This is a genomic window from Hydrogenophaga sp. OTU3427 (assembly GCF_038440225.1).
Lineage (GTDB): Bacteria > Pseudomonadota > Gammaproteobacteria > Burkholderiales > Burkholderiaceae_C > Hydrogenophaga.
This window is the reverse complement of the sequence record NZ_JASATI010000026.1, coordinates 1-54,480: the sequence shown is the minus strand read 5'-3', so window position 1 is coordinate 54,480 and position 54,480 is coordinate 1. Positions and strand designations below refer to the sequence as shown.

The 54,480-nt window shown below is 68.6% G+C and carries 57 protein-coding genes (1 of these 57 only partly in view); 25 read left to right on the top strand and 32 right to left on the bottom strand.

Annotation, left to right across the window (positions count from 1 at the left end):
* Together AAHB17_RS15530 and AAHB17_RS15525 are read left to right on the top strand one after the other, a co-directional pair.
* Positions 1 to 267, top strand: partial view of a heavy metal-binding domain-containing protein gene (locus AAHB17_RS15530; protein ID WP_342131538.1) — the 3' portion only. It extends 81 nt beyond the left edge of the window; 267 of the gene's 348 nt are visible here — the last part of the coding sequence; the start codon falls outside the window, past its left edge; the stop codon is at positions 265 to 267.
* A gap of 69 nt (positions 268 to 336) precedes the next feature.
* Entirely contained in the window at positions 337 to 876 is a 540-nt protein-coding gene (locus tag AAHB17_RS15525; RefSeq protein ID WP_342131537.1) for a cysteine hydrolase family protein, read from the top strand.
* A gap of 6 nt (positions 877 to 882) precedes the next feature.
* Here AAHB17_RS15525 and AAHB17_RS15520 read toward each other — a convergent pair whose 3' ends face one another.
* The 8 genes from AAHB17_RS15520 to mutL form a co-directional block, all read right to left on the bottom strand.
* The gene (locus tag AAHB17_RS15520; protein WP_342131553.1) at positions 883 to 1,506 is read right to left on the bottom strand and encodes a LysE family translocator; all 624 of its coding nucleotides are present in this window, start codon (positions 1,504 to 1,506) and stop codon (positions 883 to 885) included.
* 6 nt (positions 1,507 to 1,512) lie between these two features.
* Complete coding sequence (locus AAHB17_RS15515) at positions 1,513 to 2,697, bottom strand: lytic murein transglycosylase (RefSeq protein ID WP_342131536.1); 1,185 nt, start codon at positions 2,695 to 2,697, stop codon at positions 1,513 to 1,515.
* A 6-nt stretch (positions 2,698 to 2,703) separates the two neighbouring features.
* A complete protein-coding gene (locus tag AAHB17_RS15510; protein ID WP_342131535.1) occupies positions 2,704 to 3,357 on the bottom strand; it encodes an ABC transporter ATP-binding protein in 654 nt (217 codons plus the stop codon).
* Positions 3,350 to 4,306, bottom strand: a complete 957-nt coding sequence (gene miaA / locus AAHB17_RS15505; RefSeq protein ID WP_342131534.1) for a tRNA (adenosine(37)-N6)-dimethylallyltransferase MiaA — start codon at positions 4,304 to 4,306, stop codon at positions 3,350 to 3,352. Before miaA ends, AAHB17_RS15510 begins: the two co-directional genes overlap by 8 nt.
* Complete coding sequence (locus AAHB17_RS15500) at positions 4,303 to 5,535, bottom strand: multidrug effflux MFS transporter (protein WP_342131533.1); 1,233 nt, start codon at positions 5,533 to 5,535, stop codon at positions 4,303 to 4,305. Before AAHB17_RS15500 ends, miaA begins: the two co-directional genes overlap by 4 nt.
* A gap of 182 nt (positions 5,536 to 5,717) precedes the next feature.
* Positions 5,718 to 6,560, bottom strand: a complete 843-nt coding sequence (locus tag AAHB17_RS15495) for an alpha/beta hydrolase (RefSeq protein WP_342131532.1) — start codon at positions 6,558 to 6,560, stop codon at positions 5,718 to 5,720.
* Positions 6,561 to 6,709: 149 nt separating this feature from the next.
* Positions 6,710 to 8,053: an NADP-specific glutamate dehydrogenase gene (gene gdhA, locus AAHB17_RS15490; RefSeq protein WP_342131531.1), complete on the bottom strand. Its 1,344-nt coding sequence runs from the start codon at positions 8,051 to 8,053 to the stop codon at positions 6,710 to 6,712.
* Between the two features lie 140 nt (positions 8,054 to 8,193).
* Positions 8,194 to 10,176 carry a DNA mismatch repair endonuclease MutL gene (mutL, locus tag AAHB17_RS15485; RefSeq protein WP_342131530.1) on the bottom strand — a complete coding sequence of 661 codons (1,983 nt, stop codon included), beginning with the start codon at positions 10,174 to 10,176 and terminating at the stop codon, positions 8,194 to 8,196.
* A gap of 35 nt (positions 10,177 to 10,211) precedes the next feature.
* Between mutL and AAHB17_RS15480 the strand changes: the two genes are divergently transcribed.
* The gene (locus AAHB17_RS15480) at positions 10,212 to 10,865 is read left to right on the top strand and encodes a DedA family protein (protein WP_342131529.1); all 654 of its coding nucleotides are present in this window, start codon (positions 10,212 to 10,214) and stop codon (positions 10,863 to 10,865) included.
* Positions 10,866 to 10,875: 10 nt separating this feature from the next.
* Here AAHB17_RS15480 and AAHB17_RS15475 read toward each other — a convergent pair whose 3' ends face one another.
* Together AAHB17_RS15475 and tsaE are read right to left on the bottom strand one after the other, a co-directional pair.
* The gene (locus tag AAHB17_RS15475; RefSeq protein WP_342131528.1) at positions 10,876 to 12,273 is read right to left on the bottom strand and encodes an N-acetylmuramoyl-L-alanine amidase; all 1,398 of its coding nucleotides are present in this window, start codon (positions 12,271 to 12,273) and stop codon (positions 10,876 to 10,878) included.
* Positions 12,270 to 12,770 carry a tRNA (adenosine(37)-N6)-threonylcarbamoyltransferase complex ATPase subunit type 1 TsaE gene (gene tsaE, locus AAHB17_RS15470; RefSeq protein ID WP_342131527.1) on the bottom strand — a complete coding sequence of 167 codons (501 nt, stop codon included), beginning with the start codon at positions 12,768 to 12,770 and terminating at the stop codon, positions 12,270 to 12,272. The genes AAHB17_RS15475 and tsaE overlap by 4 nt, the downstream gene beginning before the upstream one ends.
* Before the next feature lie 66 nt (positions 12,771 to 12,836).
* Between tsaE and queG the strand changes: the two genes are divergently transcribed.
* Genes queG through AAHB17_RS15445 form a run of 5 tightly spaced genes read left to right on the top strand, consistent with a single transcriptional unit; the run spans position 12,837 to position 17,222 of the window.
* The gene (gene queG / locus AAHB17_RS15465; RefSeq protein ID WP_446719609.1) at positions 12,837 to 13,895 is read left to right on the top strand and encodes a tRNA epoxyqueuosine(34) reductase QueG; all 1,059 of its coding nucleotides are present in this window, start codon (positions 12,837 to 12,839) and stop codon (positions 13,893 to 13,895) included.
* A complete protein-coding gene (locus tag AAHB17_RS15460) occupies positions 13,892 to 14,707 on the top strand; it encodes an MlaE family ABC transporter permease (protein WP_342131525.1) in 816 nt (271 codons plus the stop codon). The genes queG and AAHB17_RS15460 overlap by 4 nt, the downstream gene beginning before the upstream one ends.
* 24 nt (positions 14,708 to 14,731) lie before the next feature.
* On the top strand, positions 14,732 to 15,730 hold the full coding sequence (locus tag AAHB17_RS15455; RefSeq protein ID WP_342131524.1) for an MlaD family protein: 999 nt from the start codon (positions 14,732 to 14,734) through the stop codon (positions 15,728 to 15,730).
* Positions 15,727 to 16,515 (top strand): hypothetical protein, encoded by a 789-nt coding sequence (locus AAHB17_RS15450; RefSeq protein ID WP_342131523.1) that lies wholly within the window; start codon positions 15,727 to 15,729, stop codon positions 16,513 to 16,515. Before AAHB17_RS15455 ends, AAHB17_RS15450 begins: the two co-directional genes overlap by 4 nt.
* 56 nt (positions 16,516 to 16,571) lie before the next feature.
* A complete protein-coding gene (locus AAHB17_RS15445; protein WP_342131522.1) occupies positions 16,572 to 17,222 on the top strand; it encodes a class I SAM-dependent methyltransferase in 651 nt (216 codons plus the stop codon).
* Between the two features lie 18 nt (positions 17,223 to 17,240).
* Here AAHB17_RS15445 and AAHB17_RS15440 read toward each other — a convergent pair whose 3' ends face one another.
* A complete protein-coding gene (locus tag AAHB17_RS15440) occupies positions 17,241 to 18,152 on the bottom strand; it encodes an AEC family transporter (protein WP_342131521.1) in 912 nt (303 codons plus the stop codon).
* Positions 18,153 to 18,290: 138 nt separating this feature from the next.
* Here AAHB17_RS15440 and AAHB17_RS15435 point away from each other — a divergent pair, with 138 nt between their 5' ends.
* Positions 18,291 to 19,256: a tripartite tricarboxylate transporter substrate binding protein BugE gene (locus tag AAHB17_RS15435; RefSeq protein WP_342131552.1), complete on the top strand. Its 966-nt coding sequence runs from the start codon at positions 18,291 to 18,293 to the stop codon at positions 19,254 to 19,256.
* A complete protein-coding gene (gene xerD / locus AAHB17_RS15430; protein WP_342131520.1) occupies positions 19,249 to 20,163 on the top strand; it encodes a site-specific tyrosine recombinase XerD in 915 nt (304 codons plus the stop codon). Before AAHB17_RS15435 ends, xerD begins: the two co-directional genes overlap by 8 nt.
* 31 nt (positions 20,164 to 20,194) lie before the next feature.
* Here the strand turns inward: xerD and AAHB17_RS15425 are convergent, their stop codons facing one another.
* Genes AAHB17_RS15425 through AAHB17_RS15405 form a run of 5 tightly spaced genes read right to left on the bottom strand, consistent with a single transcriptional unit; the run spans position 20,195 to position 24,682 of the window.
* Positions 20,195 to 21,172: a Bug family tripartite tricarboxylate transporter substrate binding protein gene (locus AAHB17_RS15425; RefSeq protein ID WP_342131519.1), complete on the bottom strand. Its 978-nt coding sequence runs from the start codon at positions 21,170 to 21,172 to the stop codon at positions 20,195 to 20,197.
* A gap of 29 nt (positions 21,173 to 21,201) precedes the next feature.
* Entirely contained in the window at positions 21,202 to 21,966 is a 765-nt protein-coding gene (locus AAHB17_RS15420; RefSeq protein WP_342131518.1) for an SDR family oxidoreductase, read from the bottom strand.
* Between the two features lie 13 nt (positions 21,967 to 21,979).
* The gene (locus tag AAHB17_RS15415) at positions 21,980 to 22,669 is read right to left on the bottom strand and encodes a fumarylacetoacetate hydrolase family protein (protein WP_342131517.1); all 690 of its coding nucleotides are present in this window, start codon (positions 22,667 to 22,669) and stop codon (positions 21,980 to 21,982) included.
* An 11-nt stretch (positions 22,670 to 22,680) separates the two neighbouring features.
* Positions 22,681 to 23,667 (bottom strand): Bug family tripartite tricarboxylate transporter substrate binding protein, encoded by a 987-nt coding sequence (locus AAHB17_RS15410; RefSeq protein ID WP_342131516.1) that lies wholly within the window; start codon positions 23,665 to 23,667, stop codon positions 22,681 to 22,683.
* Positions 23,668 to 23,725: 58 nt separating this feature from the next.
* Positions 23,726 to 24,682 (bottom strand): 2-hydroxyacid dehydrogenase, encoded by a 957-nt coding sequence (locus AAHB17_RS15405; RefSeq protein WP_342131515.1) that lies wholly within the window; start codon positions 24,680 to 24,682, stop codon positions 23,726 to 23,728.
* Positions 24,683 to 24,796: 114 nt separating this feature from the next.
* Between AAHB17_RS15405 and AAHB17_RS15400 the strand changes: the two genes are divergently transcribed.
* Both AAHB17_RS15400 and AAHB17_RS15395 read left to right on the top strand, forming a co-directional pair.
* A complete protein-coding gene (locus AAHB17_RS15400; protein ID WP_342131514.1) occupies positions 24,797 to 25,975 on the top strand; it encodes a citrate synthase family protein in 1,179 nt (392 codons plus the stop codon).
* Between the two features lie 72 nt (positions 25,976 to 26,047).
* Positions 26,048 to 26,284 (top strand): hypothetical protein, encoded by a 237-nt coding sequence (locus AAHB17_RS15395; RefSeq protein ID WP_342131513.1) that lies wholly within the window; start codon positions 26,048 to 26,050, stop codon positions 26,282 to 26,284.
* Between the two features lie 25 nt (positions 26,285 to 26,309).
* Here AAHB17_RS15395 and AAHB17_RS15390 read toward each other — a convergent pair whose 3' ends face one another.
* The 7 genes from AAHB17_RS15390 to AAHB17_RS15360 form a co-directional block, all read right to left on the bottom strand.
* Positions 26,310 to 27,023, bottom strand: a complete 714-nt coding sequence (locus AAHB17_RS15390) for a YebC/PmpR family DNA-binding transcriptional regulator (RefSeq protein WP_342131512.1) — start codon at positions 27,021 to 27,023, stop codon at positions 26,310 to 26,312.
* 59 nt (positions 27,024 to 27,082) lie between these two features.
* Positions 27,083 to 28,477 (bottom strand): ATP-dependent RNA helicase DbpA, encoded by a 1,395-nt coding sequence (gene dbpA, locus AAHB17_RS15385; RefSeq protein WP_342131511.1) that lies wholly within the window; start codon positions 28,475 to 28,477, stop codon positions 27,083 to 27,085.
* 27 nt (positions 28,478 to 28,504) lie between these two features.
* A complete protein-coding gene (locus tag AAHB17_RS15380; RefSeq protein WP_342131510.1) occupies positions 28,505 to 29,131 on the bottom strand; it encodes a 3'-5' exonuclease in 627 nt (208 codons plus the stop codon).
* Positions 29,132 to 29,138: 7 nt separating this feature from the next.
* On the bottom strand, positions 29,139 to 30,965 hold the full coding sequence (locus AAHB17_RS15375; RefSeq protein ID WP_342131509.1) for a putative nucleotidyltransferase substrate binding domain-containing protein: 1,827 nt from the start codon (positions 30,963 to 30,965) through the stop codon (positions 29,139 to 29,141).
* An 83-nt stretch (positions 30,966 to 31,048) separates the two neighbouring features.
* Positions 31,049 to 32,758 (bottom strand): cation acetate symporter, encoded by a 1,710-nt coding sequence (locus AAHB17_RS15370; protein ID WP_342131508.1) that lies wholly within the window; start codon positions 32,756 to 32,758, stop codon positions 31,049 to 31,051.
* Positions 32,759 to 32,766: 8 nt separating this feature from the next.
* Positions 32,767 to 33,072, bottom strand: coding sequence for a DUF485 domain-containing protein (locus tag AAHB17_RS15365; protein ID WP_342131507.1), 306 nt, complete (start codon positions 33,070 to 33,072; stop codon positions 32,767 to 32,769).
* Between the two features lie 168 nt (positions 33,073 to 33,240).
* A complete protein-coding gene (locus AAHB17_RS15360; protein ID WP_342131506.1) occupies positions 33,241 to 34,050 on the bottom strand; it encodes a ferritin-like domain-containing protein in 810 nt (269 codons plus the stop codon).
* Positions 34,051 to 34,093: 43 nt separating this feature from the next.
* Between AAHB17_RS15360 and AAHB17_RS15355 the strand changes: the two genes are divergently transcribed.
* From AAHB17_RS15355 to AAHB17_RS15345, 3 genes are all read left to right on the top strand, one after another.
* Positions 34,094 to 34,618, top strand: coding sequence for a gamma carbonic anhydrase family protein (locus AAHB17_RS15355; protein ID WP_342131505.1), 525 nt, complete (start codon positions 34,094 to 34,096; stop codon positions 34,616 to 34,618).
* Positions 34,619 to 34,660: 42 nt separating this feature from the next.
* On the top strand, positions 34,661 to 35,641 hold the full coding sequence (hslO, locus tag AAHB17_RS15350; protein WP_342131504.1) for an Hsp33 family molecular chaperone HslO: 981 nt from the start codon (positions 34,661 to 34,663) through the stop codon (positions 35,639 to 35,641).
* 115 nt (positions 35,642 to 35,756) lie between these two features.
* Positions 35,757 to 36,245, top strand: coding sequence for a hypothetical protein (locus AAHB17_RS15345; RefSeq protein WP_342131503.1), 489 nt, complete (start codon positions 35,757 to 35,759; stop codon positions 36,243 to 36,245).
* Here AAHB17_RS15345 and AAHB17_RS15340 read toward each other — a convergent pair.
* The 6 genes from AAHB17_RS15340 to AAHB17_RS15315 are packed head-to-tail and all read right to left on the bottom strand — an operon-like array spanning position 36,238 to position 41,333.
* Positions 36,238 to 36,918, bottom strand: coding sequence for an ATP-binding protein (locus AAHB17_RS15340; RefSeq protein ID WP_342131502.1), 681 nt, complete (start codon positions 36,916 to 36,918; stop codon positions 36,238 to 36,240). The genes AAHB17_RS15345 and AAHB17_RS15340 overlap by 8 nt on opposite strands.
* Positions 36,915 to 37,199: a cell division protein FtsB gene (gene ftsB / locus AAHB17_RS15335; RefSeq protein WP_342131501.1), complete on the bottom strand. Its 285-nt coding sequence runs from the start codon at positions 37,197 to 37,199 to the stop codon at positions 36,915 to 36,917. The genes AAHB17_RS15340 and ftsB overlap by 4 nt, the downstream gene beginning before the upstream one ends.
* A gap of 11 nt (positions 37,200 to 37,210) precedes the next feature.
* Entirely contained in the window at positions 37,211 to 38,494 is a 1,284-nt protein-coding gene (gene eno, locus AAHB17_RS15330) for a phosphopyruvate hydratase (RefSeq protein ID WP_342131500.1), read from the bottom strand.
* Between the two features lie 38 nt (positions 38,495 to 38,532).
* Positions 38,533 to 38,823: a DUF1330 domain-containing protein gene (locus AAHB17_RS15325; RefSeq protein ID WP_342131499.1), complete on the bottom strand. Its 291-nt coding sequence runs from the start codon at positions 38,821 to 38,823 to the stop codon at positions 38,533 to 38,535.
* Between the two features lie 4 nt (positions 38,824 to 38,827).
* On the bottom strand, positions 38,828 to 39,685 hold the full coding sequence (gene kdsA, locus AAHB17_RS15320; protein WP_342131498.1) for a 3-deoxy-8-phosphooctulonate synthase: 858 nt from the start codon (positions 39,683 to 39,685) through the stop codon (positions 38,828 to 38,830).
* A 1-nt stretch (position 39,686) separates the two neighbouring features.
* Entirely contained in the window at positions 39,687 to 41,333 is a 1,647-nt protein-coding gene (locus AAHB17_RS15315) for a CTP synthase (protein ID WP_342131497.1), read from the bottom strand.
* 110 nt (positions 41,334 to 41,443) lie between these two features.
* Between AAHB17_RS15315 and coaBC the strand changes: the two genes are divergently transcribed.
* Positions 41,444 to 42,658 carry a bifunctional phosphopantothenoylcysteine decarboxylase/phosphopantothenate--cysteine ligase CoaBC gene (coaBC, locus tag AAHB17_RS15310; protein WP_342131496.1) on the top strand — a complete coding sequence of 405 codons (1,215 nt, stop codon included), beginning with the start codon at positions 41,444 to 41,446 and terminating at the stop codon, positions 42,656 to 42,658.
* Position 42,659: 1 nt separating this feature from the next.
* Here the strand turns inward: coaBC and AAHB17_RS15305 are convergent, their stop codons facing one another.
* Positions 42,660 to 43,808, bottom strand: coding sequence for a substrate-binding domain-containing protein (locus AAHB17_RS15305; protein WP_342131495.1), 1,149 nt, complete (start codon positions 43,806 to 43,808; stop codon positions 42,660 to 42,662).
* Positions 43,809 to 43,923: 115 nt separating this feature from the next.
* On the opposite strand from AAHB17_RS15305, the gene AAHB17_RS15300 reads away from it, so the two are divergent.
* Both AAHB17_RS15300 and AAHB17_RS15295 read left to right on the top strand, forming a co-directional pair.
* Positions 43,924 to 44,667: an ABC transporter permease gene (locus tag AAHB17_RS15300; RefSeq protein ID WP_342131494.1), complete on the top strand. Its 744-nt coding sequence runs from the start codon at positions 43,924 to 43,926 to the stop codon at positions 44,665 to 44,667.
* Positions 44,664 to 45,470: an ATP-binding cassette domain-containing protein gene (locus AAHB17_RS15295; RefSeq protein ID WP_342131493.1), complete on the top strand. Its 807-nt coding sequence runs from the start codon at positions 44,664 to 44,666 to the stop codon at positions 45,468 to 45,470. Before AAHB17_RS15300 ends, AAHB17_RS15295 begins: the two co-directional genes overlap by 4 nt.
* 15 nt (positions 45,471 to 45,485) lie before the next feature.
* Here AAHB17_RS15295 and infA read toward each other — a convergent pair whose 3' ends face one another.
* Both infA and AAHB17_RS15285 read right to left on the bottom strand, forming a co-directional pair.
* Positions 45,486 to 45,740, bottom strand: a complete 255-nt coding sequence (infA, locus tag AAHB17_RS15290) for a translation initiation factor IF-1 (protein WP_342131492.1) — start codon at positions 45,738 to 45,740, stop codon at positions 45,486 to 45,488.
* A gap of 258 nt (positions 45,741 to 45,998) precedes the next feature.
* On the bottom strand, positions 45,999 to 47,108 hold the full coding sequence (locus tag AAHB17_RS15285; RefSeq protein ID WP_342131491.1) for a helix-turn-helix domain-containing protein: 1,110 nt from the start codon (positions 47,106 to 47,108) through the stop codon (positions 45,999 to 46,001).
* Positions 47,109 to 47,355: 247 nt separating this feature from the next.
* Here AAHB17_RS15285 and AAHB17_RS15280 point away from each other — a divergent pair, with 247 nt between their 5' ends.
* The 7 genes from AAHB17_RS15280 (at position 47,356) to AAHB17_RS15250 (ending at position 54,357) form a co-directional block, all read left to right on the top strand.
* Positions 47,356 to 47,832, top strand: coding sequence for a 4Fe-4S dicluster domain-containing protein (locus AAHB17_RS15280; RefSeq protein WP_342131490.1), 477 nt, complete (start codon positions 47,356 to 47,358; stop codon positions 47,830 to 47,832).
* A 27-nt stretch (positions 47,833 to 47,859) separates the two neighbouring features.
* Positions 47,860 to 49,707, top strand: a complete 1,848-nt coding sequence (locus tag AAHB17_RS15275; RefSeq protein ID WP_342131489.1) for an aldehyde ferredoxin oxidoreductase family protein — start codon at positions 47,860 to 47,862, stop codon at positions 49,705 to 49,707.
* A gap of 79 nt (positions 49,708 to 49,786) precedes the next feature.
* Complete coding sequence (locus tag AAHB17_RS15270; protein ID WP_342131488.1) at positions 49,787 to 51,136, top strand: NAD(P)/FAD-dependent oxidoreductase; 1,350 nt, start codon at positions 49,787 to 49,789, stop codon at positions 51,134 to 51,136.
* Between the two features lie 7 nt (positions 51,137 to 51,143).
* Positions 51,144 to 51,398, top strand: coding sequence for a sulfur carrier protein ThiS (gene thiS / locus AAHB17_RS15265; RefSeq protein ID WP_342131487.1), 255 nt, complete (start codon positions 51,144 to 51,146; stop codon positions 51,396 to 51,398).
* Positions 51,399 to 51,406: 8 nt separating this feature from the next.
* Positions 51,407 to 51,706, top strand: coding sequence for a hypothetical protein (locus AAHB17_RS15260; protein WP_342131486.1), 300 nt, complete (start codon positions 51,407 to 51,409; stop codon positions 51,704 to 51,706).
* Positions 51,707 to 51,838: 132 nt separating this feature from the next.
* Positions 51,839 to 53,530 (top strand): hybrid sensor histidine kinase/response regulator, encoded by a 1,692-nt coding sequence (locus tag AAHB17_RS15255; protein WP_342131551.1) that lies wholly within the window; start codon positions 51,839 to 51,841, stop codon positions 53,528 to 53,530.
* Complete coding sequence (locus AAHB17_RS15250; RefSeq protein ID WP_342131485.1) at positions 53,527 to 54,357, top strand: response regulator; 831 nt, start codon at positions 53,527 to 53,529, stop codon at positions 54,355 to 54,357. The genes AAHB17_RS15255 and AAHB17_RS15250 overlap by 4 nt, the downstream gene beginning before the upstream one ends.
* Positions 54,358 to 54,480 lie beyond the last annotated feature (123 nt).

Genomic DNA, 54,480 nt, shown 5'->3' with positions numbered 1-54,480 from the left:
GGCGTGGTCAATGGCGAAGCCATCATCGGGGCCAACATCTTCCGCGACATGTTCTCGTCGGTGCGCGACGTGGTGGGCGGGCGTGCGGGGGGGTACGAGCGTGCGTTGTCGGGCGCGCGCGACGCGGCGCTGGAAGGCCTGATCGATGCGGCCAAGGAGCTGGGCGCCAACGGCGTCATCGGCATCGACTTCGATTACGAGGTGCTGGGCGAGACCAACGGCATGATGATGGTGGCGGTCAGCGGCACGGCTGTTAAATTGAGTTAAACGCCCTGTGGCCCGCACCACGCGGTGGCATCATCCCCGTTGGAAACCACAACAGGACAGGGAGTGTTCATGACCAAGGTGTTGCTCGTCATCGATGTCCAGCAGGGGCTGTGCGAGGGCGAAGACGCGGTGTTCGACGGCCCCGGGCTGATCGGGCGCATCAACCAGCTGACCGTGGGATGCCACGCGGCGAACGTGCCGGTGATCTTCATCCAGCACGAATCCACGGCGGGCTACCTGGAGCGGGGTTCGCGCGCGTGGCAGCTGGCCCAGGGCCTGAAGGTGGAGGACAGCGACATCTGCCTGCGCAAGACGGCGGCCGACGCCTTCCACAAGACGGTGCTGCTGTCGACGCTGCAGGAGCTGGGCGCGACCGAGCTGCTGGTCTGTGGCATGCACACCGAGTTTTGCGTCGACACCACCGTGCGGCGCGCCCTGGCGCTGGGCTACCCGGTCACGCTGTTCGAGGACGGGCACTCGTCGGCCGGGAATCGGGTGCTGAGCCCGCAGCAGGTGATCGCGCACCACAACGCCACCCTGTCCAACATCAGCAGCTTCGGCCCGCGCGTGGCCCTGGCCAACAGCGCGCATTGGTTCGAGGCCGCTTGAACACGTTCAGCGTTCGGCCCAGAGCAGGCGCGCGGCCAGGCCGACAAAAACGGCGGCCGCCGCGCGGTTGAGGCCGCGCTGGGCGGCGGGTGAGCGCTGGAACCAGCCGCCCACCAGGGCTGCGAACCAGGCAAAGCCGCCGAACACCAGCAGGGTGGCCAGCACGAAGAGCGCGCCCAGCTGCACCACTTGTTGCGCCACCGGGCCCGCCTCCGGCGTCACGAACTGCGGCATGAAGGCCAGGAAGAAAATGCCGACCTTGGGATTGCTGAGGTTCATCACCACGCCCCGGGCGTAGGTGCGCCAGGCGCTGGCTGGCACCGCGCGCGCGGCCAGCGGGCCCACCGGCGCGCGCCACGCGCCCCAGGCGAGGTAGATCAGGTAGGCCGCGCCCGCCAGCTTGAGTGCGGTGAAGGCCAGCGGCGAGGCGGCCAGCACGGCGGCCAGGCCCAGGGCCACGGCGGCGGTGTGCGCCAGCAGCCCGGTGCACAGGCCCAGCGTGACCAGCCAGCCGGCGCGGCGGCCGTGGGCGGCCGACTGCATCAGCACGAAGACGTTGTCGGGGCCGGGGCTCAGGCCTAGCAGCACAGACAGGGCGAAGAAGCTCAGGGCGGTGTCCAGGGGCAGCAGCATGGGTCAGTTCCTCAAGGCCTTGAGCAGCTTCTGGCCGGCGCGACCGCTGGCCTCGTGGCCCAGGCGGGTCTGCTCGGCGCGGATGGCGGCGCGACTCTTGTCGCCCAGCATGCCGTCCACCGTGCCGATGTCGTGGCCGCGCAGCAGCAGCAGGCTTTGTATTTCGCGGCGCTCGGCGCGCGACAGGCCGAGGTCGTCGGTGGGCCAGGGCGTGGCGAAGGGCGCGCCGCCGCGCAGGCGGTCGGACAGGTGGGCGATGGCCAGGCCGTAGCTTTCGGCCGCGTTGTAGCTGTAGAGGGCGTCGAAGTTGCGGGTGACCAGGAAGGCCGGGCCGCTGGGGCCGGCCGGGGTCATGAGGCCGGCACTGCCCTGGGCCGGCAGGGCGCTGCCGTCCACGCGCTTGAGGCCACGCGCGGCCCAGTCGGCCATGGCGCGCTTGGTGCGGCGGCCTTCGCCGCCGGTGTTGAAGCCGGCCGGCAGCTTCACCTCGAAGCCCCAGACCTGGCCGGTCTGCCAGCCCGCTTTTTGCAGGAAATTCGCGGTCGATGCCAGCGCGTCGGCGGTGCTGTCCATCAGGTCGCGCTTGCCGTCGCCGTCGAAGTCCACCGCCAGGCGCTCGAAGGTGCTGGGCATGAACTGGGTGTGGCCAAAGGCGCCCGCCCAGGAGCCGACCAGGCGCTCGGGCGCGATGTGGCCGGCCTGCAGGATGCGCAGCGAGGCGAAGAACTCGCCCCGGAAATAGCCCTGGCGGCGGCCGAAGCAGGACAGCGTGCCCAGGGACTGCACCAGCGGGTAGCTGCCGAAGCTCTGGCCGAAGTTGCTCTCCACGCCCCACACGGCCACCACGGTGGCGGCGTCAACGCCGAATCGCGCAGCCACCTGGTTGAGTGTCTCGCGGTGCTGGTCCAGCAGGGCACGGCCCTGTTCGACCCGTTCCTCGTCCACCAGCCCGGCCATGTAGTCCCAGATGGCGGTGCGGAACTCGGGCTGGTTGTCCAGCTTCTCGATCACGCCCATGTCGGGCGCCAGGCCCTGCGTGTGGCGGGCGTAGGCGGCGTCACTCACGCCGGCGGCCCGGGCGGGCGCGCGCAGTTCGGACAGGCAGGCGCCGAAGTCGCCGGCGGATTGGGCCCAGACGTTGGTGGACAGGGCCAGGGCCAGGGTGGGGGCAAGCAGCAGGGTTCGCATGGTGGGTCAGGTGATGCCTCGGGCGGTGAGGTGGAGCCGGCGGTCGCAGCGCTGGGCGGCGCTGTCGGAGTGGGTGACCAGCACCAGGGCGGCGCCGTGCTCGCGGGTTTGTTGTTGCAGCAGGTCCAGCACCTGGGTGGCGGTGCCGGGGTCGAGGTTGCCGGTGGGCTCGTCGGCCAGCAGCAGGGCCGGGCGGTGCACCAGGGCGCGGGCGATGGCCACGCGTTGCAACTGCCCGCCCGAGAGCTGCTGCGGCAGGCGCGTGCCCAGGGCTTGCAGGCCGACGGCGCGCAGCACCTCGGCCACGCGGGCGGGGTCGGGGCGTTGCTGCAGCAGCAGGGGCAGGGCTACGTTCTGTGCCACGTCCAGGTGGGGCAGCACGTGGAAGGCCTGGAACACGAAGCCCACGTGGTCGCGCCGCAGCAGGGCGCGGGCCGTGTTGTCCAGCGCACCCAGGGGCTGGCCACACAGGCGCACCTCGCCCGCGTCCCAGGTGTCGAGCCCGGCCAGGCAGTTGAGCAGGGTGGACTTGCCCACGCCCGATTCACCAACGATGGCCACGCTTTCGCCGGGCAGGACGCGCAGGTCCACGGCTTCGAACACCGTGCTGTCGCCGTAGCGTTTGGCCAGGCGGCTGACTTCGACGACGGACTCAACCATGGGCGCCAAGGTGGTGGGCGGCGTGCCGCAGCACCTGGGCCAGCGCGTCGGGCGCGTCGCAGGCGATGGAGGTGCGCTGGGGCATGCCGCGCAGCCAGGTGATCTGGCGCTTGGCCAGCTGTCGCGTGGCGGCAACGCCTTGTTCGCGCAAGGCCTGCATCGCCGCGGGCGTGCCGGCGTCCAGCGCCTCCCAGGCCTGGCGGTAGCCCACGCAGCGCATGCTGGGCAGGTCGGGGTGCAGGTCGCCGCGTGCGCGCAGCGCTTTCACCTCGTCCAGGAAGCCCTGGGCCAGCATGGCGTCGAAGCGCTGGGCGACGCGATCGTGCAGCCAGGCGCGGTCGGTCGGCTCCAGCGAGAGCAGGGCGCCGGGCGGCAGCGGCCAGGCACCTTTGCGCGCGCCCTGCTGCAGCGCCGAGATGGGTTGGCCGCTGACCCGGAAGACCTCCAGCGCGCGCGAGATGCGCTGCGAGTCGTTGGGCGCCAGCCGCGCGGCGGTGCTGGGGTCCACCCGGGCCAGCGCGGCGTGCATGGCCGGCCAGCCCTGCGCCAGGGCTTCGGCCTCGATGGCGGCGCGCACGGCCGGGCTGGCCGGGGGCATGTCGTCCAGGCCGTCGAACAAGGCCTTGAGGTAGAGCATGGTGCCGCCCACCAGCAGCGGGATGTGGCCGCGTGCGGCGATCTCGTCGCGCAGGCGCGTGGCGTCGCGCACGAACTCGGCGGCGCTGTAGGCGTTGAGCGGGTCGCGGATGTCGATCAGGTGGTGGGGCACGGCCGCCAGCTCGGCGACGCTGGGCTTGGCGGTGCCGATGTCCATGCCCCGGTAGACCAGGGCCGAGTCGACGCTGATGATCTCCACCGGCCAGCGCTGCGCCAGGCCCAAGGCGGCGGCGGTCTTGCCGCTGGCGGTGGGGCCGGTCAGCACCAGCCAGCGCGGGACGGTGGTGGTCACGGCGCGGACTCCTGCACCATGCGTTGCGGTGCCGAGCGGGGTTCGCCGTGGCGCCACACCAGCGTCCAGGCCACCAGCGCGATGACGGCGGCCCAGAACCAGATGCCGTTGGTCAGTGGCAGCACGGTGGCCTGTTCACCGACCTTGAGGTGCCCGCCCAGCCAGGCGCCCATGCCAAAAGCCACCAGCGTGGTCATGAAGCCGCTGAGCGCCGAAGCCGCGCCGGCCGCCTGCGGGAAGGGCCCCACGGCGCCGCTCTGGCCACAGGGCTGGTGCACGCCGTGCGCGATCATGAAGATATAGAAAGGCAGCACGATGGCCCACACGCTGTGCACGCCGGCCAGCGCCAGGCCGCCCAGCAGCGTGCCGCCGGTGAGCGTGAGCACGGCCGCCACGCCCACGGTGCGGCGCACGCCCAGCCGGGGCAGCAGGCGGCGGCAGACGAAGGTGCCGACGATGTAGCAGAACGAGACCGAGGCCATGAACAGGCCGTAGGCCGTCTTGCCCAGGCCCAGCACCTGGATGAAGACAAAGGACGAGGCCGCCAGGAAGGTGAACAGGCCGCCATAGGACGCCGCCGCCAGCAGCGAGTAGGCCCAGAAGGTGGGGTGGCGCAGGATCTGCCCCCAGGTGCGCAGCAGCGTGGCCACCTGCAGCGCGCGCGGGTTGGTGGCCGGCACGGTTTCCTCGAAGCGCCAGAAGATCACCGCCAGCCCGACGGCACCGAAGACCGCCAGCGACATCAGCGCCATGCGCCAGCCAAAGGCGTCGGACAGCAGGCCGCCCAGCGGCGCGCTCAGGCAGGCGATGAGACCCAGGCCCGACAGGCCCTTGGACATGACACGCGCGCCGTCGGCGGGTTTGTAGAGGTCGCGCACGATGGCGCGGGCACACATCACTCCTGCGCCCATGGCCACGCCCTGGACGGTGCGCCAGACGATGAGCTGTTCCATCGACGAGGCCAGGGTGCTGCCCAGCGAGGCCAGCACGAAGGCGGCCAGGCCCGTCAGCAGCACGGGGCGGCGGCCGAAGCGGTCGGACAGCGGACCCCAGACCAGCTGTGACAGGCCAAAGGCCAGCAGCAGGGCGGTCAGGGTGAGCTGGGCCTGGCCCATGGGGGCGCCAAAGCCCTGGGTCAGCGCGGGCAGGGCGGGCAGGTAGAGGTCGGTGGTGATGGGCTGCAGGCCCAGCATCAGGGTCAGCACCAGCACCACCAGACCGGGGGACATGCGGTTGGGAGTCTGCGAGGAGGGCATCCGGTCGAGGGTAGCAGATGCGGGCGCAACCAACGCCCCCACGCTCCGCCGCTGCGCGGGTCGCTGCCCCCCGAGGGGGCTGTTTCGCCTTGGGGCGGCCCGGCGGCGAAACGTGGCCCCACGTCGCTGCCCGCCGAGCGGCGGACTCCAACGGATCAGCGAAGGCCGAACAGCTCGTTCAGCGCCACGCGGTACTGCTCCTGTCCCACCGCATTGGTGTTGTGGTGCGAGCCGCCTTCCACCAGCACAAAGGCCTTCTTGCCGGTGGCGGCGTCGAACAGGCGCCGGCCCAGTTCGGGCGGGATCAGGCGGTCTTCGTTGCCGTGCACCACCAACAGCGGCGAGCCGATGGCGGCGACCCGGTTGACCGCCTCGAAGCGCTGGGTGATCAGCGGCGACACCGGCAGCCAGCCCCATTTGAAGGAACTCACCACGTCGGGAATGGAGGTGAAGCTGCCCTCGACCAGGGTGCCGGCCTCGTCGTTCACCTGGGCGGCCAGCTCGATGGCGATGGCCCCGCCCAGCGAGTGGCCGAAGATGTAGCGCGGGCGGCCCGGGTAGCGCCGGCCCAGCCAGTCCCAGGCGGCGCGGGCGTCCTCGTAGGCCATGGCCTCGGACGGCAGCTCGGCCGTGCTTTTGCCAAAACCCCGGTAGTCGATGCCCAGCACCGAGAAACCCAGTGCCTGCATGCGCTGCATGCGGAAGGCCGAGCCGGTCACGTTCCAGCGCGCACCGTGCAGGTAGAGCAGGATGGGCGCGTCGGCCTGGCGTCCAGCGTCCTCATGGGGCGCCCACAGGCCGTGCAGCCTGGCCGGCTGGCCGGTCTCGCGCGAATCGAAGTCGATCCAGACGTCGGCCATGCCGGTGGCGGCCTCGGCCCCGCGCGACCAGCTGCGGTCCGAGGGCTGGAAGATCCAGAGGCGCTGTTTTTCATCCAGCGTGGCGCAACCGGCCAGCAGCGCCAGGCTGGCCATCAACACAAGCAGCAGACGTTTCATGGCGCAGTGGGACGCGCCCGCCGGACAAAAGTTCAGGCCCTTCACCAGAGGGGGAGTCCATCCGGGGGCACCGCCGGGCTGGCTTTGCCAGACGGCCAGTGCCGCCCCCCGGGGGGTGACGCGCCCTTGGGCGCGGCGCGGGGGGGGACCTAAACCACCCCTTGCGCCAGCATGGCGTCGGCGACTTTCACGAAGCCGGCGATGTTGGCGCCGTCCACGTAGCTCACCGTGCCGTCGGCGCGCCGGCCGTGCTGCAGGCAGGCCTGGTGGATGCCGACCATGATGCCGTGCAGGCGCTGGTCCACTTCCTCGCGGGGCCAGCTCAGGCGCATGGCGTTCTGGCTCATCTCCAGGCCCGAGGTGGCCACGCCACCGGCGTTGCTGGCCTTGCCCGGGGCGTACAGCACGCCGGCGTCCTCGAACACGCGCACCGCGTCCATGGTGGTGGGCATGTTGGCGCCCTCGGCCACGCATTTCACGCCGTTCTTCACCAGGGTGGCGGCGTCGGTGGCATCGAGTTCGTTCTGGGTCGCGCAGGGCAGGGCCACGTCCACCGGCACGCTCCAGGGCTTGGCGCCGGCCTCGAAACGGGTGCCCGTGCGGGCCGCGTAGTCGCTGACCCGGCCGTACAGGTGGTTCTTCACCTCCATCAGCTCGGCGAGCTTGGCGGGCGTGAAGCCGTCCGCGTCGATGACGGTGCCGCTGGAGTCCGACACGGTGACCACCTTGGCGCCCAGGGCCATGGCCTTTTCCACCGCGTACTGCGCCACGTTGCCCGAGCCCGAGACGCTCACGCGCAGGCCGTCGAAGGACAGGCCCCGGGTCTTGAGCATTTCCTGAGCGAAATAGACCGTGCCGTAGCCGGTGGCCTCAGGGCGGATCAGCGATCCGCCAAAGCTCAGGCCCTTGCCGGTGAACACGCAGTCGGCGCGGTTGCTGAGCTTCTTCATCATGCCGGCCATGTAGCCCACCTCGCGGCCGCCCACGCCGATGTCGCCGGCCGGCACGTCGGTGTCGGCGCCCACGTGGCGGAACAGCTCGCTCACCAGGGCCTGGCAGAAGCGCATCACTTCACCGGGGCTCTTGCCCTTGGGGTCGAAGTCGGCGCCGCCCTTGCCGCCGCCCATGGGCAGGGTGGTCAGGGCGTTCTTGAAGGTCTGCTCGAAGGCCAGGAACTTGAGGATGGACAGGTTGACCGAGGGGTGGAAACGCATGCCGCCCTTGTAGGGGCCGATGGCCGAGCTCTGCTGGATGCGGTAGCCGCGGTTGACCTGCACATCGCCGTGGTCGTTGACCCAGGCGATGCGGAACATGACGGTGCGCTCGGGCTCGACCAGGCGGTCCAGCAGGCCTTGTTCGGCGTATTTGGGGTGGCGCTGGATGAAGGGCCACAGGCTTTCCATCACCTCGGTGACGGCCTGCAGGAACTCCGGCTGGCCCGGGTTGCGCTGCTGGACGTGTTCAAGAAACGGGTGGACCGACGCGTATTTCATTGCTCATGCTCCATAAAAGTGCATGAGATTATGCGTATGGTGCATTTCATGAACCAAAACCAGGCGTTCTGGTTTTTGATTGCACCAAAAGCAAGATTGTTCGCGTTGAACGGGCGCCTTTTCGCCTCGGGTTGGTGCGTTCAGCGCCCGCGCAGGAAAAGCGCGTCCAGCGCCTTCATGTCGAGCTGGCGCCAGGTGGGCCGGCCGTGGTTGCACTGGTCGGCGCGTTCGGTCACTTCCATCTGGCGCAGCAGCGCGTTCATTTCCTCAACGGTCAGGCGCCGGTTGGCCCGCACCGCGCCGTGGCACGCCATGGTGGCCAGCAGCTCGTTGCGGGCACGCTGCACCACGGTGCTGGCCTCGTGTTGGCCCAGTTCGGCCAGGACGCTGCGCGCCAGCGCCACGGCATCGCCGCTGGCCAGGGTGGCGGGCACGGCGCGCACCGCCAGGGTCTGGGGCGAAAACGGCGTGATCTCCAGGCCCAGCTGCAACAAGGCCTCGGTGCTGGCTTCGGCCGTGGCCACCTCGGCCGGCGTGGCGGCGAAGGTGGCCGGGATCAGCAGCGGCTGGCTGGACAGCGCGGCCTCGGGGCCGGCGTCGAGCTGCTGCTTGAGGCGTTCGTAGACGATGCGCTCGTGGGCCGCGTGCATGTCCACCAGCACCAGGCCCTGCGCGTTTTCGGCCAGCACGTAGACGCCGTGCAGCTGGGCGATGGCGCGGCCCAGGGGCCAGGTGGCAGGTGTCGGTCCGGTGTCGGTGGCTGGCGCCGGCGCCGGCTCGACCGTCCGCTCGCCGCCGGTGGGCGACCACAAGGCCGCGAGGTCGCGCACCGCGTGGCCGGCCTGGGGCGGCGAACTGGGACGGTAGGTGAACGGGCTGGCGGACGGCGCGGCCCAGCGGTCGCCGCCATCGGTGTCGGCGGCGCGCTCGGCCAGGGGCAGCGGGCTCTGCCAGGCGGGCGAGGCCAGGTGCAGCGGGCTCTGCCAGGCGGGCGAGGCCAGGTGCATCAACGGTGCCTCGGCCGGTGACTGCGTGGCGGTGGGCTGCTGGCCGGCGCGCGAGGCCGCCAGCGCGTCCTCGACCGCGTGCCGCACGGCCTGGTGCACCTCGCGGCTGTCGCGGAAACGCACCTCGATCTTGGTCGGGTGCACGTTGACGTCGACCCGGCGGGCGTCGAGTTCGATGAACAGCGCGTAGACCGGCTGGCGGTGGCCGTGCAGCACGTCCTCGAAGGCGGCGCGGGCGGCGTGGCCCACCACCTTGTCGCGCACGAAGCGGCCGTTGACGTAGGCGAACTGCTGGTCGGCGCGCGCGCGGGCGAAGTCGGGCGTGCCCACGCGCCCCCACACGCGGATGGGGTGCGGGTGTTCGCTGCTGCTTTGCCAGGCCACGGCCAGGCTGTTGTCCATGAACTCGCGGCCCAGCACGTCGCCCAGGCGCTGGGCCAGGGCCTCGTCGGGCAGGGCACCGGGCGGCGCCGCGCGCCACTGCTCGACCAGCTTGCCTTCGTGCCAGACGGCAAACGCCACGTCGGGGCGGGCCAGGGCGTGGCGACGCACGGCTTCCACGCAGTGGGCGAGTTCGGTGGCGTCGGTCTTGAGGAACTTGCGCCGCGCCGGCGTGCTGTAGAACAACTCGCGCACCTCGACGCTGGTGCCCACGCCGCGAGGCGCCGGGCTCAGCTCGCCGGTGCGGCCGTTGAGCAGCCAGGCGTGGTCGGCGCCGGCCTCGGCCACCTGCGGGCGCGAGAGCAGGCTGAGTTCGGCCACCGAGGCGATGGCGGCCAGCGCCTCGCCCCGGAACCCCATGGTGCCCACCGATTCGAGGTCATCCAGCGAGCGGATCTTGCTGGTGGCGTGGCGCTTGAGCGCCACCGGCAGCTCGGCCGGCGGGATGCCCAGGCCATCGTCCTCGACCGCGATCAGGCGCACGCCACCGGCCAGCAGGCGCACGGTGACCTGGCGCGCGCCCGCATCGAGCGCGTTGTCCACCAGCTCGCGGACCACCGAGGCGGGGCGTTCCACCACTTCGCCGGCGGCGATCTGGCTGATCAGTTCGTCGGGCAGCTCCAGGATGGGGCGGCGCTGGGCGGTCGGGGCGGGCAGGTCGTGGGGGGCGTTCACGGGCCGATTTTAGGCCGCACCGATAATCCCCTCCCATGGAATTCATTGCGACCCTGATCGACTTCATCCTGCACGTGGACGCCCACCTGGAGGCCTTCGTGCAAACCTACGGTGCCTGGGTCTACGCGCTGCTGTTCCTGATCATCTTCGTCGAGACCGGCGTGGTGGTCATGCCTTTCCTGCCAGGGGATTCGCTGCTGTTCGTGGTGGGCGCGCTGTGTGGCGCCGGCCTCATGAGCCTGCCCCTGGCCATGGCCCTGCTGGTGGTGGCGGCCATCCTGGGCGACCAGCTCAACTACAGCATCGGCCGCCACATCGGGCCCAAGGTGTTCCAGTGGGAACAATCCCGCTTCTTCAACCGCAAGGCCTTCGACCGCGCCCACGCCTTTTATGAGCGCTACGGTGGCATCACCGTCATCCTCGCGCGCTTCATGCCCTTCGTGCGCACCTTCGTGCCCTTTGTGGCCGGCGTGGCCGAAATGACCCGCAGCACCTTCACCTTCTACAACGTGATCGGCGCGCTGATCTGGGTCGTGGGCCTGACCGGCGCCGGCTACCTGTTCGGCAATCTGCCCTGGGTGCAGACCCACCTGAGCAAGATCATCTGGGCCATGATCATCGTGCCGGGCCTGATCGCGATGTTCGGCGCCTGGCGGGCGTCGCGGGCCGAGGGGAAGCCGGCGGCCTGAGGCCGCTGGCTCAGGACATCTGCCGCGTCCGCGCCAGCGGCGGATTGCGGGCGAAGTAGCGCACGATGCCGCGCATCAGGGCGTCGGCCAGTTCGTTCTGGTAGGCTGGGTCGTTGAGGCGCTGCTCTTCGTCGGGGTTGCTGATGAAGGCGGTCTCGACCAGCACGCTGGGGATGTCGGGCGCGCGCAGCACCGCAAACCCGGCCTGTTCCACGCGCGGCTTGTGCAGCTTGCCCACGCGGCCGATCTCGCCCAGCAGGGCGCTGCCGAACTTGAGGCTGTCGTTGATCTGGGCGGTGGTGCTCATGTCCAGCAGCACGCGGCGCACGCCGGCGTCCTGGCTGCCGAGGTTGATGCCTCCCACCAGGTCGGCCTTGTTTTCCTTGTCGGCCATCCAGCGCGCGGCCGCGCTGGAGGCGCCCTTGTCGCTGAGCGCGTAGACGCTGGCACCCTGCGGGCGGGGGGTGAAGAAGGCGTCGGCGTGGAGGCTCACGAACAGGTCGGCCTGCACGCGGCGGGCCTTGTCCACCCGCACGTGCAGGGGCACGAAGAAGTCGGCATCGCGGGTCATGAAGGCGCGCATCTGGTTGCCGTTGACCTGGGCCGCGTTGATGCGCGCGCGCAGCTTGTGCGCGACCTGCAGCACCACGTTTTTCTCCTGTGTGCCGCCGGGGCCGATGGCGCCCGGGTCCTCGCCGCCGTGGCCGGGGTCCAGCGCGACGATGATGAGGCGGTCGGTCTGCGCGCCCTTGAAGTCGTCGCGCCGGGTGATGGCGGGCGTGGCCGGCGCGGGTCTGGCATCGGCGGGTTTGGCCGGCGGGGCAAAGATCTCGGGCTCGCGCACGGGCCGCTCGGCGCGCTGAGCGATCAGGTCGCCCAGCGGATCGTGGGCCGGCGCCGGGCGGGCCGCCGAGGAGGAGGGGCCCTCGGGCGCCGACATGCCGGGCGCCAGTTCCTTCAGGCGCTGGGCAATGAAGTCTTCGAGTGGGTCGGGCGGTGTCACTGGGTAGAGGTCGAACACCAGCCGGTGCTGGTAGGCGGCCACCGGGTCGAGGCTGAAGACCTGGGGCGTGATGGGTTTCTTGAGGTCGATCACCAGCCGCACGACATTGGGTGCGTTCTGCGCCACCCGCAGGCCAGCGATGTTGGGGTCGTCCGAGCGCACCTTGCCCAGCAGCTCGCGCAGGCCCGGCAACAGGTCGATGCCTTCGATGTCCACCGCCAGGCGCGGCGGGTCGGAGACGAAGAACTGGCGTGCCTTGAGCGCGCCATCGGATTCGATGGTCACGCGGGTGTAGTCGGGCGCGGGCCAGATGCGCACCGCCACCACCGAGGCGCCATGCGCCAGCTGGTGGGCGCCGATCAGCAGCACCAGGGAACCGGAGGTCAGCAGGTCGCGCCGCTTCATGGGGCCAGCGCCTCCAGCAGGCGGGCGCCGGTGGGGCTGCGGGCAAACAGGCTGAGGCGGCGGCAGTCGTCGTGGTCGTCCATGGGCTCCAGTATGAGGTCGGCGTCGGGCGTGGGCATGACGCCCTGGGCCTTCTCGGGCCACTCCACCAGCTTGAGGCCGGGCTGGGCGAAAAGTTCGCGGAAGCCGGCGTCCTCCCATTCGCGCGGATCGGCGAAGCGGTAGAAGTCGAAGTGCGAGATGGCCAGGGTGGGGTGGGGCGCGGCGCCCCAGGCCGACGGCCACGGGGCTTCGTGGGGCTCGACCACGGTGTAGGTCGGGCTCTTGATGCGCCCGCCCACGCCCAGTGCCCGCAGCAGGTGGCGCACCAGCGTGGTCTTGCCGGCGCCGAGGTCGCCGTGCAGCGCGATCACCGCGTTGGCCAGTGCCGGCGAATGGGCCAGCCGCTCCGCCAGGGCCTGGGTCTGCGCCTCGCCCAGCAACGGGGTGCGCCACACGGCGCCCGGTGGGGGGGCGCTGCCTACAATCGCGTTGTGTCCGATGCTGCTCAACTTGTCTCGCAAATTCAGGCCTGGGGCCGGGAATTGGGATTTTCCCAAATTGGCGTGGCCGGTGTGGATCTTTCGAGCGCCGAGCCCGGCCTGCTGGCCTGGCTGGCCGCCGGCCACCACGGCGAGATGGGCTACATGGCCCAGCATGGCCTCAAGCGCGCCCGCCCGGCCGAGTTGCTGCCCGGCACGCTGAGCGTGATCACCGCGCGCCTGGACTACCTGCCGCGCGACACGCCCGAGGGCTGGCCCATCCACGAACTGGGCCGCCTGAACCGCCCCGGCGAGGCCGTGATATCCCTTTATGCGCGGGGCCGCGACTACCACAAGGTGTTCCGCCAGCGGCTGCAGAAGCTGGGCGAGCGCATTGGCCAGGCGGTGGCGCCGCTGGCCCACCGCGCCTTCACCGATTCGGCCCCGGTGCTGGAGGCCGAGCTGGCGGTGCGCAGCGGCCTGGGCTGGCGCGGCAAACACACCCTGGTGCTGCAGCGCGAGGCGGGCTCCATGTTTTTCCTGGGCGAGGTCTTCGTGGACATGGCGCTGCCGCCCACCGCGCCCACCACGGCCCACTGTGGTCAGTGTTCGGCCTGCATCACGGCCTGCCCCACGGGTGCCATCGTCGCCCCTTACCGGCTGGATGCAAGGCGTTGCATTTCTTACCTGACCATCGAGCACGCCGGCCCCATCCCGACCGAGCTGCGACCGCTGCTGGGCAACCGCATCTACGGCTGCGACGACTGCCAGCTGGCCTGCCCCTGGAACAAGTTCGCCCAGCGCAGCCCCTTGCCCGATTTCGAGCCGCGCGCCGGCATGAGCGATGCCACGCTGGTGCAGCTGTTTGCCTGGGAAGAAGCCGAATTCCTGCGGCGCACCGAGGGCAGCGCCATCCGCCGCATCGGCCACGAACGCTGGCTGCGCAACATCGCCGTGGCCCTCGGCAACGCGCTGGCCGTTGGCGCCGAGCCCGAGCCCCTGCGGGCCGCGCTGCAGGCCCGCGCCGCCCACCCGAGCGAACTGGTGCGCGAACACGTGGCCTGGGCGCTGGCGCAAGCGTCCGATACGATGGGGGCATGACCACCGAGCCGCTCCTGCTCCAGACCCTGCGCGACATGGGCCGGGCCTCGCTGCGCTGGAGCGCGCAGTGGGTCTACATCGCGCGGCTGGCGGCGCAGATCATGGCCTGGGCCTTGTCGCCCGGCAGCTACCCGCGCGCGCTGCGCCCGGTGATGGCGCGGCACATCTACCAGTCGGCCGGGCCGTCGTTGCTGTGGTACGTGCTGATGTTTGGTTTCTTCAGCCTGGTGCTGGTGCGCATCGTGCTGGTGTCGGCGCAGAGCTATGGCCTGTCGCGCTACGCGCTGGAGATGGTGGTGCGTGTGTTGGTGCTGGAGTTGCTGCCCCTCGCGGCGGCCTTGTTCGTGGCCATGCGCTGCGCCATCCCCTATGGCTCCGAAGTGGCCACGCTGCGCGCCAGTGGCCGCTTCGCCGCGCTCAGCGCCCAGGGCATCGACCCCATGCGCCAGGAGGTGTTGCCCCGCGTGGTGGCCGGCGTGTTCGCGGTCTGGCTGCTCACCGCCTTCAGCGCGGTGGTCACGCTGGTGGTGAGCTACCTCGTGGTCTACGGCTTCACGCCCTTTGGCTGGGCCGCCTACACCCGCACCGTGGGCCAGGTGTTCGGCCCGGCGGTCACGCTGGTGTTCGTGGTCAAGACCCTGCTGTTCAGCCTGGCGGTGGCGGTGGTGCCCATGGCCGCCGCCACCTGGACGGCGCCTCCCGGGCGCCCCGGTCTGGGCGCGGCCGCCAGCGCCGAGTTGCAGGGCCTGGTGCGCATGTTCATGATGTTGCTGTTGTTCGAAGCCTTGTCGCTGCTGGGCAACTACTATTGACCTTCTTCTCCGGATACGCACCCTGTGGTTTCTCCATCGCCATCTCCCGCCGACCCACCCAACACGGCGCCCGGCCTGACCCGCATCGAGTTCAAGGCCGCGCTGCTGATGGTGCTGTTCGTGCTGCTGGTGCTGGGGTCGGGCCTGTACCTGCTGTACGCGCGTGGGGCCTTCGAGGCCAGCCAGACCGTGGTGTTGGTGGCCGACGATTCCGAAGGCGTGACCGTGGGCATGGACCTCACCTTCTCCGGTTTTCCCATCGGCCGGGTGCGCCGCATTGAACTGTCCGACGTGGGCAATGCCCGCATCGTGGTGGACGTGCCCAGGCGCGACGCCCGCTGGCTGCGCGTGAGCAGCGTCTTCACCATGGAGCGCAGCCTGGTGGGCAGCGTGCGCCTGCGCGCCTACAGCGGCGTGCTGGACGACGCACCGCTGCCCGATGGCGCCGAACGGCGCGTTCTGGTGGGCGATGCCACGGCAGAGATCCCGCAGGTGGTGGCCACCGCGCGCGAACTGCTCAACAACCTGACCGCCATGACCGGCGCCGATGCGGCGCTCAACACCACCTTGAACCAGATGCGTGTGTTGACCGAAAAGCTCAATGGCCCACAGGGCGCCCTGGGCGTGCTGGCAGGCAACGACGACGACCGCCGCCGCCTGGCCGCCACCCTGGCCCAGGCCGACACGCTGATGCAGCGGCTCAACAGCCTGACCGCGCGCACCGAAGGCCTGGTGGCCAACGCCGACCGCCGGGTGCTGGGCGACGATGGGCTGGTGACCGACGTGCAGGCCCTGGTGAAGCAGATGAACACCGCGCTGGGCGAGGCCCGCCAAAGCCTCAGGAAGGTGGATGCCGTGCTGGTGGAGGCCCAGGCCATCGCCAGCAACACCCGCGAGGCCTCGACCGATCTGGGCAGCCTGCGCGCAGAGGTGGAGGCCAGCCTGCGCAAGGTCGAGTCCCTGGTCAACGAGATCAACCGCAAGTGGCCTTTCGCCCGCGACACCGAGATCAAGCTGCCATGACGAAGCCCACCCCCGTCGCTTGCCCGCTGCGCGTGGCCGCATCCCCCCTCGAGGGGGCGACACCGGCCGTCCGGCAAAGCCGGCCCGGCGGTGTCCCTCGGCCTGGCCGCTCCGCGTCCCCCATCGTCCGCCTGGGCTGCTTGCTTGGCCTGCTGGCCTTGCTCGGCGCCTGCAGCAGCTCTCCGCCGGTGCCCGACTGGGCGGTCAACGCCCACGGTGCCACCGAGCGCGCGGTGTCTGCCTACCTGGTGGGCAACAGCCGGGTGGCTGCGGTGGAGTTCGAGCGCGCGCGCCGCGAGGTTGCCAGCACCGGCCAGCCGGCGCGGGTGGCCCGCAGCGAGCTGCTGCGCTGCGCGGCCGAAGTGGCCAGCCTCGAATTCAACGACTGCCCGGCCTACCAGTTCCTGGCCGCGGACGCGGCGGCGCCCGAACAGGCCTATGCGCGCTACCTGCTGGCCCAGCAGACCCAACCCACCGATGCCGAGCGTTTGCCCGAAGCGCACCGGACGCTGGTGAACGCTGTGCCGGCGGCGGCCGAAGCGCGGCTGACGGCCATCACCGACCCGCTGTCGCGCCTGGTGGCGGCCGGCGTGCTGCTGCGCACCGGACGTGCCACGCCCGGTGTGATCGTGCTGGCGGTCGACACCGCCAGCGCCCAGGGCTTGCGCCGGCCCTTGCTGGCCTGGTTGCAGCTGGCGCAGCAGCGTGCCCAGGCCGCTGGGCAAGGCGAGGAAGCGGCACGGCTGCAGCGGCGGATCGATCTGGTGCTGCGTCAGGCGCGCTGAGGGCGGGGTGGCGCTCCTTAGAATCGCCTGGGACCGCACAGCCACCGACGCAGACCATGAGATTCACGAACGACCACGGCGACTACCAATTCACCAACCAGTGGTTCGAAGGCACGGCGCGGGGTGTCTGGGACCAGCTCATGCCGGACATCAACCCGACCCGCATCCTGGAGATAGGCGCCTACGAAGGTGCCAGCACCTGCTACCTGATCGAGCGGCAGGCCCGGCACCATGACATCGAGATCCACTGCATCGACACCTGGGAAGGTGGGGTCGAGCACCAGCCTGGGGGTTATGTGCAGGCCGACATGTCGGCGGTGGAACGGCGCTTCCACCACAACACGCGGCTGGCCATCGGCCGGGCGACGCACCGGGTGGACCTGGTGGTCCACAAAGGTTACAGCGACTTCGAGCTGTCCCGGCTGGTGGCGGCCGAGAAGCAGAACCATTTCGACTTCATCTATGTCGATGGCTCACACCAGGCACCCGACGTGCTGTGCGACGCGGTGCTGGGCTTTCGGCTGTTGAAGCCCCAGGGGGTGATGGCCTTCGACGACTACCTGTGGCAGGAGTCGCTGCCCTATGGCACCGATCCGATCCGCTGCCCCAAGCCCGCCATCGACGCCTTCACCAACCTCTACTGCCGCAAGCTGCAGATCCTGAAGGCACCGCTGAACCAGCTCTATATACAGAAGCTCAGCGACTGAGGGCTGCGTACCGGCGCGCTACAGCGCCGCCAGCACCCCCAGCGCGAACGGCAGGCTCACCATGCCCAGCAGCGTGGACAGGGTGACCAGGCCGGCCACGTAGGCGCCGTTGTAGCCCATGCGCGCGGCCAGCACGTAGCAGCTCGATGCCGTGGGCACCGACGAGAACATCAGCAGCACCAGCGTCTGGGTCGGGTCGAGCGCGAACAGGCGGGACATGCCCCAGGCCACCAGCGGCAACACGAAGTGCTTGAGCGACAGCACCGCCACGCCCAGGGCCTTGGCGCTGGCCAGGCTGCCCAGCTGCATGCCGGCGCCAGCGGCCATCAGGCCCAGGGCCAGCGAGGCCTGGCCGATGCGGTTGACGGTGGGGTCCAGCCAGGGCGGTATCTGCAGGCCCATCAGGTTGGCGATCAGGCCACTGCCCGTGCCGATGATCAGCGGGTTGCGCAGCAGCTCGCGGGCGAAGCCGCGCTGGGCGTGTTTCGCCATCGGCCACACCGCGCCGGTGTTGAAGATGGGCACGCAGAAGCCGATCAGCACGGCGATGAGTTGCAGGCCCTGAGGCCCGGCCACCTTGTCGGCCAGGGCGAGGGCGATGAAGGAGTTGAAGCGGAAGCCCACCTGGGCGCTGGCCGCGTGCATGCGCGGGTCCAGCCGCCGGCCCAGCCAGGGCCAGTGGGGCAGGGAATAGGCCAGCGCGATCGCCACCACCGCCAGGCCGAGCCCGGCGCCGATCAGGCCCGAGGTGGCGCCCAGGTCCAGCGGGCTCTTGACGATGGAGCGGAACAGCAGGGTGGGAAACAGGCAGTAGTAGACCAGGCTGTCGACCTGCTCCCAGACCTTGCGGTTCAGGGCCGTCAGGCGGCACAGCAGGTAGCCGATCAGGATGAGCGAGAAGTCGGGAAACAGCAGTTGGGCGAAGTTCACCGGGCGAGGATACAAGGGTTTGCCCTTGGGGGAATGTGCGTACAGGGAACTCCGTGCGCTCATTTATATTCAATCGCCTGAGGCTGGCCGCGGCTTGCCGAACCCGTCATTTATTTCCCCACAGGAGACCCTTGCATGATGTTCCGCCGTGAAGTCTTGGCTCTGGCCGCGCTGGCCACCTTGAGTGGCAGCGTCTGGGCGCAGGCCTACCCCAACCGCCCGGTCAAGTTGCAGGTGCCTTTTGCACCCGGTGGCACCACCGACATCGTCGCGCGTGTCATGTCCGAGCCGTTGGGCAAGGAGCTGGGCCAGTCGGTGGTGGTGGAGAACAAGGCCGGCGGTGGCGGCGTGGTGGGAGCCACCGAGCTTGCGCGTGCCGCGCCCGATGGCTACCTGCTGGGCATGGCGACGGTGTCCACCACCGCGGCCAACCCGGCCATCAACCCCAAGATCAGCTACAACCCGCTGACCGACTTCATCCCCATCATCAACATCGCCGCCACACCCAATGTGATCGCGGTGCACCCCAGTTTCCCGGCCAAGGACTACAAGGCCTTCCTGGCCGAGTTGAAGAAGTCGCCGGGCAAGTATTCCTACGCGTCGTCGGGCACCGGTGGCATCGGCCACCTGCAGACGGAGCTGTTCAAGAACCTCTCGGGCACCTTCATCACCCACATCCCCTACCGTGGCGCCGGCCCGGCCCTCAACGACACCATCGCGGGCCAGGTGCCCATCATCTTTGACAACCTGCCGTCGGCGTTGCCCTTCATCAACACCGGCAAGCTGGTGCCCATCGTGGTCGCCGCGCCCCAGCGCCTGAAAGAGCTGCCCAACGTGCCCACCTTCAAGGAAGTGGGCCTGGAGCCGGTCAACCGCATGGCCTATTACGGGCTGCTGGCGCCCAAGGGCACGCCGCCCGACATCGTCAACAAGGTGCATGCCGCCGCCGTGAAGGCGCTGCAGGACCCGGCCGTGCGCAAGCGCATCGAGGACACCGGCTCGCTGATCGTGGCCAACACGCCGGCCGAGTTCAGCGAACAGATCAAGGCCGAGCTGGCGATCTACAAACAGGTGGTGGACAAGCAGAAGTTGAAACTTGACTGAAGCCGATCCGGCGCTGCTGGCCGCCGCAGAGGCGGACGCCGGCGCCTTTGTCGATGCCCTCTGGCTCGAGGAAGGCCTGTCGCGCAACACGCTCGACGCCTACCGCCGTGACCTGGTGATGCTGGGCCAGTGGCTGGCCGTGCAGGGCCGGGCGCTGAGCGCCTGCACCGAGGCGGACCTCAACGGCTACTTCGCCGCCCGCCACGCGCAGACCCGCGCGACCACCGCCAACCGGCGCCTGACCGTGTTCAAGCGCTACTTCCGCTGGGCGCTGCGCGAGCGCCTCATCACCGCCGACCCCACCCTGCGCCTGCAGGCCGCCAAGCAGCCGCTGCGCGTGCCCAAGACCCTGAGCGAGGCGCAGGTGGAGGCCTTGCTGGGCGCGCCCGACGTGGGTACGCCGCTGGGCCTGCGCGACCGCGCCATGCTGGAGCTGATGTACGCCAGCGGCCTGCGGGTCAGCGAGCTGGTGGACCTGCGGACCTTTCAGGTCAGCCTGAGCGAACACGTGCTGCGCGTCACCGGCAAGGGCAACAAGGAGCGCCTGGTGCCCTTCGGCCTGCTGGCCGGCGAGTGGCTGTTGCGCTACCTGGCCGAGGCGCGTGCCACCATCCTGGGCGGGCAGCAGACAGAGGACCTGTTCGTGACCGCGCGCGGCGCCGGCATGACGCGGGTGATGTTCTGGACCCTGGTGAAAAAACACGCGCTGGCGGCCGGCATCCGCAGCCCGCTGTCGCCGCACACGCTGCGCCACGCCTTCGCCACGCATCTGCTCAACCACGGCGCCGACCTGCGCGCGGTGCAGATGCTGCTGGGCCACGCCGACATCTCCACCACCACCATCTACACCCACGTGGCGCGCGAGCGGCTCAAGGACCTGCACGCCCGGCACCACCCGCGCGGCTGAGCGCCCGGGCGCGCCCAGGCCACCCTCCACTTCACTCCATGGGAATGCCCGCTTCCTTGACGACCTTGCCCCATTTCGCCAGGTCGGCGCGGATCAGCGCCGCGTAGTCCTGTGGCGTGCCGCCCTGGATCTCGATGCCGGCAGCTTCGAGCTTGGCGCGCACATCGGGCAGCTTGAGCGCGGCGTTGATCTCGGTGTTGAGCCGGGCGACGATGGCCGCGGGCGTGCCGGCCGGCGCCAGGAAGCCGCCGTTGGTGTTGGCGTCATAGCCCTTGAGGCCTTGTTCGTCGGCGGTCGGCACGTCCGGCAGGGCCGAGCTGCGCCTGAGGGTGGACACCGCGACGGCGCGCACGTTGCCGGCCTTGACCTGCTGCTGGATGGCGCTGATGGTGTCGATGTAGAGCGCGGTGCGTCCGGCCAGCAGGTCGGGGTGGGCGGCGGACGAGCCCTTGTAGGGGACCAGCAGCATGGGGGTGCCGGCCGCCGCCATGCGGAACATTTCGGCCGCCATTTCCTGCGCGCTGCCACGGCCCGAGGTGGCGATCTTGGCCTGGTCCGGATGGGCCTTCATCCAGGCCACGAATTCGGGCAAGGTCTTGGCCGGAATCTGCGGGTGGATGGCGAACACCAGCGGCACCACGTGGGTGTAGACGATGGGCTCGAAGCTTTTCTCCGGGTCCCAGCCCAGGCTCTTGAACAGGAATTTGTTGGTGTTGTGGCTGCCGCCCACGATGCCGATGGTGTAGCCGTCGGGCGCGGACTTGGCCAGCACGTCCGTGCCCAGGTTGTTGGACGCGCCCGGCCGGTTGTCCACGATGACCGGCTGCCCGAGCGAGTTGGCCAGCTTGTCGCCGACGACGCGGGCGATGAGATCGATGGCACCCCCCGGCGGGGCCGGCACGATGATCTTGAGGGTGCGTGTGGGGTAGGCCTGGGCCGTGGCCAGCGTGGGCGCCAGCGACAGCGTGGCCGCGAGGGCCAGGGCGTGGATCAGGGTCTTGCGTTGCATCGTTGTGTCTCCTTGGGGTGTTGTCGGAATCAGCCGCGGCCCACGAAGGGCATGGCGCTGGCCATGACGGTCATGTTCAGCACGTTGGTGCTCAGCGGCAGCGCGGCGATGTGGCGCACCGCGTCGGCCACGTGGCGCGCGTCCATCATGGGTTCGGTGGCCACCGTGCCGTTGGCCTGCAGCACGCCGCGTGTCATGCGCTCGGACAGCTCGGTCAGCGCGTTGCCGATGTCGATCTGGCTGGCCACGATGTGGAAGGGACGGCCGTCCAGCGCAAGGGCCTTGGTCAGGCCCGACACCGCGTGTTTGCTGGCGGTGTAGGGGGCACTGAAGGGGCGCGGCGTGTGCGCCGAGATCGAGCCGTTGTTGATGATGCGCCCGCCCTGAGGCGCCTGGCGGCGCATCAGCCCGAAGGCCGCGCGCGCGCACAGGTAGACGCCGGTCACGTTGGTGTTGATCACGCTGAACCACTTGTCCAGCGGCAGCTCGTCCATGGGCACCGCCGGGGCGTTGACGCCCGCGTTGTTGAACAGCAGGTCCAGCCGGCCGAAGGTCTTCTCGATGGTGCCGAACAGGGCCTCCACGCTGGCGGGGTCGGTCACGTCGGTGGGCACGGCCAGCGCGGCCTGGCCGCGCGCCTCGGCCTCGACCGCCAGGGTCTGCAGCGGCTCGGCCCGGCGGCCCGCCAGCACGACGCGCCAGCCGTCGTCCAGCAGGCCCAGGGCCACGGCGCGGCCAATGCCGCTGCCCGCGCCGGTGACGAGGGCGATCTGGGGGGAAGGGGTGTGGGTCAAGGTGAAGCTCCTGTCAGGGTGTGTGAACGTGCAGTGTGAACTGGCCGATGCCGGCGACGCCGCCGGCCAGGGTGTCACCAGCTTGCAGCGGACCGACACCGGCGGGCGTACCGGTGAAGATCAGGTCGCCCGGGCGCAGCGCCACCGAGCGCGAGAGCATGGCCACCAGCTCGGGCACGGGCCACAGCAGGTCGGCCAGGTCGGCGCGCTGCCGCTCCACGCCGTTGACCGCCAGCCAGATGGCGCCTTGGCGCGGGTGGCCACCCACCGTGGCCGGGACCAGCGGTGTGCAGGGGGCCGCGTGGTCGAAGGCCTTGGCGGCCTCCCAGGGGCCGCCCGCCTGTTTGGCCTGCTGCTGCAGGTCGCGCAGCGTCAGGTCCAGGCCGGCGGCATAGCCCCAGATGTGACGCGCCTCGGCATCGGCCGGGGCGATGTCGCGCCCGCCCTGGCCGATGGCCACGACCAGCTCGATCTCGTGGCAAAAGTCCGTGGTGCCGGGCGGGTAGGGCAACACGCCCTGCGCCGGCACCACGGCGCTGGCCGGCTTCATGAACCAGGCCGGCATGGCGTCCGGCCGGGTTTCGCCGGCGGCCCAGCGGTAGTTGCGGCCGATGCAGAACACGCGGCCGACCGGGAACACCGCGTCCGTGCCCGCCACCGCCAGGGTGGTGGGGGCGGGCGGCGGCAGCACGAAGGCTGCCATCGCTGTCGCGCTCATTCGACCGTGATCTTGCGGCTGCGGATGATCTGGGCAAAACGTGCCCGGTCGTCCGCGATCAGTTGGGTGAACTCCTGCGGCGAGGTCGCGCGCGGCAGGCCGCCCAGGGTCACGAAGCGTGCCTTGACCGCTTCGTCGGACAACACGGCGCGCACGTCGGCGGCGATCTTGTCCTGCACCTCCTGGGGGGTGCCGGCGGGCGCCAGCAGGCCGATCCACGAAATCGCGTTGAAGCCGGGAATCACGCCCTCGGCCAGCGTGGGCACCTCGGGAAAGGCCGGCACGCGCTTGTCGCCGGTCACCGCCAGCGCGCGCAGCTTGCCGGCCTTGATGTGGCCGGAGGCCTCCAGCACCGTCATGAAGGACAGCTGCACGTGGCCGGCCAGCAGGTCGGCGATGGCCGGGCCGCCACCGCGGTAGGGCACGTGCAGGATGAAGGCGCCGGTCTGGTCCTTGAACATCTCGGCCGCCAGGTGCGGCGCGCCGCCGGCGCCCGAGCTGCTGTAGCTCATCTGGCCCGGCTTGGACTTGGCCAGGGCGACGAACTCGGCCGCCGTTTTCGCCGGCACCGACGGGTTGACCATCAGGGCCAGAGGCAGTTCGGCCACCAGCGACACCGGGGCGAAGGCCTTGTCGGCGTCGTAGGGCATCTTGGGGTAGAGCGAGGGGTTGATCGCTTGCGTGCCGACGTTGCCCAGCAGCAGCGTGTGGCCATCGGGGCGGGACTTGGCGACGAAGTCGGCACCGATCTGGCCGGCCGCGCCGCCCTTGTTCTCCACGACGACCGGCTGGCCCCAGCGCCGGCTCAGCTGTTCGGCGATGACACGGCCGCCGGTGTCGGTGCCGCCGCCCGGCGGGAAGGGCACCACCAGGGTCACGGGCCGCGAGGGGAAGGTCTGCGCGAAGCTGGGCGCGGCGGCCAGGGTGCACAGGCTCAGGCCCAGGGCAAGGCCCAGGGGGAAGGTGAAGCGTCGCTGGATCATGGTCTTGTCTCCGTTGTCTGTATGGAAATCGGTTCGGCCGGGGATGGACCCCGGGGGGTCAGGTCGTCAGGCTCATGGCCGGGCGTTCGCCCGCGAGCGCCTGGGCCAGGCTGTCCAGCACCATGTGGGCCATGGCGCTGCGGGTTTCCCAGGTGGCGCTGGCGCGGTGGGCTTGCAGGGTGACACGGTCGGATTGGCGCAGCGCCTGCGGCACGTGGGGCTCGTCGACGAACACATCGAGGCCGGCGCCCGCGATTCGGCCGGCGGCGACGGCCTCGGCCAGGTCGCTTTCGTTGACCAGGCGACCACGCGCCACGTTGACCAGGAAACCGCGCGACCCCAGGGCGTCGAGCACGGCGGCGTTGACGATGCCTTCGGCCTGGTCGGCGGCCGCGCACAGCACCAGCGCGTCGGCGTCGCGCGCCAGATCCACCAGATCGGCCACGAAGCGGTGGGGCACGTCGCCAAAGGGCTGCAGGTCGGTGTAGCTGATGGGGCAGCCGAAGGCTTGCGCCCGCTGGGCGACCGCGCGGCCCACCCGGCCCATGCCGACGATGCCCACCTGCATGCCGCTGAAGCGGCGGGCCAGCGGGATGGCGCTGGGCTGCGGGTGCAGCGGCCATTGGCCGTCGCGCACGAAGCGGTCGCCAGCGCACAGGTTGCGGCAGGCCGCGATCAGCAGGCCGATGGCCAGGTCGGCCACGTCCTCCGTCAGCGCGCCCAGCGTTGCCGTCACCGGCAGCCGGCGCTGCCGGCAGTAGGCCAGGTCGACCGCGTCCGTGCCGACGCCATTGACGGCCACAACCTGGAGTCCGGGCAGCTGCTCCAGCATGGCCCGCGAGATGCCGGTGTGGCCGCCGGTGATGACGGCGGCGATGGCGCTGCCGTGCTCGCGCAGCCAGGCGGCCTTGTCGCCGCTCAGTTCGAAATACTTGTGGACGGTGTAGCGCGACGCGAGCGCGTCGTTGACCGAGGGAATCAGGATGGGGTTGAGTTGCAGGACCTGGGGTTTCATGGGCGTGTTGCTCAGAGGGGGCCAACGTGGAAGTCGTGGGCAGATCCTAATTTGTGCTTGATCAAAACGTCAATATTGATGTATAAAATCAATGTATAAAGACACACAAACCCCATGGCCACCTGGATTTCCCTGGACGAAGCCTGCCGTCTCCTGGGCGTGCGCGCGCAGACGGTGTACGCCTACGTGAGCCGTGGCAAGCTCGAAGTCATGCCCGACCCGGCCGACACGCGGCGCAGCCTGTACCGCGCCGAGGACGTGGCCGGCCTGGCCAAGCGCAAGCAGGACGGCCGCAAGCACGAGACCCTGGCCGCCAACGCGCTGTTCGGCGCCGAGCCCAGCATCCCGACCGCCCTGACCGCCTTTTTCCGTGGGCGCCCGCACTACCGGGGCCAGGACGCGGTGGACCTGGCGCGCACGGGCACCCTGGAAGCGGTGGCTGGCTTGTTGTGGGGCGCCGAGCAGGCGGTGGACTTTTCGGCCCCCGCAAGCGCGCCCGTGTCACCGCCCGGCAGGGTGGCCGCGTTCACGGCCCTGGCCGGCCTGGCGGCCAACGGGCATTCCACGCGGGGGCGCCTGACGCGGGTGCTGCACATCGAGGCGCAGAACCTGGTCGGGCAGCTGGCCAATGCCTTTGGCGCCCGCCAGGGGGGATCACAGCCGCTGCACCGGCGTTTTGCCCAGGGCTGGAAACAGACGGCCCCGATGGGGGAGTTGCTGCGCACGGCCCTGGTGCTGCTGGCCGACCACGAACTGACCAGCTCGGCCTTTGCCACGCGCATCGCGGCGTCGACCGGCGCCTCGCTGCCAGCCTGCCTGCTGGCGGGGCTGACGACCTTGTCGGGGCCGCTGCACGGTGACGCCACCGGCCGCGTGCGCGCCTTGTTCGACGAGGTGGAGCGCCAGGGCGAGGACCGGGTGGTGGCGCACTACCTGTCCAATGGCCTGCCCCTGGCCGGCTTCGGCCACTTCCTCTACCCCGACGGCGACCCGCGCGCGGCCGCCTTGCTGGCCTTGTTCGAGCCGCCGCGGGTGATCGCGCGCTTCATCGAGAAGGTGACCCAGCAGACCGGGCTGCTGCCCAACATCGATGTCGCGTTGGTGGCCCTGGTGGCGCACGGCCGGTTGCCGGCCGACGCGGCCTTTGGCCTGTTCGCCACCGCGCGCAGCGTCGGGCTGCTGGCGCACTGCATGGAGCAACTGGACGTGGTGCAGGTGATCCGCCCCCGTGGGCGCTATGTGGGCGTGGTGCCCGCCCTTGCCCCTGTGCCCAGCAGGGGCAACACAGTCTGAGGTGCGCGGGTGTACCGTGCGGGTCGCAGCAATGGTGCTGCACCACAGCGCTTGTCTGGACGGAGTTCGACCATGAAAAAGTTGATTGTGGCCATCGCGGCCACGCTGGTGTCGTCATGGGCCCTGGCCCACAACTGCCCCAACGAAATGAAGGCCATCGACGCCAAGTTGCCCGGTGCGCAGCTCAGCGCGGAGAACATGAGCAAGGTGAAGGACTTGCGCGCCAAGGGCGAGCAGTTGCACAAGGAAGGCAAGCACACCGAGTCGATGGCGGCGTTGGCCGAAGCCAAGAAACTGCTGGGGATGTGAGCGTCGGGACCGGGCTTCCGGCCGCCTATTCCCCCAGGCCCGCGAACACGTTCTGAACGTCCTCGTTGGCGTCCAGTGCCGCCAGGAAGGTCTCGACCTCGTCCAGCTGTTCGGGCGTGAGGCTGGCGGCGCTGACCGGGTTCTTGGGCTTGTAGCCCAGCTTGGACGACAGCAGCCTGAAGCCCTGCGCGGGCAGGGCACGGCCCACCAGGTCAAGGTCGGTCGGGTCGGTGATGAACAGGGTCACGCCTTCTTCGTGGGCGGGCTCGAAATCCTGAGCGCCGGCCTCGATGGCGGCCAGCTCGGGGTCGGCGCCGGGGGTGGCCGGTTCGGCCTCGATCAGGCCGACGTGGTCAAAATCCCAGGCCACCGAGCCCGAGGTGCCGAGCTGCCCCTTGCGGAACAGCACGCGCATCTCGGAGGCGGCGCGGTTCACGTTGTCGGTCTGGCACTCCACCATCACCGGCACGCGGTGGGGCGCGAAGCCTTCGTAGATCACGTGCTCGAAATGCACGACTTCACCGCTGAGGCCTGCGCCCTTCTTGATGGCACGGTCCAGCGTGTCCTTGGGCATGGAGGCCTTGCGGGCCTGTTCCACCGCCAGGCGCAGGCGCGCGTTGGCGCTCGGGTCGGCGCCGTCGCGCGCCGCGATCATGATGTCCTTGACCAGTTTGCCGAACAGACGGCCCCGGGCGTTGGCCGCCAGGTCCTTGTGTTTCGCTTTCCATTGCGCGCCCATGCTGCGTACCTTCTGTGTGGTGGGATGTGTGAGGAGGGAGGATGTGGGGAGGGCGTGGCTCAGTCTTCGAGCACCCGCACTTTCACGCTTTTGCCCTTGATGCGGCCGGCGTCGAGGCGGCTGGCCGCCTGCTGGGCGATGTCGCGGTCCACCGCCACGTAGGTGGACCATTCGTTGACGTTGATCTTGCCCACCTGTTCGCGGGTGTAGCCGAGGTCGGCGGTGAGCGCGCCCAACACGTCGCCTGGGCGGATTTTCTCTTTGCGTCCACCTTGGATGTGCAGGGTGACCATGGGCGCCAGCAGCGGGCCGCTGCCGGTGGGAGTCAGGTCGGCCAGCGGATACCAGACCGATTCCTGCTTCTGCAGTTGTTCGATGCGGCCGACCGAGCCCATCTCGTCCAGGCTGGCGAGGTTGAGCGCCAGCCCGCTTTCGCCGGCGCGCCCGGTGCGGCCGATGCGGTGGATGTGGACCTCGGGGTCGGGTGTCACGTCCACGTTGATGACGGCCGCCAGGCTGGCGATGTCCAGGCCGCGCGCGGCCACGTCGGTGGCCACCAGCACCGAGCAGCTGCGGTTGGCGAAACGCACCAGCACCTGGTCGCGGTCACGCTGCTCCAGGTCGCCGTGCAGGGCCAGGGCGCTGATGCCCTGGGCGTGCAACACCTCCACCAGGTCGCGGCACTGGACCTTGGTGTTGCAGAAGGCCAGGGTGCTGGCCGGGCGGAAATGCGTCAGCAGCTGGCCCACCGCGTGCAGGCGGTCCTTGTCCTTGACCTCGTACCAGCGCTGCTCGATCTGGCCGCCGCTGTGCTGTGCCTCCACCTTCACCGTCACCGGCTCGCGCATGAACTGCGCCGCCAGCTTGGCGATGGTGTCGGGGTAGGTGGCCGAGAACAGCAGGGTCTGGCGGTCCTTGGGGCACTGGCGGGCGACCTTGACGATGTCGTCGAAGAAGCCCATGTCCAGCATGCGGTCGGCCTCGTCCAGCACCAGGGTATTGAGCGCGTCGAGCTGCAGGCTCTGGCGTTCCAGGTGGTCCATCACGCGCCCGGGCGTACCCACCACGATGTGGGCGCCATGCTCCAGCGTGGCCAGCTGGCCGCGCAGCGGGACGCCGCCACACAGGGTGACGACCTTGATGTTGTCGTCGGCGCGGGCCAGGCGGCGGATCTCGGTGGTCACCTGGTCGGCCAGCTCGCGGGTGGGGCACAACACCAGGGTCTGGACCGCAAAGCGGCGCGGGTTGAGGTTGGCCAGCAGGGTCAGCGCGAAGGCCGCGGTCTTGCCGCTGCCGGTCTTGGCTTGCGCAATGATGTCCTTGCCCAGCAAGGCGGCCGGCAGGCTGGCGGCCTGGATGGGCGTCATCTGCTGGTAGCCCAGGGTCGCCAGGTTCGCCAGCATGGCGGGCGACAGGGGCAGGGTGGCGAAGTCGGTCGGGGGAGAAACGGTCATTCCCGATTATCGTCGGGCGGCGTTCGATCAGCCCGTCCGCAGGGCGTGCAGCTTGACGAAGGCCAGGGCGGCCATGGTGGCGTCGTTCACCGGATCGTGGGCGGCGCGCCGGGGCAGGCCCAGCCCGTCCATGATGGCGTCCAGCCGCAGGTCGATGTGGGCGCCCGGCTGCTGGCGGTGGCGCAGGTCGTGGTACAGCCCCGAGACCTCGATCTGCGTGTTGGGCAGCGGGATGCCGATCAGCGGGCGCACCAGGCGGTTGAGCAGGGCGACGTCGAAGGCCAGGTGGTAGCCCACCAGGGGGCGCGGGCCGATGAAGTCCAGCACGCGCCGCGCCGCTTCCAGTGGCGAGACGCCGTGTTCGGCGAGGTCGGCCGCGCGCAGCCGGTGGATGCGCACGTTCTCGGCCGTCAGGGGCGCGCGCTCGGCGTCGGGGCGGATCAGCAGCGCCAGCCGCTGGCTGGTGAGCACCTGCCGGCCCCGCACCGGCACCGCGCCAACGCTCAGGATGTGGTCGCGCCGGGCGTCCAGGCCGGTGGTTTCGCAGTCGATGCTGATCCACTCGTCGGCCGGCGGCGCGTCGAACAGGCCGGCGTAGGCCGGGTCAAGCAGCCGGCGTTGGAACCAGGCGTCGCGCAGGGGTTTCAGCCACATGGCGGGCTCACAGCGCATCGAGCCGGAAGTGGCTGTGCAGATGCTGGCGGAAACGCTTGATGATGGCCAGCGAGTCCTTGAGCAGATCGCGCTCCAGCGTGCCCAGGTCCGACAGCCGCACCTCGTTGTGCACGGCCTCGCCCAGCGCCTGCTGGCGCAGGTTGTGTTGGAGCTTGAGGCCCATGAGGTAGTGCAGCGCGTCCACCAGGTCGCGTACCAGCGTGGCGTCGAGCTGGCCCGCGCTGGCCAGCGCCTGCAGGCGCTCGCGTGTGCCCAGGCAGCTCAGACCGTGCTCCAGCGCCAGCGCGCGGGCGCCATGCACGATGGGAAAAGTGCCGAGTTTTTTGAGGTCGAAGCGCTGTTCGTCGCGCCCGCGCAGGCCGCCCAGCCGGTCCCACCAGTGGCCGGGTTCATTGAACTGGTCGACCGCGCCGGCAAAACGGGCCAGCAGCGGTGCGCTGCCGCTGAACAGCGTGCGCAGGTGCTGCTGCGCCTGGGCCAGCAGGCTGTGGTCGCCCGCCACCGGGCGCGCGTCCAGGAAGACCGCCAGGTGCATGGGACCGTCCGGATGGTGGCCCAGCAGCCAGTCGGTGATGGTGGTCTTGAAGCCGGTCAGCGGCTGGCGCCAGAGCGGGTTGGTGAGCATGATCTGGCCTGGGCAGGGGGGGTAGCCGATGCCCGCCAGTGCATCGCTGAAGCGCTGGGCCACGGCCGCCAGATCGGGGTGCTCGAAACCATCGCGCAGGATGAGCGCGTTGTCCTGGTCGGTCTTGAGGACCTGCTCGCCACGGCCTTCGCTGCCCATCACCAGCAGGCAGCTGTGGGCGACCAGCTCGGGCGGTGCGATCAGGGCCCAGAGACGGGAGAACAGTTGACCGTTGAGTTCGCTCACGAGGGTGGAGATGACCTCGATCCGCACGCCGCCGCGGTGCAGCAGGGCCACCAGGCCATCGACCTGGCGCGCCGCCCGCTGGAGCTCTTCCAGGTTGGCGGCTTGCTCGACCTGCATCGCGATCAGGTGCGAGTGGTTGGAGATGTAGCTCATCAGGTCGAGCTGACCCAGCACGCCCAGGATGTGTTCGCCCTCGCGCACCAGCACCCGGTGCACCCGGTGGCGGATCATGACCAGCAGGGCCTCGAACAGCTCGGTGTCGGGGCTGACGGTGATGAGGTCGTAGCGGGCCACCTCGCGCACCGCCAGCGCGCCTGGTGGCTCGGGGCGCAAGAGCGCATCGCGCAGATCGGTGGTGGTGAACATGCCCACGCGGGCCTGGCCGTCGGGGCCGGTGTCGCGGACCAGGGCATTCGTCAGGCCGTGTTCTGACAGGCTCGCGCAGACGCTGACCAGGTCCAGTCCGCCGTCGACAAAAAAGGGCTTGCGCACGAAGGCGTCGCGCACCCGGACCATCATGAGCGACAGGAACTCGTGGCTGTGGCTGTTTTCGGCCGCGGCCGAGAGGCGGCGTGAGATGTCGGCGAACAGCAGGGCACTGAAGCGCGCGTTGTCGGCGATCAGCACCTGCAGCGTGGCCCGGGGCAGCAGGTAGGCGATGACCTCGTCCAACGCGGTGAACACACCGCTGCTGTGCCCGGCCATGGTGGCGCGTGCGCCGTAGAAGTCGTCCGGGCCGTAGACCGCGACCACCTCACCGCCTTCGATGTGTTGCACATGGCCCTTGATGAGCACATGCATGTGGGTGGCGGGCGTGTCGGGGGTGAGGACGGCGGTGCCTGGCGTGTAGTAGCCGATGTCCACCGTGTCGGCCACGCGCTGGCGTTCGCCCGGGCTGAGGCAGTCAAACGGCGGGTGACTGAAATCGAAGCTGCTGGGCATGGGCGGATGGTGTCAGATCGCGGGAAAAACAAAAAGGCCGCTGGCACCCGGGTGGCAGCGGCCTGTGGACGTGGCGGTGGGGTTCAGTGCCCGGACGCGCCCGAGGCACCGATGCCGGTCTCGGAGCGCACCTGCTGGGCCAGGAAGCCCGCCTTGTCGATCTGGGCGCGCTCGCTGTTGTCCAGCGCCGAGAACAGCCAGATGCCGACAAAACCGATGGTCATGGAGAACAGCGCGGGCGAGGTGTAGGGGAAGGGCGCGCTGCCCTTGTCATGCCCGAGCACCGCCACCCACACCGAGTCGGACAACACGGTCAGCACCACCGACGAGATCAGGCCCAGGAAGCCACCAACCACCGCGCCGCGCGTGGTGCAGCCCTTCCACAGTACGCTCATGAAGAGCACCGGAAAGTTGGCCGAAGCGGCGATGGCGAAGGCCAGCGAGACCATGAAGGCGATGTTCTGCTTCTCGAAGGCGATGCCCAGCGTGACGGCGATGATGCCCAGGGCCACGGTGGTGATGCGCGAGACCTTGAGTTCGGAAGCGCTGTCGACCTTGCCTTTCTTGAGCACGGTGGCGTAGATGTCGTGCGACACGGCCGAGGCGCCCGAGAGCGTGAGGCCAGCCACCACGGCCAGGATGGTGGCAAAGGCCACGGCCGAGATGAAGCCCAGGAAGACGTTGCCGCCGACCGCGCTGGCCAGGTGGATGGCCGCCATGTTGCCGCCGCCCTTGAGGGCGCCCTTGGCGTCCAGGAACTCGGGGTTGGTCAGCACGAAGGTGATGGCGCCAAACCCGATGATGAAGGTCAGGATGTAGAAGTAGCCGATCCAGGTGGTGGCCCACAGCACCGACTTGCGCGCTTCCTTGGCGTTGGGCACGGTGAAGAAACGCATCAGGATGTGGGGCAGGCCGGCCGTGCCGAACATCAGCGCCATGCCGAAGCTGATGGCGGAGATCGGGTCTTTGACGAAGTTGCCCGGGCCCATGATGGAGAAGCCGATGCTGGCTGCCTCCTCGGGCGTCTTGCCGGCCTGGCTGGCCAGGCCGGTCTTGATTTCGACCGCCTTGGCGAACATGGCCTCGGGGCTGAAGCCGAAGTGCCAGAGCACCATCAGCGCCATGAAGGACGCGCCACCCAGCAGCAGGCAGGCCTTGATGATCTGCACCCAGGTGGTGGCCGTCATGCCGCCGAACAGCACATAGACCATCATCAGCGCGCCGACGATGACCACGGCGATGTAGTACTCCAGGCCGAACAGCAGCTTGATGAGCTGGCCAGCGCCGACCATCTGTGCGATCAGGTAGAAGGCCACCACCACCAGCGTGCCCGAGGCGGCGAAGACGCGGATGGGCGTCTGGCTGAAGCGAAAGGCCGCCACGTCGGCGAAGGTGAACTTGCCCAGGTTGCGCAGGCGCTCGGCCATCAGGAAGGTGACCACCGGCCAGCCGACCAGAAAGCCGATGGAGTAGATCAGGCCGTCGAAACCGCTGGCCATCACGGCCGCGGAAATCCCCAGGAAGGACGCGGCCGACATGTAGTCGCCGGCGATGGCCAGGCCGTTCTGGAAGCCGGTGATGCCGCCACCGCCGGTGTAGAAGTCGGCGGCCGAGCGGGTTTTGGCCGCGGCCCACTTGGTGATGAACATGGTGCCGGCGACAAAGGCGCCGAACATGCCGATGGCGGTCCAGTTGGTGGCCTGTTTCTCGGCCTGGCCGAGGTCGGCGCCGGCGGCCAGCGCCACACCGGTCACACACAGCAGCGCCAGCAGCGCCAGGGTTTGTTTGAACATCGCACGCATCACAGCACCGCCTTTTTGATTTCTTCGGTGAGGTCGTCGAATTCGCTGTTGGCGCGACGCACGTAGATGCCGGTGATGACGATGGTGAAGACGATCACGCCCAGGCCGATGGGCATGCCCAGGGTCATGACGCCGCTGCCCAGCTTCTGCAGCAGGAAGGGTTTGTTGAAGGCCACCAGCAGGATGAAGCCGTAGTACACGATCATCATCAGCGCGGTGAGGGTCCAGCCGAAGCTGGAACGTTTGGCTTTGAGTTCCCGGTATTTCGGGTGGGCGGCAATGCGGTCCGCCAGTGTGGTTTCCATGAGACTTCTCCCCTCTTCAGATGGATGACTCCTGTACCGAAACGGCCGCTGTCACCGCTGGGGTGACCCGCGCCATGACCTCGCAGGAGTGGGGGCACTGTAGGGCAGGGTAATTACCCAGCACTGACGCCAAACTGTACGTTTGCTGACAATCTGGCCGGGCGGTGCTCAGGCGCCCAGCAGGTAGTCCAGTTCTTCGGCGCTGAAGCCGGCCTGACGGCGGGCCGCTTCGTTGAAGGGCGGGCGCAGCCGGGGCGCCTCGTGCTGGCGCACCAGCACGCGGTAGTGCGCGATCGGGTCCAGGCCTCGTTGCTGGCACAGGTGGGCGTACCAGCGGTTGCCAATCGCCACATGGCCGATCTCGTCGCGCAGGATGATGTCGAGAATGTCCACCGCCTTCAGCGCGCCGGGTGTGCCGGCCTTGCGCAGCTTGGCCTGGATCTGCGGCGTCGCGTCCAGCCCACGCGCTTCCAGCGTGCGCGGCACCAGGGCCATGCGGGCGGTGATGTCGTCCTGCGTCTTGACGCACATGCTCCACAGGCCGTCGTGGGCGTCGAAGTCGCCGTAACCGTGCCCCAGGCTCTGCAGGTGGGTGTGCAGCAGGCCGAAGTGGGTGGCTTCCTCGTCGGCCACGCGCAGCCAGTCGCGGTAGAAACCGTCCGGCATGCCGGCAAAACGCCAGACCGCGTCCAGCGCCAGGTTGATGGCGTTGAATTCGATGTGGGTGATGGCGTGCAGCAGCGCCGCCAGGCCCTCGGCCGTGAAGGGCGAGCGCGTGGGCACCTGCATGGGGGGCAGCAGCGGGGGCCGGGCCGGGCGCCCGGGCAGCGGCGCGGCCGGCACCAGGGTGGCCTGGCTGTCCAGAGGTGCACCGGGCAGGTCGCGCCAGAGGGCGTGCACCTGGTTCACCTTGGCGCCGGGCTCGCTTTCGCACAAGGCGGCCAATGCACGCTGGCGGATGTCGGGGGAGGCGGTCATCCCTACAATTCTAGGTTTTCAATCCTTTGGGCAAGGGCGAACGATGGCGCTGTATGAACTCGATGGTGTGGCTCCGCAAGTGGCCGAGTCGGCCTGGGTGGCCGACAGCGGGCAGGTGATGGGCCAGGTGGTGCTGGGCGAGGACAGCAGCGTGTGGTTTGGCGCGGTCTTGCGTGGCGACACCGAAACCATCACCGTGGGACGCGGCAGCAACGTCCAGGACGCCAGCGTGCTGCACGCCGACCATGGTTTCCCGCTGGTGATCGGCGAGCGTGTCACCGTGGGCCACCAGGTCATGCTGCACGGCTGCACCATCGGCGACGAATCCCTGATCGGCATTGGCGCGGTGGTGCTCAATGGCGCCAAAATCGGCAAGCACTGCCTGGTGGGCGCCGGCGCGCTGGTGACCGAAGGCAAGGAATTTCCCGATGGCTCCATGATCATCGGCAGCCCGGCCAAGGCCGTGCGCCAGCTGAGCCCGGAGCAGATCGCCGGCCTCAAGCGCAGCGCCCAGCACTACGTGGACAACGCCCGGCGCTACCGCCAGGGCTTGAAGAAGCTGGCCTGATCCCCATTTGCTCCGTTTGTATTTTTTCGATTGAAGGCCCGCGTGTCCGAACTCCACAAATTCATCTTCGACGGTCTGCCGGTGCGTGGCATGCTGGTGCGCCTGGACGACGCCTGGCGCGACATCCTGTTGCGGCGGCGCCAGAGCGGGGCTTACCCGCCGGCCGTGACCGAACTGCTGGGCGAGATGACGGCTGCCGGCGTGCTGATGCAGGCCAACATCAAGTTCAATGGCGCGCTGGTGCTGCAGGTGCACGGCGACGGACCGGTGAAGCTGGCTGTGGTGGAGGTGCAGTCCGACCTGCGCCTGCGCGCCACCGCCACGGTGCAGGGCGAGGTGGCCGCGAACGCGCCGCTGTCACACATGGTCAACGTCCACAACCAGGGCCGCTGCGCCATCACGCTGGACCCGCAGGACCGCCAGCCCGGCCAGCAGCCCTACCAGGGCGTGGTACCGCTGCACGGCGACCACAAGGAAAAGCTCGAAAAAGTCAGCGAGGTGCTGGAGCACTACATGCTGCAGAGCGAGCAGCTCGACACCACCCTGGTGCTGGCGGCCGACGAGCGTGTGGCGGCCGGGCTGCTGATCCAGCGCCTGCCGCTGCAGGGCGAGGCCAACCTGGCGGGCAGCGGTGTGGGCCGCGCCGACGAGGACGAGATCGGGCGCAACGAGGACTACAACCGCATTTCCATCCTGGCCAAGAGCCTCAAGCGCGAGGAGCTGCTGGAGCTGGACGCCGACACCATCCTGCACCGCCTGTTCTGGGAGGAAAAGGTGTTGCGTTTCGCGCCGCAGGACGGCGCCCATGCGCCCCGGTTTGCCTGCACCTGCTCGCGTGAGCGGGTCTCGGGCATGTTGCGCAGCCTGGGACGCGACGAGGTCGAGTCCATCCTGGCCGAGCAGGGCCAGGTGGAAGTGGCCTGCGATTTCTGTGGCGCCCAGTACCGCTTCGACCCGGTGGACGCGGCCAGTGTGTTCCTGCAGCAGGCACAGATGCCACCGGGCAGCAGCAGCGTGCAGTGAGGGATGCGGTGCCGTTCGGGATGCCGAACCGGCACCGGAACGGCATGTGTGCAAGATGTGGCGTTGCATGGCCTTGTGCGGTCGACGGCGATGCATTTTTCTGCTCGCGATGACCATGGCCATCGGTCTCGGTGGATGCGCAACGACGCCCTACACCCCACCTCAGGCATCTGGGAATGCCGTTCTGGATTTTTCCCGTTCTGGTGGCCTGAGTGGGTTCTTCTTTTACGGGAATGGCAACAATTGCACCGACAACAAAAGCCTCACCCATGAGCTCTATCCGCTGACGAACAAAACCGGCACGTTGGTTTTGAACGCCCATCAACGCGTCGCCTTCGGTTTTTTCTGGAACCGAGGTGTCGCCACCGGGTGGAAGACCTGTTCCGTGTTGCTTTCATTGGTGCCGCAACCCGATGGAAAGTACGGGCTTGTGGGGCAATTCGACGGCGACAAGTGCAGCATGGCCCTGGTGGATTTGAACAACGGCGGAGCGCCCGTGGCGGAAAACGTGGATGTCAAGAGGATGGGGTTTGTGCCCAGCGCCGGCGTCCGGAATCAGTGCGTGCCGGTGAACCCGTCACCGACGCCAGCCGGGGTCAAGTGACTTGCCGCGCTTGCGACCCGATGAGGTCGCGGAACAACCGGTGTTCGCAAGCCGGGTCGCTGCATTTTTCGCAGCTCCAGGGCCGCCGGCCCTGTTCCCAGAACGGGTCCTGCGCCGTCAACGTGAGGCCCATGCCGGCACCCACGGTGCGCAGTGCGTGTGACGCGCGCTTGTCGCCGTTGCCGTAAACCATCTGGTAGGCAACGCCCGCCTGATCCAGCCGGGCGCGCAGGATGGCGTCGGTGTCCTCGCGTGCGGCGGGGCTGTCGCGGCACAGGCCATCGTCCACCCAAGGCAGGTCCAGTCCCATCAGCAGAGTCAGATCGCAGTCTGTGTGGGCGGCCAAAGCCCTTGGCCACAAGGACAGGTCATTGAAATACTGTTCGCTGTAGGCCGCCACCATCACGGCCGTCGTGTCGGCCAGCACCACGTGCACCCTAGGCGTGGCGCGGGCCTGCGCGATCAATCGGGATTGTTCGGCGGCGATGGCGGCCTGCTCGTGCTGTTCGGGGGCGCGGTCCTGCCGCTGGCACCAGTCGCGCAGGTGCTCGGGCACCATCACGCAGTGTTGGCCGTGTTTGGCCGTGAGCGTGTCGAACAGGGCCTGCGCGAGGCCACTTTTGCCGGTCGATTCGGCGCCCAGCAGCGCCACTGTGAAGGGTGGGGCGCTCACCGCTTGGGCTGCGCGATCTGCACGAAGACCTCGTTGGGCTTGACCATGCCCAGTTCCTGGCGGGCCAGTTCCTCGACCATGTCCTGGCCTTCCTGCAGGTCGCGCACCTCGCTGGCCAGCTGCTCGTTGCGCCACTGGGCGGCGCGGTTGAGCTGCTCCTGCTCGGCCAGTTGCTGCTTGAGGGCGTTGACCTGGGGCACGCTGCCACGGCCCAGCCACAGCTGGGCATGCACGATGCCCAGCAAGGCCAGGAGCAGCAGTGGGACGAGCCGGTTGCCCATTCAGCGTGGGATCACTTCAAGTTGTAGAACGCGTCGCGGCCCGGGTAGCTCGCCACGTCGCCCAGGTCTTCCTCGATGCGCAGCAGCTGGTTGTACTTGGCCATGCGGTCGCTGCGGCTCATGGAGCCGGTCTTGATCTGCAGCGCGTTGGTGCCCACGGCGATGTCGGCAATGGTGCTGTCCTCGGTCTCGCCCGAGCGGTGGCTGATGACGGCGGTGTAGCCGGCACGCTTGGCCATCTCGATGGCGGCGAAGGTCTCGGTCAGGGTGCCGATCTGGTTGATCTTGATCAGGATGGAGTTGGCGATGCCCTTCTGGATGCCTTCCTTCAGGATCTTGGTGTTGGTGACGAACAGGTCGTCGCCCACGATCTGCACGTTCTTGCCCAGGCGGTCGGTCAGCAGCTTCCAGCCGTCCCAGTCGCCTTCGGCCATGCCGTCCTCGATGCTGATGATGGGGTACTTGTCGACCCAGGTGGCCAGGATGTTGGTCCATTCCTCGGCGCTGAGCACCAGGCCTTCGCCTTCGAGGTGGTACTTGCCGTCCTTGTAGAACTCGCTGGCGGCGCAGTCCAGGCCGATGGCGATCTGCTCGCCGGCCACGTAGCCGGCGGCGGCGATGGCTTCCAGGATCATCTGGATGGCGGCCTCGTGGCTGGCCACGCTGGGGGCGAAGCCGCCCTCGTCGCCCACGGCGATGCTCATGCCCTTGTCGTGGATGATCTTCTTGAGCGCGTGGAAGACCTCGGCGCCGTAGCGCACCGCCTCGCGGAAGCTGGGCGCGCCCACGGGGATGATCATGAACTCCTGCAGGTCCAGGTTGTTGTTGGCGTGGGCGCCACCGTTGATCACGTTCATCATGGGCACCGGCATCTGCATGCTGGCGCTGCCACCGAAGTAGCGGTACAGCGGCAGGCCGGCTTCCTCGGCGGCGGCGCGGGCCACGGCCATGGAGACGGCCAGCATGGCGTTGGCGCCCAGGCGGCTCTTGTTCTCGGTGCCGTCGAGGTCGATCAGGGTGCGGTCCAGGAAGGCCTGCTCGGAGGCGTCCAGGCCCAGCACGGCCTCGCTGATCTCGGTGTTGATGTGTTCGACCGCCTTGAGCACGCCCTTGCCCAGGTAGCGGCTCTTGTCGCCGTCGCGCAGCTCGATGGCCTCGCGCGAACCGGTGGACGCGCCCGAGGGCACGGCCGCCCGGCCCATCACGCCGGATTCCAGCAGCACGTCGCATTCGACGGTGGGGTTGCCGCGGCTGTCCAGCACTTCACGGCCAACGATGTCAACGATTGCACTCATGGTTTCTCTTTCAGGTCAAAACAAAACGCAAAACGAACTCACACGCCTTCGACCACCACCAGCCGCATGATGGCGGCGCCTTCGCGTGCCGCCTTGGCCTTCTGGTACTCGGCGCTCTGGTAGAAGGCCCGGGCCTTCTCGAAACTGGGGAATTTCAACACGACGGTGCGACCGGGGTTCCAGTCGCCTTCCATCACGTCCACCTGGCCACCGCGCACACAGACCTCGGCACCGTGTGCCTGCATGGCGGCGGTGGACCACTTCTTGTAGTCCTCGTATTTGACGGGATCGGTCACGGTGACCGAAGCGATGACATAACCGCTGGGCATGGGGTCAGGCTCCGAAGTCGTTTTCGAGGAAGCCATGGCGCTTGGTCACCTGGTCCAGCGCCACCAGGTTTTCCAGCAGGGCCTTCATGTGCTTGAGCGGCACGGCGTTGGGGCCGTCGGACCAGGCCTCGGCCGGCTTGGGATGCGTTTCCATGAACAGGCCGGCCACGCCCACGGCCACGCCGGCGCGGGCCAGCACGGGAACCATCTCGCGTGCGCCGCCACTGGCGCTGCCCAGGCCACCGGGTTTTTGCACCGAGTGGGTGACATCGAACACCACCGGGGCGCCCGATTGGCGCATCTCGGCCAGGCTGGTCATGTCGGCCACGAGGTTGTTGTAGCCAAAGCTCACGCCACGTTCGCAGGCCAGGAAGCGGTCTTCGGACAGGCCCGCTTCCCTGGCCGCGGCGCGGGCCTTGTCGATCACGTTTTTCATGTCCCAGGGCGCCAGGAACTGGCCCTTCTTGATGTTGACCGGCTTGCCCGACTGTGCCACCGCGCGGATGAAGTCGGTCTGCCGGCACAGGAAGGCGGGCGTCTGCAACACATCGACCACGCTGGCCACCTCGGGCACCTGCGAGGCCTCGTGCACGTCGGTCAGGACAGGCAGCTGCAGCTGGCGGCGCACCTCGTCCAGCACCTTCAGTCCGGCATCGAGGCCGAGACCGCGTTGGGTGGTGCCGGACGAGCGGTTGGCCTTGTCGAACGAGCCCTTGTAGATCAGCGGAACGCCCAGCGCGGCGCAGGCCTCCTTGAGCTGGCCGGCGACGTCCAGCGACATCTGCAGGCCTTCGATGGAGCAGGTGCCCGCGATCAGGAAAAAGCGATGCTCCAGCCCGATGTCGAAGCCGCAGAGTTTCATGTCAGGCCTTTCGTTGGTGGTCCACCGCCGCCTTCACGAAGGCGTTGAACAGCGGGTGGCCGTCCCAGGGGGTGGACTTGAACTCGGGGTGGAACTGCACGCCGACGAACCAGGGGTGCTGGCTTTGCGGCAGTTCGACGATTTCGGTCAGCTGTTCGCGCTGGGTCAGAGCGGAGATCACCAGCCCGGCCTGGCGCAGCCGGTCGAGGTAGTTGACGTTGGCCTCGTAGCGATGGCGGTGGCGCTCGGTCACCACGTCGCCGTAGATCTGGTGGGCCAGCGTGCCCTGTTGCACGTCGGAGCTTTGTGCGCCCAGGCGCATGGTGCCGCCGAGGTCGGAGTTCTCGTCGCGCTGCTTGATGCTGCCATCGGCGTCCTTCCACTCGGTGATCAGCGCGATCACGGGGTGGGGCGTCTCGGGCTCGAACTCGGTCGAGTTGGCGTCCTGGAGGCCTGCCACATGGCGCGCGTACTCGATGGTGGCGACCTGCATGCCCAAACAGATGCCCAGGTAGGGCACCCGGTGTTCGCGGGCGAAGCGGGCGGTGGCGATCTTGCCTTCGATGCCACGTTTGCCGAAGCCGCCGGGCACCAGGATGGCATCGTATTTGGTCAGCTGGGCGCTGGCATCGCCTTCCATGGTTTCCGAATCGAGGTGCTCGATCTTCACCCGCACGTGGTTTTTCATGCCGGCGTGGCGCAGCGCCTCGTTGACCGACTTGTAGCTGTCGGACAGATCGACGTACTTGCCGACCATGGCGATGGTCACCTCGCCGCGCGGGTGGGCCGTTTCATAGACCAGATCGTCCCAGCGCTTGAGGTTGGCCGGCGGGGTGTTCAGGCGCAGCTTGTCGCAGATCAGGCCATCCAGGCCCTGCTCGTGCAGCACGCGCGGCACCTTGTAGATGGTGTCCACGTCGGGCATGGAGATCACGCCCCACTGCGCCACGTTGGTGAACAGGCTGATCTTTTCGCGCTCGTCGTCGGGAATGGTGCGGTCGGCGCGGCACAGCAGCGCGTCGGGCTGGATGCCGATCTCGCGCAGCTTCTGCACCGTGTGCTGGGTCGGCTTGGTCTTGAGTTCGCCGGCGGCCGCGATCCAGGGCACGTAGGTCAGGTGGACAAAGGCGGTGTTGTTGGGCCCCAGGCGCAGGCTGAGCTGGCGCACGGCCTCCAGGAAGGGCAGGGACTCGATGTCGCCCACGGTGCCGCCGATCTCGACGATGGCCACGTCCACCGCGTCGGGAGTCTCGAAGCCGGCACCGCGCTTGATGAAGTCCTGGATTTCGTTGGTGACGTGCGGGATCACCTGCACCGTCTTGCCCAGGTAGTCGCCACGGCGCTCTTTTTCGAGCACGCTCTTGTAGATCTGGCCGGTGGTGAAGTTGTTGGCGCGCTTCATCCGGGTGTTGATGAAGCGCTCGTAGTGGCCCAGGTCCAGGTCGGTCTCGGCGCCGTCGTCGGTGACGAAGACCTCGCCGTGCTGGAAGGGTGACATCGTGCCCGGGTCGACGTTGAGGTAGGGGTCGAGCTTGATGAGGGTGACCTTGAGGCCGCGGGATTCCAGCAGCGCGGCAAGGGAGGCGGAGGCTATTCCCTTGCCCAGGGAAGACACCACACCGCCGGTGACGAACACAAATTTGGTCATGTCGCAAACGGGCCATGCAAAGCCCGCAGGAGGTGGAAATGGCGATTATAAAGTGGCGGGCTCGGGCACCCCGCGCCACCGTTACCCCCCCCTCTGCTACATTGCCGCCCATGAACGACCTTGCCGGCAAACACATCGTCCTGGGCCTCTCTGGGGGCATCGCCTGTTACAAGTCGGCCGAGCTCTGCCGGCAACTGACCAAGGCTGGCGCCACCGTGCAGGTGGTCATGACCGCCTCGGCCGAGCGCTTCATCACCGCCACCACCATGCAGGCGCTCTCGGGTCGGGTGGTGCATGGCTCGCAGTGGGACACGCGCGAGTCCAACGCCATGCCCCACATCAACCTGAGCCGCGAGGCCGACGCCATCCTGGTGGCCCCGGCCAGCGCCGACTTCATTGCCCAGCTGGCGCAGGGGCGTGCCGACGAATTGCTGGGCCTGCTGTGCCTGGCCCGACCCATGGGCACGGTGCCGCTGCTGCTGGCCCCGGCCATGAACCGCGAGATGTGGGCCCACCCCGCCACCCAGCGAAACGTGGCCCAGGTGCGTGCCGACGGTGCCACGGTGCTGGCCGTGGGGCAGGGCGACCAGGCTTGTGGCGAAACCGGTGACGGCCGGATGCTGGAGCCCGACGAACTGCTGCACGACCTGGTGCACTTCTTCCAGCCCAAGACGCTGGTGGGCCAGCACGTGCTGGTCAGCGCCGGTCCCACCTTCGAGGCCATCGACCCGGTGCGTGGCATCACCAACAAGTCCAGCGGCAAGATGGGTTTTGCCGTTGCCCGCGCCGCCCGCGAGGCCGGCGCCGAGGTCACGCTGGTGGCCGGGCCGGTGGCCCTGCCCACGCCGCGTGGCGTGCGCCGGGTGGACGTGTCGTCGGCCCACGAGATGCTGGTGGCGGTGGAAGCCGCCGTGCCGCAGGCCACGGTGTTCGTCGCCACGGCGGCCGTGGCCGACTGGCGCCCGGCCGAGGCCGCGACACACAAGATCAAGAAGGACGGCAGCGGCCAGGTGCCGGCCATGGCCTTCGAGGAAAACCCCGACATCCTGGCCCGCGTGGCGGCCAGCGAACGCGCACGCAGCGGGGCCTTGTTCTGTGTCGGTTTCGCCGCCGAAAGCCACGACCTCGCGGCGCATGCCAAGGCCAAGCGCGAGCGCAAGGGCGTGCCGCTGCTGGTGGGCAACATCGGCCCGGCCACCTTTGGCCAGGACGACAACGCCTTGCTGCTGGTGGACGCCGAGGGCGCGCGTGAGCTGCCCCAGGCCGGCAAGCTGGCCCTGGCGCGCCAGCTCGTGGCCGACATCGCCCGGCGCCTGCCGGGCTGAATCATGGGCGGGTGGGTGTTCGCCCGGTGGCCGACGTAGCTGCCTTGCGGGCCGGCATGCGGCGCGGCGGCAGCTTCCACCAGGGCAGGGCGTCGCGCAGCGACAGCACCTCGCCGCTGCGCTGCGGCGCACAACCCGGCGTGCCGCTCAGCAGCGCCTGCCAGGCCGGGGTGGCCAGCACCTCGCGCAGGGCGCGCACCGCCGGCTGCTCCAGGGCGCTCTTCAGGCAGACCAGGTGGTAGTTTTCCTGGGCCAGTGGCACGAAGCCCAGGCCCAGCCGCCGGGCCGAGGCCTCGGTGCCCAGGCCCACATCGGCGCTGCCATTGGCGATGGCCTGTGCCACGGCCGCGTGCGACAACTCGCTGCGTTCGTAGCCATTGAGCTGCTCGGGGGCCACGCCGGCCTCGTCCAGCAGTTCGTCCAGCAGCACCCGGGTGCCGGTGCCCAGCGCGCGGTTGACGAAGCGCGCCCGCCAGAGCGCGGCACGCGGCAGCCCGTCGATCTTCATCGGGTTGCCCGGCGCCACGATCAGGCCCTGGGTGCGGCGGGCAAAGCCAATCAGCTTGTGCTGCCCTGGCTGCAGCAGCCCGCGGTAAGCCTGGGCCGACAGGCTGTCGGCCGGCGGCTTTTCGCGCACGTGGAAGCCGGCCAGCACGCTGCGGCCTTCGTTGAGCGCGCGGATGGCGTCCACGCTGCCGCAGAAGCGGATGTCCAGGTGCAGGCGGGCGGCCCCTGTGGCGTGGTCCATCAGCAAGGGCAGTGCGTCGTCATGGCTGGCGTAGAGGCTGAGCACATGGCTGGCTTCGTCAAAGGCCAGGGCCAGGGTGCGCTCCAGCTCGGCGCGCAGGGCCTCTATCTGGGGCGCAAGGCGCGCCTGTGCCAGGCGTTCGGTCCACAGCAGCTTGTCGGCAAACGGCGTCAACTGCGCCGACTGCCCGCGTTCCCAGACGATCAGGTCCTGGCCCACCGTCTGCTCCCACTCCTTGAGCAGGCCCCACACATGCCGGTAGGACAGGGACAGACAACGTGCGGCGCCCGAGATCGAGCCTTGGGCCCGCACCGCCTGCAGCAGATCCATCAATTGGTTGCGTATCAGGGTGCCCCGTTCGCGTTGGGCGCTGAGTTGGTAGCTGAGCTCGATCTTGCGCATGGTCCCGAGTGTGCCGCAGTGTGATCCTATGCACGTTGATGCATAACTGGACAACCCCAGTCGGCGCAGAAGGCGCTTGGGGCTAGCATTCGCCACCTTCCGTCCCGCCGCGCCCATGAACACTTTTGTCGACAGCCTGCTGACCGCCCTGCAACTGGTGGTGTCTCTGGACGCCAGCCTGTGGCTGGTGGTGGGGCGCTCACTGGCGGTCAGCGCCACGGCCTGTCTGATCGCGGGCCTGGTCGGGCTGTGGTTGGGGGCATGGCTGGGCACGGCGCGTTTCCGTGGGCACGAAGCTGTGCTGACGGTGCTCAACACCTGGCTGGCCGTGCCGTCGGTGGTGGTCGGTCTGGTGGTCTACCTGTTGATGTCGCGCACCGGGCCGCTGGGCTTTCTGGGCTGGCTGTTCAGCTTCAAAGCCATGGTGTTTGCCCAGGCCATCCTCGTGCTGCCGGTGGTCACGGCCCTGGTGCGCCAGGTGGTGTCCGACGCCGAACGCCAACACGGCGAACAGCTCGCCTCGCTGGGTGCCCGTCCGGTGTTGCGCAGCCTGCTGCTGGCTTGGGACGAACGGTATGCCTTGCTGACCGTGGCCATCACCGCCTTTGGTCGCGCGATTTCCGAGGTCGGCGCGGTGATGATCGTGGGCGGCAATATCGACGGCTTCACCCGTGTCATGACCACCGCCATCGCCCTGGAGACCAGCAAGGGCGACCTGCCGCTGGCCCTGGGCCTGGGGCTGGTGCTGCTGGCGGTGATGTTGCTGCTCAACGCCTTGGTGTCGGTGCTGAGGCGCTGGCGCGAGCGCGGCGGCGGCGTGCCGCTGGCCCATGACGCTGGCGCGGGGTGGGCGGTATGACGGCCCAGGTGGTGCCGCTGCGCCCCGGCAAACGAACGCCTTGGCCGGCGCTGCCGGTGGTGCCCGCCGACGCCCCGGTGCTGTTCCGGCTCGACGCCGCGGGTGTGCGCCTGGGCAAGACCCAGGCCTTGCGTGAGGTCAGCCTGCAGATCCAGGCCGGCGAGCGCATTGCGCTGGTGGGCGCCAATGGCAGCGGTAAAAGCAGCCTGTTGCGCCTGCTCAATGGCCTGCTGGCGCCGAACCAGGGGGATGTGCGGGTGCCGCCCGCTCGCGCGCAGGCCATGCTGTTCCAGCGGCCACACATGCTGCGCACCAGCGCGCGCAACAATGTGGCGCTGGGCCTGTGGCTGGCCGGCTGGCGCTGGCGCGAAGCCCAAGATCGGGCGCTGATCGCCCTGGAGCGCACCGGACTGGCCGAGCTGGCGCAACGCCAGGCGCGTGAGCTGTCGGGTGGCCAGCAGCAGCGGCTGGCGCTGGCGCGTGCCTGGGCCCGGCAGCCGCAGGTCTTGTTGCTGGACGAGCCCACCGCCAGCCTGGACCCGCACGCCAAGCGCGAGGTCGAGAAACTGGTGGCGGAGTTTGCCGCTGGCGGCACGCAGGGTGTGCGGGATCACCTGCCACCCATGACCCTGGTGTTCGCGAGCCACAACCTGGGCCAGGTCAAGCGCCTGGCCAGCCGGGTCATCTACCTGGAAAAAGGCCGTGTGCTGGCCGATGTGCCGGTGGCGACGTTCTTCGACGATGCGCAGTTGCTGCGCATCAGCCCGGCCGCACAGGGTTTTGTGCGCAGCGAGACAGGCTGAGCCGGCCTGCGGGTTTCAGCGCGGGCGGCGCGGTGCGGCAGGGCCGCGACCTTCGATGTGGCGGAAGGTGATGCGGCCCTTGGTCAGGTCGTAGGGCGACATTTCCAGCGACACCTTGTCACCTGCGAGGATGCGGATGTGGTTTTTCTTCATGCGGCCGGCCGAGTAGGCGATCAGTTCGTGGCCGTTGTCCAGCGTGACGCGAAAACGGGTATCGGGCAGGACTTCGGTGACCTTGCCGTTCATTTCAATGTGTTCTTCCTTGGCCATGAGGCTCCTTCGGGTACGTGTGTGTCGGACGTTCCGGATCTGGATGCGCCGGTCGCCCGCAGGGGCAACACGGCGCACGGCAGACCGGAGCGCAGCGTGGCCCTCGCCGTGGGCGGGGCCGGATTCGCTAAAAGGGGGGCGGGACCGCCATTGGCTGGGTGGCGGTGGCATCTCGGGCGGGAGGCGGATGCGGGCCGATCATTCGGCGAACCCGGCATTATACCGCGAAGCCCCCAGAATGGGGCGTCGACGACCGGGTCAGGGGCGCCTGCCCAGCTTGCGGTACACCGTGGCGCGGCTGATGCCCAGAGCGCGGGCCGCTTCCATCACATTGCCCCGCGCGGCCTGCACCGCCTGCCTGATGAGCGCGGCTTCGATGTCCTTGAGTCCGCTGGTCGGGCTGGCCGACGCCATGCCGTGGCCGGCTTCTGAGCCGCCGCTGTTGAGGCTGGCCAGCACTTGCAGGCGCAGGCCGGACCACAAGGGCTGCTCGGCCGCTGGCCGCCGCGCGCGCGCGGCGTCGAACAGGTGTTCCCAGTGCATGGCGAACAGGTCGCTGCAGTGGGGGCGCTGCTGACCATGGGTCAGGGCCAGCATGTCGCTGGCGGCGCGGTTGCGGCCCACCACATGGCCGTCGGCGTCCACACACACCAGACCGTCGCCGTCGTCGCCCAGGCCCTGGCCGGGCCAGTTCAGGCGCAGCAGCAGCGCGTGGGGCTGCGCCAGCGTGAGGGCGTTTTCGATGCTGCGCGCGGACTGTGTGACCAGGTGTTTGAGGGCCGGGCGCTCGGCCACGTCCACACCAGTGAGGTCCAGCATGCCCACGCAGTCGCCCTGCGGTCCCCACAAGGGCGCGCCGGCGCAGCTGTAGTGGCCATTGGCGTCAAAAAAATGTTCGCCCCGGTGCAGCCAGACCGGTTGCAATTCCGCCAGGGCGGCCCCTATCGCGGTGGTTCCCACCGCCTGTTCGGACAAATCCACCCCCACGCGCGCGATGGCGGTGGCCCGCGGCTCGCTTGGGTTGACCGGGCCGCCGACGGTGATCACCACCCCTTGGGCATTGGTCAGGATGGCGAAATACCGTGTGTCGGCCATGGCCCGTGCCAGCTTGTGCAGGGTGGGCTCGGCGGCCTGGATCAGGGGCCGGTTGCTGTCGGTGAGGTGACGGATGTCGGCCGCGCCCACAGCATCGAACACCACCGTTTCGCCGGCCTGCCGGCCGCGCGCCAGGCAGCGCTGCCAGGAGCGCTGTATCCAGGGCTCGATGCCGGGCGAGGGCTGGCCCTCCAGCAGAACGGAGCGCCGTGCCCGCTCGATGTGGCCCAGGCGGGCTTGTTCCGCAGGCGTGGAGGGGACGGCGTGGTGCATGGGGGGCGTGGCGGTGTCGGGCGTGGGTCGATTGTGTCGCGTGTGACTGGCCCGGGCAAGGCGCCAGAGCCGGCCCGATGTGGGGCGTCTGTCTCAGTTTGAGAATTTTTGCTGGCGCCGGGCGTTTTTCCGGGTTTACCCCTAAGAGGCATCGGGGCGCGACTTTTCACAATGCATCTGCAAATTTGTTCATAAGCACAGCGCTGCATAAGCTGCCCAACGCTGCCACCCAACCAGGAGACCTCATATGCAGAAAGTCCTGCACATCAATCCGGACAAATGCACCGGCTGTTTGCAGTGCGAGATGGCGTGTTCGTTTGAAAACTACGGCACCTACGCCACCTCCAAGTCGCGCATCAAGGTCTTCGACTTCCACCACACCGGCAAGAAGGTGCCCTACACCTGCACCCAGTGCGACGAAGCCTGGTGCCTGCACGCCTGCCCGGTCGAGGCCATCACGGTCGACAAGATGACAGGTGCCAAGGTGGTGAACGAAACCACCTGCGTGGGCTGCAAGGTCTGCACCATCGCCTGCCCCTTCGGCACGGTGAACTACGTGCAGGAGACTGGCAAGGTCCAGAAGTGCGACCTGTGCGGTGGCGAACCCGCCTGCGCCGAAGCCTGCCCGACCGGCGCCATCACTTTCATCGACGCCAACTGGACCGGCATGGGCAAGATGCAGCAGTGGGCGGACAAGCTGGGCAACCAGGCTTCCGCCGCCTGATCACCACCCACACACAGGAGCTTCAACATGTCTTGGGCTGGAAAAATCCTCCGCGTCAACCTGACCACGGGCACCACCACCTCCGAACCGCTGCGGATGGACTGGGCACGTGCCTACATCGGCTCGCGTGGCCTCGGCAGCAAGTACCTGATCAGCGAGATCGACCCCAAGGTCGACCCGCTGTCGCCGGACAACAAGATCATCTGGGCCACCGGCCCGCTGACCGGCACCATGGCCTCCACTGGCGGCCGCTACACCGTCATCACCAAAGGTCCGCTGACCGGCGCCATCGCCTGCTCCAACTCGGGCGGCTACTGGGGCGCCGAACTCAAGATGGCCGGCTGGGACATGGTCATTTTTGAAGGCAAGTCGGCCAAGCCGGTCTACCTCTACATCAACGACGACACGGTTGAACTGCGCGATGCAGGCCACCTGTGGGGCCAGAGCGTCTGGAAGACCGAGGAAATGCTCAAGTCCAGCCTGCAGGACCCGCTGCTGCGGGTGTCCAGCATCGGCAAGTCGGGTGAGAACGGGGTGCTGTACGCGGCGGTGGTGAACGACCTGCACCGCGCGGCCGGGCGTTCGGGCGTGGGCGCCGTGATGGGCAGCAAGAACCTCAAGGCCATCGCGGTGCGCGGCACCAAGGGCGTGGGCAACATCCGCGACCCCAAGGCCTTCATGAAGGTGACCTTCGAGAAGAAGAAGATCCTGGCCGAGAACGCCGTCACCGGCCAGGGCCTGCCGGCCTATGGCACGCAGGTGCTGATGAACGTGATCAACGAGATCGGTGCCCTACCCACGCGCAACCACCGCGACGTGCAGTTCGAGGGCGCCAAGGACATCTCGGCCGAGGCCATGGCCACGCCACGCGCCAGCGACGGCAAGAAGCACCTGGTGACCAACCAGGCCTGCTTCGGCTGCACCATCGCTTGCGGCCGCATCAGCAAGATGGATGAGGGGCACTTCACCGTGGCCAACAAGCCGCAGTACTGGGGTGCCAGTGGCGGCCTGGAGTACGAGGCGGCCTGGGCGCTGGGGGCTGCCAACGGCGTCAACGACCTGGAGGCCCTGCAGTACGCCAACCTGCTGTGCAACGAGGAAGGATTCGATCCCATCAGCTTCGGCGCCACCGTGGGCGCGGTGATGGAGCTGTACGAGATGGGCGTGCTGACCAAGGAGCAGCTCGGCATCGAGGCGCCGTTTGGCTCGGCCCAGGCGTTGGCCTACTTTGCCGAGATCACGGCCAAGGGCGAGGGCTTTGGCAAGGACATTGGCCAGGGCTCCAAGCGCCTGACCGCCAAGTACGGCCACCCCGACCTGTCCATGAGCGTCAAGGGCCAGGAGTTCCCTGCCTACGACGGCCGCGCCATCCAGGGCATCGGTCTGGCCTACGCCACCAGCAACCGTGGCGCCTGCCACCTGCGCGGCTACACCATCGCCTCCGAGGTGCTGGGCATCCCGGTCAAGACCGAGCCGGCCGAGAGCGAGGGCAAGCCCGAGCTGGTCAAGGCCTTCCAGGATGCGACCGCCGCGTTCGATTCCTCCGGCCTGTGTGTGTTCACCACCTTCGCCTGGGGCGTGGCCGATCTGGCGCCGCAGCTGCAAGCCGCCTGCGACGAGGCCTACACCACCGAGGAACTGGAGAAGATCGGTGAGCGCATCTGGAACATGGAGCGCGAATTCAACAACGCCGCCGGTTTCACCAAGGCCGACGACAACCTGCCCAAGCGCCTGCTGACCGAGGCCGCCAAGACCGGTGGCTCCAAGGGCATGGTCAGCAAGCTGCCCGAGATGCTGCCCAAGTACTACGCCGCCCGCGGCTGGGACAGCGAAGGCCGTCCCACCGCCCAGACCAAGGCCCGTCTGAGTCTCTGATTCAACCGCCTCGGACAACGAGAAAGCGGCCCATGGTCCAGCTCGGGCCCTGGCCGCTTCTTCTTTTGGAGCATCCCACATGACACATCACGTCATCCTCGGCGCCGGACCGGCCGGCGTCATCGCGGCCGAAACCATACGCAAGCACGCCCCCGCCGACACCATCACCTTGGTGGGCGACGAGGCCGAGCCGCCGTACTCGCGCATGGCCATTCCCTACCTGCTGATCGGCCAGATCGACGAGGGCGGCACCTACCTTCGCAAGACGGCCGACCACTACCAGCGCCTGCGCATCACCCAGGTGCGTGCCAAAGCCAGTGCGGTGGACACCGCGCAGCGCACCGTGACGCTGGACAACGGCCAGACGCTGGCGTTTGACAAGCTGCTGATCGCCACCGGCTCGCACCCCGTGCGCCCGCCCATCCCCGGCATGGATTCGCCGGGTGTGCACCCCTGCTGGACGCTCGAAGACGCGCGCGCCATCGCGGCCCTGGCCCAACCGGGCGCCCGCGTGCTGCAGATGGGCGCCGGCTTCATCGGCTGCATCATCATGGAAGCGCTCAAGCAGCGCGGCGTCTCGCTGAGCGTGGTCGAGATGGGCGACCGCATGGTGCCGCGCATGATGGGTCCGACGGCCGGGGGCATGATCCGCGACTGGTGCGAGACCCAGGGCGTGCAGGTCTTCACCGGCACCAAGGTCGAGGCCATCGAGCCGGCGGGGCAGGGTGGTGGTGGCATTGTCAGCAAGATCGCCGGTGCCCTGGGACTGGGAGGCAGCGACGAGGACAAGGGCCTGACCGTGCGCCTGTCGGGCGGTCGCAGCGTCAAGGCCGATCTGGTGATCAGCGCCACCGGCGTGCGTCCTGCCATCGGTTTCCTCAAGGACTCTGGCATCACCTGCCTGCTGGGCGTGTTGACCGACGAGCACCTGCAGACCAACGTGCCCGGCGTGTACGCCGCAGGGGACTGCGCCGAGGCCTTCGACAAGGTCAGCGGCAAGACCATCGTCAGCGCCATCCAGCCCAACGCGGCCGAGCAGGCCCGCGTGGCCGCGCTCAACATGGTGGGCCAGACCGCCGAACTCAAGGGCGTCACCCAGATCAACGTGCTCGACACCCTGGGCCTGATTTCCACCAGCTTCGGCAACTGGGAAGGTGTGCCCGGTGGCGAGCACGTGGAACTGACCGACACCGCCGGCGGCCGCCACCTGAGCCTGCAGTTCAAGGGCGACGTGATGGTGGGCTGCAACAGCGTGGGCTGGACCGAACACGTGGGTGTGATGCGTGGGCTGGTCGAAGGCCAGGTGCACCTGGGCCCGTGGAAGGACAGCCTGATGGCCGACCCGACCCGCCTGATGGACGCCTACCTGGGCGCGGCGCAAGGACAAGGCCACTGGAGCGGTGCCGATGACACCCGCCGCAGGGCATGATCACGGGATGAAGATCACCTTCAAGCTCTTCGCCACGCTCACCGATTACCTGCCACCCGAGGCGCGGCGGGCCAACCAGCTCGAACTCGAGGTGGCGCCCACCGACAGCATCGCCACCATCATCGCACCCTTCGGCATGCCGCCCAAGCTGGTGCACCTGGTGCTGGTGAACGGCCGCTACGTCGCGCCCGAGGTGCGCGCCAGCACCACCCTGGTCGATGGGGATGTGCTGGCGATCTGGCCGCCCATCGCCGGCGGCTGAGGCGCGGTGTGCAAGCACACTACGCCGAGCGCTTCGAACGCGACATGGCCTGTACCGAAGCCGAGTGGCTGCGCTGGCTGCCGCAGGCCATGGGTGCACACCCATGGCAGCGGCAAGGCGCTTCGCTGCGGGCCGACATCGACCAGGGGCAGCTGGCGATCGACTGGCAGGTTGTCACGCCCCGGGCCATCGCATTGATGCGTTTGCCCAGGCTGGTCGTGGCCTTTCACTTCTCCGGGCTGGACGACGCCCAGCGCCACCGCTTCATGAAACGTTTCGACCTCTACATGCTGCGTGGCGGCGGTTGAGCCGCGCCTCGCGTGTGGCGATCTGCTGTGTGTGCTGGCGCACAGACGCTGCGATCCTGGAGGGTTACGTTGAGCCAACCCAGCTGGTCCTTGGCTTGGGGAACCCGAGATCCCGACATGTCCGAGACACAGATGGCGACAGCGAGCCGAGCGGTCGCCGGTGCCCACGTGGCACTGAACGCATCGATCGGCACCGGCAGCCTGCTGGCCGCTGGTGCGCTCCAGAACGCCATCTTCAACAGCGCCAATTTCTCGATCATCGCCACCGATGACAAGGGCATCATCCAGTTGTTCAACGTGGGCGCCGAGCGCATGCTGGGCTACCGGGCGCAGGAGGTCGTCAACCGCGTCAGCCCCAGTGACATGCACGACCCCCAAGAGGTGCGGGCGCGGGCCGAAGCGCTGAGCGCGGAACTGGGGACGCCGATCGCCGCAGGTTTCGAGGCCCTGTCCTTCAAGGCCTCCCGGGGCATCGAAGACATCTATGAGCTGACCTACCTCTGCAAAGACGGCACGGCTTTTCCGGCGGTGGTGTCGATCACCGCGCTGCGCGACGATTACGGTGAACTGATTGGCTACCTGTTGATCGGCAGTGACAACTCGGCCCGCAAGCGCGCCCAGTTGCACCTCAAGGAAGCTGTCACCGCGGCGGAACGCGCCAACCTTGCCAAGACCGAATTTCTCTCCAGCATGAGCCACGAACTGCGCACGCCGCTCAACGCCATTCTGGGTTTTGCCCAGTTGGTGGCGTCGAGCACGCCCGTGCCGACGGTGGCGCAGCAGCGCAGCATCGACCAGATCCTCAAGGCGGGCTGGTACCTGCTGGAGCTGATCAACGAGATCCTTGATCTGGCGCTGATCGAGTCCGGCAAGCTCATCATGTCGGAAGAACCTGTGGCGTTGAGTGACTTGCTCTCCGAGTGCCAGGCGCTGGTGGAGTCGCAGGCGGTGCAGCGCGAGGTGGGGCTGAACTTTGTTCCCATGATCCTGCCCTTGCATGTGAAGGGCGACCGCACGCGCCTCAAACAGGTCCTGGTGAATCTGCTCTTCAATGCCGTCAAGTACAACCGGCGTGCGGGCCACGTCGATGTCGACTGCACGGTGCTGTCGCCGTTGGTGGTGCGCATCACCGTGCGCGACACCGGCCATGGCTTGTCGCGCGAGCAGCTGGCGCATCTGTTCCAGCCATTCAATCGCCTCGGCCGGGAGGCGGGCATCGAGGAGGGCACGGGCATCGGCCTGGTGGTCACGCAGCGACTCGTGCACCTGATGGGAGGACAGATCGGCGTCGACAGCACGCTGGGCGTGGGCAGTGTTTTCTGGGTCGACCTGACCCTGGTGGCGGCGCCCAGCACCGACCACGCCGCCGCGTGGGTGCCTGCCGGGAACGCGCTCGCGTGCGCTGGCGAAACCACCCGCACCATGCTGTACGTGGAAGACAACCCCGCCAATCTGGCGTTGGTCGAGCAGATCATCGAGCGCTGCCCCCAACTGCACCTGCTGAGCGCGTCGGATGGCCACACCGGCATTGAGTTTGCCCGTGCCTACCTGCCGAGTGTCATCCTGATGGACATCAACCTGCCTGGGATCAGCGGTATCGAGGCCATGCGGTTGCTGCACGCCGACCCAGCCACGGCGCACATCCCGATCATTGCGCTCAGCGCCAACGCCGTGCCCCGGGATATCCAGAAGGGGCTGGAGGCGGGATTTTTTGCTTATGTCACCAAACCGATCCGCGTGGCAGAGCTGTTATTGACCATTGAGCGGGCGCTGGCCCAAGCCAATGTTGCCCCCCAACGTCCCCATGCACAGGCCCCATCGTGACCATCACCGCCAAAGAAGTTCTCAACGCCCGCATCCTGGTGGTTGACGATCAGCAAGTCAATGTGAGGCTGCTGGAGGAAATGCTGATGGCGGCGGGCTACACCCAGGTGTTTGCCACGCTGGATCCCACGTTGGTGTGTCGCATGCACCGGGAGACGCCTTTCGATCTGATCCTGTTGGACCTGCAGCTGCCCGGAATGGATGGCTTCCAGGTGATGGAAGGGCTCAAGGCCAGCGGCCACGACAGTTACTTGCCCGTGCTGGTGATCACGGCCCAGCCGGGGCACAAGCTGCGTGCCCTGCAGGCAGGCGCGAAGGATTTCGTGAGCAAGCCGTTCGACATGGTTGAGGTCAAAGCCCGCATCCACAATCTCATCGAAATCCGGCTGCTCCATCGCCAACTGGAGCAGCACAACCTGGAGCTGGAGCGGCAGGTGCTCGAGCGCACCGCCGAATTGCAGGAGAGCGAGGCGCGGTACCGCGCGTTAACCGAACTCGCCACCGACTGGTACTGGGAGCAGGACCACGAGGGGAACTTCACCAAGGTCTCGGGGCCGGTGCTCGAGATGCTGGGGTTTCGCGTGGCCACGCTGGAAACAGAGGCGCTGCCGTCGATCAGCGAGGGCTGGGACGAAGAAGGCCGGCTGGAACTCCAAAGACGCATCACCTCGCGCATGCCTTTTCTCGATGTCCTGCTGGAGCGTACCCGCCCCGATGGCAGCCACCAGTCGTTTCGCGTCAGTGGCACCCCCATGTTCGACAGGGGGTGCAACCTCATCGGCTATCGGGGCGTGGGCGTCGAGATTCTGGCGTGGGGTCGCAGCTGAAGTCCTGGCCCCATTCTTGCTGAGCAGGTCTTCGCGACAGCGCTCAGAACGACTCCCATTCGCCGCCGTCGGCGTCCTTGGGGGTGGCCTTGGCCACGGTCGGCGCGGCGGCGGGCAGCCTGG

Excerpts from the sequence above, each read along its gene's own strand:
- AAHB17_RS15525 (WP_342131537.1), top strand. The coding sequence starts at position 337 with ATGACCAAGGTGTTGCTCGTCATCGATGTCCAGCAGGGGCTGTGCGAG.
- AAHB17_RS15515 (WP_342131536.1), bottom strand. The coding sequence starts at position 2,697 with ATGCGAACCCTGCTGCTTGCCCCCACCCTGGCCCTGGCCCTGTCCACC.
- AAHB17_RS15510 (WP_342131535.1), bottom strand. The coding sequence starts at position 3,357 with ATGGTTGAGTCCGTCGTCGAAGTCAGCCGCCTGGCCAAACGCTACGGC.
- AAHB17_RS15500 (WP_342131533.1), bottom strand. The coding sequence starts at position 5,535 with ATGTCCCCCGGTCTGGTGGTGCTGGTGCTGACCCTGATGCTGGGCCTG.
- AAHB17_RS15495 (WP_342131532.1), bottom strand. The coding sequence starts at position 6,560 with ATGAAACGTCTGCTGCTTGTGTTGATGGCCAGCCTGGCGCTGCTGGCC.
- gdhA (WP_342131531.1), bottom strand. The coding sequence starts at position 8,053 with ATGAAATACGCGTCGGTCCACCCGTTTCTTGAACACGTCCAGCAGCGC.
- AAHB17_RS15480 (WP_342131529.1), top strand. The coding sequence starts at position 10,212 with ATGGAATTCATTGCGACCCTGATCGACTTCATCCTGCACGTGGACGCC.
- AAHB17_RS15475 (WP_342131528.1), bottom strand. The coding sequence starts at position 12,273 with ATGAAGCGGCGCGACCTGCTGACCTCCGGTTCCCTGGTGCTGCTGATC.
- AAHB17_RS15460 (WP_342131525.1), top strand. The coding sequence starts at position 13,892 with ATGACCACCGAGCCGCTCCTGCTCCAGACCCTGCGCGACATGGGCCGG.
- AAHB17_RS15450 (WP_342131523.1), top strand. The coding sequence starts at position 15,727 with ATGACGAAGCCCACCCCCGTCGCTTGCCCGCTGCGCGTGGCCGCATCC.
- AAHB17_RS15445 (WP_342131522.1), top strand. The coding sequence starts at position 16,572 with ATGAGATTCACGAACGACCACGGCGACTACCAATTCACCAACCAGTGG.
- AAHB17_RS15435 (WP_342131552.1), top strand. The coding sequence starts at position 18,291 with ATGTTCCGCCGTGAAGTCTTGGCTCTGGCCGCGCTGGCCACCTTGAGT.
- AAHB17_RS15425 (WP_342131519.1), bottom strand. The coding sequence starts at position 21,172 with ATGCAACGCAAGACCCTGATCCACGCCCTGGCCCTCGCGGCCACGCTG.
- AAHB17_RS15415 (WP_342131517.1), bottom strand. The coding sequence starts at position 22,669 with ATGGCAGCCTTCGTGCTGCCGCCGCCCGCCCCCACCACCCTGGCGGTG.
- AAHB17_RS15410 (WP_342131516.1), bottom strand. The coding sequence starts at position 23,667 with ATGATCCAGCGACGCTTCACCTTCCCCCTGGGCCTTGCCCTGGGCCTG.
- AAHB17_RS15405 (WP_342131515.1), bottom strand. The coding sequence starts at position 24,682 with ATGAAACCCCAGGTCCTGCAACTCAACCCCATCCTGATTCCCTCGGTC.
- AAHB17_RS15400 (WP_342131514.1), top strand. The coding sequence starts at position 24,797 with ATGGCCACCTGGATTTCCCTGGACGAAGCCTGCCGTCTCCTGGGCGTG.
- AAHB17_RS15395 (WP_342131513.1), top strand. The coding sequence starts at position 26,048 with ATGAAAAAGTTGATTGTGGCCATCGCGGCCACGCTGGTGTCGTCATGG.
- AAHB17_RS15390 (WP_342131512.1), bottom strand. The coding sequence starts at position 27,023 with ATGGGCGCGCAATGGAAAGCGAAACACAAGGACCTGGCGGCCAACGCC.
- dbpA (WP_342131511.1), bottom strand. The coding sequence starts at position 28,477 with ATGACCGTTTCTCCCCCGACCGACTTCGCCACCCTGCCCCTGTCGCCC.
- AAHB17_RS15380 (WP_342131510.1), bottom strand. The coding sequence starts at position 29,131 with ATGTGGCTGAAACCCCTGCGCGACGCCTGGTTCCAACGCCGGCTGCTT.
- AAHB17_RS15375 (WP_342131509.1), bottom strand. The coding sequence starts at position 30,965 with ATGCCCAGCAGCTTCGATTTCAGTCACCCGCCGTTTGACTGCCTCAGC.
- AAHB17_RS15370 (WP_342131508.1), bottom strand. The coding sequence starts at position 32,758 with ATGTTCAAACAAACCCTGGCGCTGCTGGCGCTGCTGTGTGTGACCGGT.
- AAHB17_RS15365 (WP_342131507.1), bottom strand. The coding sequence starts at position 33,072 with ATGGAAACCACACTGGCGGACCGCATTGCCGCCCACCCGAAATACCGG.
- AAHB17_RS15360 (WP_342131506.1), bottom strand. The coding sequence starts at position 34,050 with ATGACCGCCTCCCCCGACATCCGCCAGCGTGCATTGGCCGCCTTGTGC.
- AAHB17_RS15355 (WP_342131505.1), top strand. The coding sequence starts at position 34,094 with ATGGCGCTGTATGAACTCGATGGTGTGGCTCCGCAAGTGGCCGAGTCG.
- AAHB17_RS15345 (WP_342131503.1), top strand. The coding sequence starts at position 35,757 with ATGGCCATCGGTCTCGGTGGATGCGCAACGACGCCCTACACCCCACCT.
- ftsB (WP_342131501.1), bottom strand. The coding sequence starts at position 37,199 with ATGGGCAACCGGCTCGTCCCACTGCTGCTCCTGGCCTTGCTGGGCATC.
- eno (WP_342131500.1), bottom strand. The coding sequence starts at position 38,494 with ATGAGTGCAATCGTTGACATCGTTGGCCGTGAAGTGCTGGACAGCCGC.
- AAHB17_RS15325 (WP_342131499.1), bottom strand. The coding sequence starts at position 38,823 with ATGCCCAGCGGTTATGTCATCGCTTCGGTCACCGTGACCGATCCCGTC.
- kdsA (WP_342131498.1), bottom strand. The coding sequence starts at position 39,685 with ATGAAACTCTGCGGCTTCGACATCGGGCTGGAGCATCGCTTTTTCCTG.
- AAHB17_RS15315 (WP_342131497.1), bottom strand. The coding sequence starts at position 41,333 with ATGACCAAATTTGTGTTCGTCACCGGCGGTGTGGTGTCTTCCCTGGGC.
- coaBC (WP_342131496.1), top strand. The coding sequence starts at position 41,444 with ATGAACGACCTTGCCGGCAAACACATCGTCCTGGGCCTCTCTGGGGGC.
- AAHB17_RS15305 (WP_342131495.1), bottom strand. The coding sequence starts at position 43,808 with ATGCGCAAGATCGAGCTCAGCTACCAACTCAGCGCCCAACGCGAACGG.
- AAHB17_RS15300 (WP_342131494.1), top strand. The coding sequence starts at position 43,924 with ATGAACACTTTTGTCGACAGCCTGCTGACCGCCCTGCAACTGGTGGTG.
- AAHB17_RS15295 (WP_342131493.1), top strand. The coding sequence starts at position 44,664 with ATGACGGCCCAGGTGGTGCCGCTGCGCCCCGGCAAACGAACGCCTTGG.
- infA (WP_342131492.1), bottom strand. The coding sequence starts at position 45,740 with ATGGCCAAGGAAGAACACATTGAAATGAACGGCAAGGTCACCGAAGTC.
- AAHB17_RS15285 (WP_342131491.1), bottom strand. The coding sequence starts at position 47,108 with ATGCACCACGCCGTCCCCTCCACGCCTGCGGAACAAGCCCGCCTGGGC.
- AAHB17_RS15280 (WP_342131490.1), top strand. The coding sequence starts at position 47,356 with ATGCAGAAAGTCCTGCACATCAATCCGGACAAATGCACCGGCTGTTTG.
- AAHB17_RS15275 (WP_342131489.1), top strand. The coding sequence starts at position 47,860 with ATGTCTTGGGCTGGAAAAATCCTCCGCGTCAACCTGACCACGGGCACC.
- AAHB17_RS15270 (WP_342131488.1), top strand. The coding sequence starts at position 49,787 with ATGACACATCACGTCATCCTCGGCGCCGGACCGGCCGGCGTCATCGCG.
- thiS (WP_342131487.1), top strand. The coding sequence starts at position 51,144 with ATGAAGATCACCTTCAAGCTCTTCGCCACGCTCACCGATTACCTGCCA.
- AAHB17_RS15255 (WP_342131551.1), top strand. The coding sequence starts at position 51,839 with ATGGCGACAGCGAGCCGAGCGGTCGCCGGTGCCCACGTGGCACTGAAC.